This is a genomic window from Blautia difficilis, assembly GCF_014297245.1.
Lineage (GTDB): Bacteria > Bacillota > Clostridia > Lachnospirales > Lachnospiraceae > Blautia_A > Blautia_A difficilis.
Genome location: NZ_JACOQG010000011.1, coordinates 1 through 57,671 on the forward strand (window position 1 = coordinate 1; position 57,671 = coordinate 57,671).

The 57,671-nt window shown below is 44.2% G+C and carries 50 protein-coding genes and 1 other annotated feature (1 of these 51 running past the window's edge); of the genes, 8 read left to right on the forward strand and 42 right to left on the reverse strand.

Annotated features, from left to right (window positions below; all coding sequences use genetic code 11):
• Positions 1-151: 151 nt before the first annotated feature.
• The 7 genes from H8Z82_RS08400 to H8Z82_RS08430 all read right to left on the reverse strand — a co-directional run bounded on the left by H8Z82_RS08400 (position 152) and on the right by H8Z82_RS08430 (position 11,204).
• Positions 152-655, reverse strand: coding sequence for a glycosyltransferase (locus tag H8Z82_RS08400; protein ID WP_186994872.1), 504 nt, complete (start codon positions 653-655; stop codon positions 152-154).
• A gap of 16 nt (positions 656-671) precedes the next feature.
• Positions 672-1,121 (reverse strand): PssD/Cps14F family polysaccharide biosynthesis glycosyltransferase, encoded by a 450-nt coding sequence (gene pssD / locus H8Z82_RS08405; protein WP_186994873.1) that lies wholly within the window; start codon positions 1,119-1,121, stop codon positions 672-674.
• Between the two features lie 107 nt (positions 1,122-1,228).
• Positions 1,229-2,680: a sugar transferase gene (locus H8Z82_RS08410; protein ID WP_186994874.1), complete on the reverse strand. Its 1,452-nt coding sequence runs from the start codon at positions 2,678-2,680 to the stop codon at positions 1,229-1,231.
• 61 nt (positions 2,681-2,741) lie between these two features.
• On the reverse strand, positions 2,742-3,266 hold the full coding sequence (locus tag H8Z82_RS08415) for a hypothetical protein (RefSeq protein ID WP_186994875.1): 525 nt from the start codon (positions 3,264-3,266) through the stop codon (positions 2,742-2,744).
• Between the two features lie 497 nt (positions 3,267-3,763).
• Entirely contained in the window at positions 3,764-6,166 is a 2,403-nt protein-coding gene (leuS, locus tag H8Z82_RS08420) for a leucine--tRNA ligase (protein ID WP_019161367.1), read from the reverse strand.
• Positions 6,167-6,296: 130 nt separating this feature from the next.
• On the reverse strand, positions 6,297-8,951 hold the full coding sequence (locus tag H8Z82_RS08425) for a hypothetical protein (RefSeq protein ID WP_186994876.1): 2,655 nt from the start codon (positions 8,949-8,951) through the stop codon (positions 6,297-6,299).
• A gap of 162 nt (positions 8,952-9,113) precedes the next feature.
• Positions 9,114-11,204, reverse strand: coding sequence for an elongation factor G (locus H8Z82_RS08430; RefSeq protein WP_186994877.1), 2,091 nt, complete (start codon positions 11,202-11,204; stop codon positions 9,114-9,116).
• Positions 11,205-11,631: 427 nt separating this feature from the next.
• Between H8Z82_RS08430 and H8Z82_RS08435 the strand changes: the two genes are divergently transcribed.
• Together H8Z82_RS08435 and aroA are read left to right on the forward strand one after the other, a co-directional pair.
• A complete protein-coding gene (locus H8Z82_RS08435; protein ID WP_186994878.1) occupies positions 11,632-12,723 on the forward strand; it encodes a prephenate dehydrogenase in 1,092 nt (363 codons plus the stop codon).
• 9 nt (positions 12,724-12,732) lie between these two features.
• A complete protein-coding gene (gene aroA / locus H8Z82_RS08440) occupies positions 12,733-14,010 on the forward strand; it encodes a 3-phosphoshikimate 1-carboxyvinyltransferase (RefSeq protein ID WP_186994879.1) in 1,278 nt (425 codons plus the stop codon).
• A gap of 91 nt (positions 14,011-14,101) precedes the next feature.
• On the opposite strand, the gene H8Z82_RS08445 is transcribed toward aroA, so the two are convergent.
• Entirely contained in the window at positions 14,102-14,365 is a 264-nt protein-coding gene (locus tag H8Z82_RS08445; RefSeq protein ID WP_019161362.1) for a barstar family protein, read from the reverse strand.
• A gap of 342 nt (positions 14,366-14,707) precedes the next feature.
• On the opposite strand from H8Z82_RS08445, the gene H8Z82_RS08450 reads away from it, so the two are divergent.
• Entirely contained in the window at positions 14,708-15,697 is a 990-nt protein-coding gene (locus tag H8Z82_RS08450) for a 2-hydroxyacid dehydrogenase (protein WP_186994880.1), read from the forward strand.
• A gap of 118 nt (positions 15,698-15,815) precedes the next feature.
• Here H8Z82_RS08450 and H8Z82_RS08455 read toward each other — a convergent pair whose 3' ends face one another.
• On the reverse strand, positions 15,816-17,111 hold the full coding sequence (locus tag H8Z82_RS08455; RefSeq protein ID WP_186994881.1) for a CapA family protein: 1,296 nt from the start codon (positions 17,109-17,111) through the stop codon (positions 15,816-15,818).
• A gap of 237 nt (positions 17,112-17,348) precedes the next feature.
• Between H8Z82_RS08455 and H8Z82_RS08460 the strand changes: the two genes are divergently transcribed.
• Entirely contained in the window at positions 17,349-17,582 is a 234-nt protein-coding gene (locus H8Z82_RS08460; protein ID WP_186994882.1) for a hypothetical protein, read from the forward strand.
• Between the two features lie 100 nt (positions 17,583-17,682).
• On the opposite strand, the gene queA is transcribed toward H8Z82_RS08460, so the two are convergent.
• From queA to H8Z82_RS08535, 15 genes are all read right to left on the reverse strand, one after another.
• Complete coding sequence (gene queA / locus H8Z82_RS08465; protein ID WP_019161358.1) at positions 17,683-18,708, reverse strand: tRNA preQ1(34) S-adenosylmethionine ribosyltransferase-isomerase QueA; 1,026 nt, start codon at positions 18,706-18,708, stop codon at positions 17,683-17,685.
• Entirely contained in the window at positions 18,705-19,463 is a 759-nt protein-coding gene (gene trmD, locus H8Z82_RS08470; protein WP_186994883.1) for a tRNA (guanosine(37)-N1)-methyltransferase TrmD, read from the reverse strand. The genes queA and trmD overlap by 4 nt, the downstream gene beginning before the upstream one ends.
• Positions 19,464-19,967: a ribosome maturation factor RimM gene (gene rimM / locus H8Z82_RS08475; protein ID WP_173742994.1), complete on the reverse strand. Its 504-nt coding sequence runs from the start codon at positions 19,965-19,967 to the stop codon at positions 19,464-19,466.
• 111 nt (positions 19,968-20,078) lie between these two features.
• Positions 20,079-20,309: a KH domain-containing protein gene (locus H8Z82_RS08480; protein WP_019161355.1), complete on the reverse strand. Its 231-nt coding sequence runs from the start codon at positions 20,307-20,309 to the stop codon at positions 20,079-20,081.
• A gap of 60 nt (positions 20,310-20,369) precedes the next feature.
• Positions 20,370-20,615 (reverse strand): 30S ribosomal protein S16, encoded by a 246-nt coding sequence (gene rpsP / locus H8Z82_RS08485; protein ID WP_019161354.1) that lies wholly within the window; start codon positions 20,613-20,615, stop codon positions 20,370-20,372.
• A gap of 110 nt (positions 20,616-20,725) precedes the next feature.
• Complete coding sequence (gene ffh / locus H8Z82_RS08490; RefSeq protein WP_186994884.1) at positions 20,726-22,081, reverse strand: signal recognition particle protein; 1,356 nt, start codon at positions 22,079-22,081, stop codon at positions 20,726-20,728.
• A 3-nt stretch (positions 22,082-22,084) separates the two neighbouring features.
• Positions 22,085-22,408, reverse strand: a complete 324-nt coding sequence (gene ylxM, locus H8Z82_RS08495) for a YlxM family DNA-binding protein (RefSeq protein WP_019161352.1) — start codon at positions 22,406-22,408, stop codon at positions 22,085-22,087.
• A gap of 72 nt (positions 22,409-22,480) precedes the next feature.
• Positions 22,481-23,692, reverse strand: a complete 1,212-nt coding sequence (ilvA, locus tag H8Z82_RS08500) for a threonine ammonia-lyase (RefSeq protein ID WP_019161351.1) — start codon at positions 23,690-23,692, stop codon at positions 22,481-22,483.
• 13 nt (positions 23,693-23,705) lie between these two features.
• Positions 23,706-24,656, reverse strand: a complete 951-nt coding sequence (ftsY, locus tag H8Z82_RS08505; RefSeq protein ID WP_019161350.1) for a signal recognition particle-docking protein FtsY — start codon at positions 24,654-24,656, stop codon at positions 23,706-23,708.
• 13 nt (positions 24,657-24,669) lie between these two features.
• Complete coding sequence (gene smc, locus H8Z82_RS08510; RefSeq protein ID WP_186994885.1) at positions 24,670-28,230, reverse strand: chromosome segregation protein SMC; 3,561 nt, start codon at positions 28,228-28,230, stop codon at positions 24,670-24,672.
• Positions 28,231-28,241: 11 nt separating this feature from the next.
• Positions 28,242-28,925 (reverse strand): ribonuclease III, encoded by a 684-nt coding sequence (gene rnc, locus H8Z82_RS08515; RefSeq protein ID WP_186994886.1) that lies wholly within the window; start codon positions 28,923-28,925, stop codon positions 28,242-28,244.
• A gap of 118 nt (positions 28,926-29,043) precedes the next feature.
• Positions 29,044-29,271 carry an acyl carrier protein gene (acpP, locus tag H8Z82_RS08520; protein WP_019161347.1) on the reverse strand — a complete coding sequence of 76 codons (228 nt, stop codon included), beginning with the start codon at positions 29,269-29,271 and terminating at the stop codon, positions 29,044-29,046.
• 45 nt (positions 29,272-29,316) lie between these two features.
• The gene (gene plsX / locus H8Z82_RS08525; RefSeq protein WP_186994887.1) at positions 29,317-30,360 is read right to left on the reverse strand and encodes a phosphate acyltransferase PlsX; all 1,044 of its coding nucleotides are present in this window, start codon (positions 30,358-30,360) and stop codon (positions 29,317-29,319) included.
• Between the two features lie 140 nt (positions 30,361-30,500).
• Complete coding sequence (locus H8Z82_RS08530; protein WP_186994888.1) at positions 30,501-32,327, reverse strand: ABC-F family ATP-binding cassette domain-containing protein; 1,827 nt, start codon at positions 32,325-32,327, stop codon at positions 30,501-30,503.
• Between the two features lie 486 nt (positions 32,328-32,813).
• The gene (locus H8Z82_RS08535; protein ID WP_019161344.1) at positions 32,814-33,626 is read right to left on the reverse strand and encodes a hypothetical protein; all 813 of its coding nucleotides are present in this window, start codon (positions 33,624-33,626) and stop codon (positions 32,814-32,816) included.
• A gap of 247 nt (positions 33,627-33,873) precedes the next feature.
• Here H8Z82_RS08535 and H8Z82_RS08540 point away from each other — a divergent pair, with 247 nt between their 5' ends.
• Entirely contained in the window at positions 33,874-34,596 is a 723-nt protein-coding gene (locus tag H8Z82_RS08540) for a LytR/AlgR family response regulator transcription factor (RefSeq protein ID WP_019161343.1), read from the forward strand.
• A 32-nt stretch (positions 34,597-34,628) separates the two neighbouring features.
• On the opposite strand, the gene H8Z82_RS08545 is transcribed toward H8Z82_RS08540, so the two are convergent.
• From H8Z82_RS08545 to pta, 7 genes are all read right to left on the reverse strand, one after another.
• The gene (locus tag H8Z82_RS08545; protein WP_186994889.1) at positions 34,629-36,539 is read right to left on the reverse strand and encodes a sensor histidine kinase; all 1,911 of its coding nucleotides are present in this window, start codon (positions 36,537-36,539) and stop codon (positions 34,629-34,631) included.
• Positions 36,540-36,577: 38 nt separating this feature from the next.
• Positions 36,578-38,863: a hypothetical protein gene (locus tag H8Z82_RS08550; RefSeq protein ID WP_186994890.1), complete on the reverse strand. Its 2,286-nt coding sequence runs from the start codon at positions 38,861-38,863 to the stop codon at positions 36,578-36,580.
• Positions 38,864-39,015: 152 nt separating this feature from the next.
• Positions 39,016-40,368, reverse strand: a complete 1,353-nt coding sequence (locus H8Z82_RS08555) for an MATE family efflux transporter (protein ID WP_186994891.1) — start codon at positions 40,366-40,368, stop codon at positions 39,016-39,018.
• A 154-nt stretch (positions 40,369-40,522) separates the two neighbouring features.
• Positions 40,523-40,705 carry a 50S ribosomal protein L32 gene (gene rpmF, locus H8Z82_RS08560; protein WP_008704709.1) on the reverse strand — a complete coding sequence of 61 codons (183 nt, stop codon included), beginning with the start codon at positions 40,703-40,705 and terminating at the stop codon, positions 40,523-40,525.
• 3 nt (positions 40,706-40,708) lie between these two features.
• Positions 40,709-41,236: a YceD family protein gene (locus H8Z82_RS08565; RefSeq protein ID WP_019161339.1), complete on the reverse strand. Its 528-nt coding sequence runs from the start codon at positions 41,234-41,236 to the stop codon at positions 40,709-40,711.
• Positions 41,237-41,544: 308 nt separating this feature from the next.
• The gene (locus H8Z82_RS08570) at positions 41,545-42,735 is read right to left on the reverse strand and encodes an acetate/propionate family kinase (protein ID WP_019161338.1); all 1,191 of its coding nucleotides are present in this window, start codon (positions 42,733-42,735) and stop codon (positions 41,545-41,547) included.
• Positions 42,736-42,853: 118 nt separating this feature from the next.
• Complete coding sequence (gene pta / locus H8Z82_RS08575; RefSeq protein ID WP_019161337.1) at positions 42,854-43,864, reverse strand: phosphate acetyltransferase; 1,011 nt, start codon at positions 43,862-43,864, stop codon at positions 42,854-42,856.
• 209 nt (positions 43,865-44,073) lie between these two features.
• On the opposite strand from pta, the gene H8Z82_RS08580 reads away from it, so the two are divergent.
• Both H8Z82_RS08580 and H8Z82_RS08585 read left to right on the forward strand, forming a co-directional pair.
• Positions 44,074-45,441: a tRNA(Met) cytidine acetate ligase gene (locus H8Z82_RS08580; RefSeq protein ID WP_186994892.1), complete on the forward strand. Its 1,368-nt coding sequence runs from the start codon at positions 44,074-44,076 to the stop codon at positions 45,439-45,441.
• Between the two features lie 80 nt (positions 45,442-45,521).
• On the forward strand, positions 45,522-46,310 hold the full coding sequence (locus H8Z82_RS08585) for a hypothetical protein (RefSeq protein ID WP_186994893.1): 789 nt from the start codon (positions 45,522-45,524) through the stop codon (positions 46,308-46,310).
• A 160-nt stretch (positions 46,311-46,470) separates the two neighbouring features.
• Here the strand turns inward: H8Z82_RS08585 and H8Z82_RS08590 are convergent, their stop codons facing one another.
• The 7 genes from H8Z82_RS08590 to H8Z82_RS08620 all read right to left on the reverse strand — a co-directional run bounded on the left by H8Z82_RS08590 (position 46,471) and on the right by H8Z82_RS08620 (position 53,322).
• On the reverse strand, positions 46,471-46,884 hold the full coding sequence (locus tag H8Z82_RS08590; protein ID WP_173701971.1) for a potassium channel family protein: 414 nt from the start codon (positions 46,882-46,884) through the stop codon (positions 46,471-46,473).
• A 215-nt stretch (positions 46,885-47,099) separates the two neighbouring features.
• Positions 47,100-48,356, reverse strand: coding sequence for an RNA-guided endonuclease InsQ/TnpB family protein (locus H8Z82_RS08595; protein WP_243176429.1), 1,257 nt, complete (start codon positions 48,354-48,356; stop codon positions 47,100-47,102).
• Between the two features lie 18 nt (positions 48,357-48,374).
• Complete coding sequence (tnpA, locus tag H8Z82_RS08600; protein ID WP_202018854.1) at positions 48,375-48,785, reverse strand: IS200/IS605 family transposase; 411 nt, start codon at positions 48,783-48,785, stop codon at positions 48,375-48,377.
• Between the two features lie 383 nt (positions 48,786-49,168).
• A complete protein-coding gene (locus H8Z82_RS08605) occupies positions 49,169-49,963 on the reverse strand; it encodes an ABC transporter ATP-binding protein (RefSeq protein WP_186994894.1) in 795 nt (264 codons plus the stop codon).
• A gap of 3 nt (positions 49,964-49,966) precedes the next feature.
• The gene (locus H8Z82_RS08610) at positions 49,967-50,878 is read right to left on the reverse strand and encodes an ABC transporter permease (protein WP_019161332.1); all 912 of its coding nucleotides are present in this window, start codon (positions 50,876-50,878) and stop codon (positions 49,967-49,969) included.
• A 150-nt stretch (positions 50,879-51,028) separates the two neighbouring features.
• Positions 51,029-52,051: an ABC transporter substrate-binding protein gene (locus tag H8Z82_RS08615; protein WP_186994895.1), complete on the reverse strand. Its 1,023-nt coding sequence runs from the start codon at positions 52,049-52,051 to the stop codon at positions 51,029-51,031.
• Between the two features lie 189 nt (positions 52,052-52,240).
• Positions 52,241-52,492: a binding site (T-box leader), on the reverse strand.
• Positions 52,493-52,524: 32 nt separating this feature from the next.
• Complete coding sequence (locus tag H8Z82_RS08620; protein ID WP_186994896.1) at positions 52,525-53,322, reverse strand: hypothetical protein; 798 nt, start codon at positions 53,320-53,322, stop codon at positions 52,525-52,527.
• A gap of 233 nt (positions 53,323-53,555) precedes the next feature.
• Between H8Z82_RS08620 and H8Z82_RS08625 the strand changes: the two genes are divergently transcribed.
• A complete protein-coding gene (locus H8Z82_RS08625) occupies positions 53,556-54,644 on the forward strand; it encodes a pyridoxal phosphate-dependent aminotransferase (protein WP_186994897.1) in 1,089 nt (362 codons plus the stop codon).
• A 349-nt stretch (positions 54,645-54,993) separates the two neighbouring features.
• Here the strand turns inward: H8Z82_RS08625 and H8Z82_RS08630 are convergent, their stop codons facing one another.
• The 4 genes in view from H8Z82_RS08630 to coaE are tightly spaced (at most 26 nt apart) and all read right to left on the reverse strand, a layout consistent with a single transcriptional unit that may run on beyond the window.
• Positions 54,994-56,358 carry a PFL family protein gene (locus tag H8Z82_RS08630; protein ID WP_186994898.1) on the reverse strand — a complete coding sequence of 455 codons (1,365 nt, stop codon included), beginning with the start codon at positions 56,356-56,358 and terminating at the stop codon, positions 54,994-54,996.
• A gap of 26 nt (positions 56,359-56,384) precedes the next feature.
• Positions 56,385-56,657 (reverse strand): ACT domain-containing protein, encoded by a 273-nt coding sequence (locus tag H8Z82_RS08635; RefSeq protein ID WP_019161327.1) that lies wholly within the window; start codon positions 56,655-56,657, stop codon positions 56,385-56,387.
• Between the two features lie 16 nt (positions 56,658-56,673).
• Entirely contained in the window at positions 56,674-57,468 is a 795-nt protein-coding gene (locus H8Z82_RS08640) for an MBL fold metallo-hydrolase (RefSeq protein ID WP_019161326.1), read from the reverse strand.
• Positions 57,455-57,671: the final stretch of a dephospho-CoA kinase gene (coaE, locus tag H8Z82_RS08645; protein WP_019161325.1), read on the reverse strand. Its footprint extends 383 nt past the window's final position; only the last 217 of its 600 coding nucleotides appear in the window; the start codon falls outside the window, past its right edge — the gene reads right to left on this strand; the stop codon is at positions 57,455-57,457. Before coaE ends, H8Z82_RS08640 begins: the two co-directional genes overlap by 14 nt.

Consider the following 57,671-nt stretch of genomic DNA (forward strand, 5'->3'; position numbering starts at 1 on the left):
GAATAATATAAATAAATAATACGATATCCTAAACGTGGATGTTTTCTTTGAAAATTCAGTCCAATTGGCATCTTCTATATCCTCTACTAACAAGTAATCCTTTATTACTACTCCTCAATCCAATTATACGCATAACACAACATTATTTTTTCTATTGATTTATCGAAAGTTTTTCTACAATATGTTCAAGTTCTTCATTAAACTTTTTATTATTACTTTTCATTCCATGCCCCATACCTGCAATGATCTGGTCATAGTTCATGATAATATCTCCCAGCGTCTCAATATCCTCCACCGGAATAATTGTTCCCATTCTTTTTGCCACATTTCGTGCAAATTCCACCTGATGATCGTTTACATGTTCATTAAATTGATGCTGTCGTGGCACGACAATCGGTGTTTTTCCAATCTGCAACGGCATAATGAAACTCGCAGGTCCCCCATGTGTTATTACTATACGGGCATCCTCTACGTTTTTAACCATCTGCTGATATGGAATTAATTTACTCCACTGACAATATTGAGGCTTATATGTACTAAATCCAGTCTGAATAATCACATCTTCCTGAATAATACCATTCTTTTTCAAATCATCAACTTTCTGAACCAGTCTGTTAAATGGCTGTTCATGTGTTCCCACTGTCACAAATATCATCGTTTTCTCCCCTTATTTAAAATATGCTTCCAAGGTTTATAGCTTTCGGATATACCTTTTTCTGTTCTTCCCATTGAACAATAAACTTATCAACAAGAGGATAAACCATTTTTCCAGTCATAGTTGGCTTGTCAATTCGGTCAAAGACTTCAATATAAATTAATTTTGCTCCCATTAATTTGCCAAGATAAAAAAATGGAACTGCTGGTGCCGCACCACAGGAAATAATTAAATCAGGTCTTTCGGAACGAAGAACTTTCCAGGCGATTTTTGTATTTATTATAAGTGCCTTAAGACTACGATTAGTTGGATAATAACAAGGGTACATTTTTTCACCCTCAAGTAAACTTCGAGCATCTTCTTTGTCAAATGTTATCCAAAATCGCTCCTTATCTTTCCAAAAAGGTTTAAGCATATAAAGATGAGTTAAATGACCTCCTGACGATCCAACTAAACATACTTTCATTTTTTCGCTCCTTATATTCCATCAATATTTTTTCCAAAAACACTTTTTCCTGTTGCCCTTTGCATTTGTTAATTAATATATAACTTATCTAATTTTAGCAAAAACAATCACATCGACCCATCTTTCTTCGCAACCACCATCACCGTCTTCAAAAGGATCTTAATATCTAACCCAATATCCCAGTTTTCAATATATTCTTTATCCAACCTCACAACCTCTTCGAAGTCCGTAATATCGCTTCGCCCACTGACCTGCCACATACCGGTAATTCCCGGCTTGATTGCAAGTCTCGCTTTATGCCGCGGTTCATACAGGTTGGTCTCCGAAATCAACGGCGGTCTTGTTCCCACAATGGACATATCCCCTTTCAGTACATTAAAGAACTGCGGGAATTCGTCCAGGCTTGTCCTTCTGATGAAATCGCCCACTCCTGTCTTATGCGTTCCGTCTGGAAGTACCTTATTTCCGATAACCCTGGGATCGAAATCCAGCTTGAACATTTTTCCGTCCCCTAATTTGTTATCCTTCATCAGTTCTGCTTTTCGTTCTTCTGCATCCATGTACATACTGCGAAATTTATACATTTTGAATTTTTTCCCATTCTTTCCTACACGTTCCTGGGAAAAGAAGATTGGTCCCGGAGAAGCAATATAAATAGCCGGTGCCACAAAAATAAACAGGATGGCGGTTAAGATGCATCCTACCAGTCCTCCTGCTATATCCATTAATCTTTTCAGAAAAAGCTGGCGGGATGAAGCATAATTAATGCTTGTCGTCAGTACCGTATAATTACCGATTTTTTCCACAAACTGTCTCTTGCCTGATTCACTGTTGATTTTTGCCAGATTCAGATGAACGGTCACGCCTGTCTCTGCAAACTGTTCCAGCAGCTTATCCGGGTAAGGGATTTCCTCAGGTGTGACTACCAGTACCTCATCGATCCATTCCCTGCACACATATTCTGCAGCGTTTTCCTCACTGGCTACCACCCGAATACCCGCAACCTTCTGGCCGGTCAGATCATGGTCAAGCAATACCACTCCGGAAATCATATATCTGGAGTAATTCTGTTCCTGGACATTTCGGATTACCTTGGAAGCCATCTTCTCAGTGGTTACAATAAGCAGGGAGTGGTTTCCGACTTCCTTTCTCCTGCTCTGCAGAAATCTTTTCCACAGAATTCTGGTAATATAAGCTAACAAAGTATACAGCACAAATGTCAGAATCATAGCCAGTCTGGAATACATCTGCCCCTGCTGTATGAGGAACAGATAAAGGACAGACACAGCTCCCATCACAATGCTCTGATAGGCTGTGATCAGAAATTCCCGATAATATCCTCTCTTCAGCACATTTCTCAGAGTCCCCAGCAAAAAAAGGACTGCAAGATCCGCCACTTCTATATAAATTGACATATTCCGATAAATCATGGTCTGATAGGGATTAAATCCATACCCACTTAATCCATAAGCCAGCACAAATGCCAGCTGCAGGCAAATCATATCCAACAGGATAAAATCCCAATGCTTCAGCCATCCATCCGTATCTTTTCTATACACTTTTTCATATTCTCCTTCTTATTACGTTTTCTCCTTCTTCTGAATCACATCGGACACTTTGCTAGTGTGCCGACAAGTTGATTTTTGAAAAAATCTCCAAACCTGCATATAGTGTCTGTATTCCATCTGCCATAGGCAGTTCCAGTCTGGCCAGTCTCTTATGACGGTCGATTTTGCGGATCATTTTCTCCTTTCCCCGCAGGGGTCCTTCTGTAATATAAGTCCGTCCTTCCTGTATATGTCCTCTGGACATGTGCAGATGCTGTTTTTCTCCCAGAAATCCTCTGAGAAAACTTTCCTGCTCCGGTAGAAGCTCTATGGAGTTCTCTGCAATGCTCTTGCTCATGTCTGCCGTTGGCTGCCATTGTCCCAGAAGTTCCTGCAATCTGTCCTTTTCAGCAGTCTCAATGAGAAAGGCCTGAGAAAATATTGGTTTCTGCTCCATATGCCAGGCTCCCTGATATTTCTTCATGCAATCATAGGTGGGTAAGTAAAGTCCTGTCCTTTGGCTGTCAGGAATATTTGTCTGAAGAAATTCCAGCATTTTCGCTAAATTCTGACCTTCACACTGACATAAAGACCACATGCAAATCCCCCTTCTTCCTTCCAGAAAATTTCGTGGAGTATGTTACTCTACGAAAAAAGCCTGGAAGCATTGGTTTTACGCAATGTTTCCAGGCTTTTGACGGAGAATCTGACCAGAATACTGACGGCTTAAAGAGAGGAAAATCCAGATGCAATACATCCCTCTACCCATCTTTTCCTGTCTGGCAGAAGTGAAAATATGTATAAAAAAAGGGCTCTTCCATGCCCTATATCATGCTATTTTCTCCAAAATTTGATAGAATATAACAGTATTTTCCGTGTAAGACTTGAAAATCAGGTCAGATTGAGGTATTATTTGTCTATATGTGAAGATTGAATGAAAAGAGAGCTTTCGTAGAGTAACATACTCTGCGAATTTTTTTATTTATATGACATTTTTTTCGACAAAAAGGGAGCTGCTTTTTACGGCAGCTCCCTTTTGATTCAGATATCTGGGAACCATATGGTTCCCAGATCATCAGATATTCTGTTTTTATCTTATTTCGCAACAAAGTTCACGATCTTGTTCGGCACGTAGATCTCTTTGATCAGGTTTTTGCCTTCCAGGAAGGAGGCAATTCTTTCATCTGCTTTGGCAATCTCGAAGGCTTTTTCCTTTTCGCAGCCATTAGGGATTACGATGGTGCCTCTTACCTTACCATTGACCTGTACACCGATTTCAATGGTCTTGGCGATGGTTTTGCCTTCATCGTATTCCGGCCATGGTGCTACTGCCAGCAGGCCTTCTCCACCGATGAACTCCCAGATTTCCTCACAGATATGAGGTGCAAATGGGCTGAGCAGTTTGATGAAGATAGCCAGGTCGTCCTTACTTAAGTGTCCCTCTGCTGTGATCTCGTTGATCAGGGTCATCAGACTGGCGATGGCTGTGTTGAATTTCAGATTCTCAATATCTCCGGAAACCTTTTTGATGGTGCGGTGAAGCTTCATCTCAAGCTCATCGGATACGGATTCTTCGCTGAGGATATCTGTCAGTCCTGCCACACGGTCCAGGAATTTCTTGCATCCCTTTACAGAGCTTTCGCTCCACGGAGTAGCTGCACCGTAATCACCCATGAACAGTACATAGGTACGGAGAGTATCTGCACCGTATTCCTCTACAATATCCAGCGGATCTACTACGTTGCCCTTGGATTTACTCATCTTGTCACCGTCCGGTCCCAGGATCAGTCCCTGAATGGAACGTTTTGCATATGGTTCCGGTGTGTTCACTACACCCAGATCATACAGGAAATGATGCCAGAATCTGGAATAGATCATATGTCTGGTAACATGCTCCATACCACCGTTGTACCAGTCTACAGGCATCCAGTATTTCAGTTTGTCCATATCTGCCAGTGCATTTGCATTGTGGGGATCTGTATATCTCAGGAAATACCAGGAGGATCCTGCCCACTGAGGCATGGTGTCTGTTTCTCGTTTTGCTGCAGCGCCGCATTTCGGACAGGTGCAGTTTACGAAAGAGTCAATCTTTGCAAGTGGAGACTGTCCGTCTTCCCCTGGCTCAAAGTCCTTTACATCCGGCAGACGAAGTGGAAGTTCGTTTTCCGGAACTGCTACAACACCACAGTTCGGGCAATGGATCAGCGGAATCGGCTCACCCCAGTATCTCTGGCGGTTGAATGCCCAGTCTTTCATCTTGTACTGAACACCTGCTTTACCGATGCCTTTCTTTTCCAGTTCTTCCAGCATACGCTCAATGGAATCTGCTTTGTTTGTATATCCGTTGAGGAATTCGGAGTTAACCATCTCTCCGTCCCCAGCATAGGCTTCTTTGGAAATATCTCCGCCTTTGATTACTTCAATAATATCAATGCCGAATTTCTTGGCAAAATCATAGTCACGCTGGTCATGAGCAGGTACTGCCATAATAGCGCCTGTGCCATATCCCATCATTACATAATCTGCAATATAGATCGGGATCTTCTTGCCGTTTACAGGGTTGATGCCCTCAAGTCCCTGGATCCTTACCCCTGTTTTCTCTTTTACAAGCTGGGTTCTCTCGAACTCTGTCTTCTTGGCACACTCATTACGATATGCAGTGATCTCGTCCATGTTTCCAACTTTGTCTGCATATTTATCAATGATCGGATGCTCCGGTGCGATTACCATGAAGGTAACACCGAACAGGGTGTCCGGTCTGGTTGTGTAAATCTCCAGTTTCTCATCGATTCCGTCCACATCAAAGTTGACAAAAGCTCCTTTTGATTTACCGATCCAGTGAACCTGCTGCTGTTTTACGTTCTCCGGATAGTCTACGTGATCCAGACCTTCCAGAAGCTTATCTGCATACTGGGTAATTCTTAAGTACCATACATCCTTGGACTTCTGAACTACATCGCTGTGGCAGATATCACATTTGCCGCCCTGGCTGTCCTCATTGGAAAGGACTACCTTACAGTGTGGGCAGTAGTTTACCAGTGTTCTATCACGGAATACCAGACCTTTTTCGAACATTTTCAGGAAGATCCACTGTGTCCATTTGTAGTAATCCTCGTCTGTGGTGTCAATCACACGGTTCCAGTCAAAGGAGAATCCTACTCTCTTTAACTGATTGGAGAATCTCTTAATGTTCTCATCTGTGATGATACGTGGATGTGTGCCTGTCTTTACTGCGTAGTTCTCTGTAGGAAGACCGAATGCATCAAATCCGATGGGGAAAAGTACATTGTATCCCTCCATACGACGTTTTCTGGAAATAACCTCCAGACTGGAATATGCTTTAATATGTCCTACGTGCATTCCTGCACCACTTGGATATGGAAACTCTACTAAGCCGTAGAATTTAGGTTTGTCGCTGTTGTCCTTGGCTTCAAAGACTTTGGCTTCTTCCCATTTTGCCTGCCACTTGGGCTCGATCTTTTTAAACAGGTATTTCATTTTATACTTCCTCCAACATACTATGATCACTGCCCAATAGAAGTACAGCAACCATTCATTACCTATAAAAACTCATTTTATTTTAATTCATGACAGAGCGTTTGTCAATGTAAGTCCTTCCCGATTCCTACTATTTTATTACAATTTTCCTGATCTTAGACCAGCGGGTGAAATTCTTCACATAGCCCTTTGTATAGGCGTGGCCGGTAAGGTAATAGGTTCCCGGACGTACCTTTTCAAAGGTGATGGTGCTCTTTGTCTGGTTTTTTACTACGTAGTTGTAGCTGCCTACCCCTGTATAGGCTCCTTTATCATTTTTATATACTTGTTTGGAGAGTACCCAGTCTGTTCCTGTGGCACCTTTGGGCAGCTTAAAGCTTACTGTTGTGTTTCTTGTTTTTCCCTGACCGGAGGTTTTTACTGATTTTACAGTCGGTGCCTGGGCTGCTGCCCCTGCCTTTATGGTAACCTTCTGTAAGGGTGCCCATTTGCTTAGAACCTTGGTGGTGGAAGATTCTGACTGATAAGTATAACTGTGCACGCCAATATACCAGGTGCCTGCAGGCAGTCCCTTCAGGATCAGCTGACTGCTGTCTCCGGAATATCTGGTCTGTACCTTTACATAATCTACAGGTTCCCCTTCTTTTTCGCTTCTGGCTGCAACCACATCATAGCCATCCACCTTCTGGGGATTTGTCAGTGTCAGTCTGACATCACATTTTTTCACCTGTGTTTTTGCGATTTTAGGGGTTTCAGGCGTTACTGCCTTTACTTCAATGGCCGTGCCTTCTGACCATGGGCCATATTCCGGCTGTCCTTCCACAGTTCTGTAAGCCCTGCAGTACAGAAGATAGCTGCCTGCAGGCAGATATTTCAGATTTACGGTACCCTCTGCCATTTGGGCTGCAGGTACTGTCATCCGGGCTGTATAATTCTCTTTTTCCAAATCCTCTGCTGTGGCAGCTGTCACAAGTTCATATCCTTCTGCCTCATTGGAAAAGTCCCTCAGGCTGACCTGCACATAGTTGGTGATCACCTTAACCCAATAAAGATCAAAGACCGGTCTGTTCAGTGCCTGATAAGCATCTACCTGTACCTGAATCTGCAGGGTGGTATCCATCTCTGTGTTATTTTCCCCCTCTTCCAGATCCAGATGACCGGTTACTGTGAATTTCTGAGCTTCTTTATTTTTGGGGTCATAATCACATCCGTCCACATCCCAAATGATTCCTGCCGGAAAGGTTGTTTTCTCACCATTCTTCTCCGCTCCATAGACCAGGGTCTGTGTAGGCAGGTGAAGAGCCTCTGCTGTTTTGGACACACCGTTGGTAATTCCTGTCACAGGCTCCACAGGAGCAGTCAGTCCCTGATAAGTACGGGCACCTACCCGGAAAGAGCTGTAAAGATTTTCTGTTGTCTTCTCTCCTGCTGCAGTTCTGGCAGTAACTGTGACCTGGAAGGAATGCTCTCCCACTGCCAGTCCCTTTTGAGGCAAAAGCCGCAGTTCTGTGCTCTCTCCGGGAGCCAGACGGGTATTACCGGAAAGGGTTACACTGCATCCCTGGCTGCGGTTGAAGGTCAGATCCAGATCCTTGTCGGACACATTTTTCAGCGTATAGGTTTTGGTCTCCGGCAAAGTTCTGTAGCCCCACTGCAACGTAGGAAAGGCTGCTGTGTCATTTTCTGTGATTTCCAGATTTTTCTTCTCTACAGGATTCCGCTCTCTGTTCATGGTAACATGTACCGGATATCTGCTGCCGTCATCTGCCAGGAAATCAAAGGTTTCATCAAAGGTTCCGTATTCCTCCCCTGGCAATACATAGAACTGGAGGCTTTCCCCTGGCTTCAGTAGTCTCTGCACATCCTGTTCTTCAAAATCCTCTGAATTCCTTGCGCTCTGGCCGTCAACTGTAAAATGCTCCAGGCCTGAAGCATCCACGCTGATTCTGGTTTCCTTTTTGCCGGAATTTCGCACAGAAACATATTTTTCCACACGGAATTCCGGATCATAGAAATCATCCTCTGTAAAACATATCTCCGGATGATCTACGGTCAGATCATATTCCTTCTCAGAGGAGGCTCCCAGGATCACCTTCAGGGTTACCTGGCAGGAAGCGCCCTCCTTTGTGGTAAAGGTAAGATTCTCCTCATATTTTCCTGCGGCCAGGTTTTTCTTCAGTTCTGCCTTCAGTGCCACATAGGCTCCTGTGGGGATCTCCCTATCCTCATCCCCATATGCATAGGAAAGATCAAAATACCGGCTCTCCGGAAGCTTACCCACATGGAGTGCTTCTGTGCCTGTATTCTGAAGGAAAAATTCCCGATTCATCTGCTGTCCCTCTGCATAAATTCCCAGGTCGATCTGAGAATTCTCTGAGGTCAGTCTGTATTTCTCTTCCGGCCGTTCTGCCTCAATGATCGTCAGGTCCAGATCACAGGTTGCTCTTCCTGTGTTGTTATCTGCCTGTACTGTAAAGTGAAAGTAACCATCCTTTTGAGGAACTCCGCAGAACAGGCCTGTCTGAAGCAAAGTCAGACCCGGGGGAAGCTGGCTGCCGGAAGCCAGACTCCACCTCACATCCGAATCTGCCTGCAGCTGTACCTTATATTCTTTTCCCACCTGTCCGTAATCCAGCATGGAAGTCAGGATTCCGGGAATACTCTCTGTGCCATCCCCAAAGGATTCCCCTGCAGAAAAAACATCTGCACCCCAGGCTGTGTAGGGTGTGGTGACAGTCATTGCAGCTGCCAGTATCAGGGCAGCCAGTTTTCTATTATTTTTCATACTAATTTTCCTGCTTTCTGAGATTGATATGAGTCCAGTATATCATCTATCCTGCCATTGTCAATCCGGACAGGATATTTTTACCAAAAAAAGGCAGAACTACCTCTATCTCTGAGATAGTTCTGTCTGTTTTCTTCTTAATTCATAGGTATATAAATTCTATTATTCGTCTGCTTTGTCAACCTTGCTTGCTCTGGCTTCGATCTCCTTTGCCTGGATATCAGAAGGAGCCTGCTCATAGCGTGCAAATTCATAGGAGAATTCTCCGCTTCCGCCTGTCATGGAGCGCAGGTCTGTGGAGTATCCGTAGATCTCCAGCTGAGGTACATCTGCCTCAATAATAGTATTACCCTGATGATCAGGATTCATACCCAGTACACGGCCACGGCGTTTGTTCAGGTCACCCATAACATCACCTGTATATTTATCCGGAACTGTAACCTTCATGGATACGATTGGCTCCAGAAGTACAGGGGATGCATCCATAAAGCCCTTCTTGAAGGCCAGGATCGTTGCCATCTTGAATGCCATCTCTGAGGAATCTACCGGATGATAGGATCCGTCATAAAGAGTAGCCTTCACACCAACTACAGGATATGCAGCCAGAGGTCCCTTTAATACGCATTCCTGCAGACCCTTCTCAACTGCCGGGAAGTAGTTCTTCGGCACTGCACCGCCTACAACTACCTGCTCAAATACATAAGGTGTCTCCAGATCACCGGATGGCTCAAAGCGCATCTTTACATGACCATACTGTCCATGTCCGCCGGACTGTTTCTTGTGCTTGCCTTCCACATCGGAATTCTTGCGGATAGTCTCACGGAACGGAACCTTCGGTTTGCTCAGCTCTACATCTACTTTGTAGCGCTCTTTCAGTTTATTCATTACAATATCCAGATGCTGATCGCCGATACCATAGATCAGACTCTGGCGGTTTGCACTGTCATTTACTACACGGAGGGTCTTGTCCTCACTCATCATCTTAGCCAGTGCCTGGGAGATCTTGTCCTCGTCTCCCTTCTTCACTGCCTTGAATCTCTTGCAGGTATATGGTGTGGAAATCTGTGCCTTCGGATACATGATCGGTGTAGCTTTGGTTGCAAGGCTATCGCCGGTCTGTACACTGTTTAATTTGGCAATGGCACCGATATCACCGGCATGAAGCTCAGGTACTTCGATAGGCTTGGAGCCTTCCAGTACATACAGCTTGTTCAGACGTTCTTCTTCGCCCTTCTCTACATTTAATAAGGTATCATCTGCCTTGATAACACCGGAGCATACCTTGATCAGAGAATATTTTCCAAGGAATGGATCTGCGATTGTTTTCCATACATATGCAGATTTTGTTTTTGCAAAGTCATAATTTGCCTCGAAGATCTCATTTGTCTTCACTGCAATACCATTGCAGGAACGCTTGTCCGGGCTTGGGAAATATCCACAGATATCATCCAGCAGATTGGATACGCCACGGAGATTAATAGGTGAGCCCATGCATACAGGTACAATAGCAGCTTCCTGTACATTGGTAGCCAGTGCTGCGGAAACCTCTGTCACAGAGAAGGTATCTCCCTCAAAGTAACGATCCATAAATTCCTCGCTGGTCTCAGCTACAGATTCCATAAGGATCTCATGATATTTCTCCAGGTATTCATTCAGATATTCAGGAATCGGGCATTCTTCCTTACCTGCCTTATCAATGAATCTACGTCCTGCCTGTTTTACTACATTAACATAACCTACGAATTTACCATCCTCACGGATCGGGAAATGGATAGGTGCGATCTTCTTTCCATAGAGCTCTGTCAGCTGCTCTACTACCTTACGGTAGCTGACATCATCTACGTCCATATCTGTAACGAAGATCATACGCGGAAGTTTATATTTCTCACATAATTCCCATGCCTTCTGGGTTCCCACCTGTACGCCTGCCTTGCCGGAGACTACGATCACAGCTGCGTCTGCCGCACTTACTGCTTCCTCTACCTCTCCTACAAAGTCAAAGTATCCGGGAGTATCCAGTACATTGACCTTCACCTTATCCCATGGTACCGGGATCAATGTTGTGGAAATGGAAAAATGTCTCTTTATCTCTTCTTTGTCAAAATCGCTGACAGTATTGCCGTCCTCAACTCTGCCAAGCCTGCTGGTCATTCCTGCCAGATACGCCATTGCTTCAGCCAGTGTAGTCTTGCCTGCACCCCCATGCCCTAAAAGAACTACATTTCTGATTCGGTCAGTTCTAAATACATCCATGTTGTAATACCTCCCTGTTTGTCTGATATGCGCTGCTGTTGTGGGAGCTTTTCTCTGTTTGAGCCCCGAAATAGTCAGATTGTTCATCTTTTTCATTTCTGTCTCAGCAACTATATGTCTATATATTACTAAATTTATTTGTAATTTTCAAGCATTTTATGTAATTTTAACAATATTTTTTATTGTGTTCCAAAATACTATCTGACATTTTTATCACCTGGGCTTTTTCGCCATTCAGAGAGGTTTTTGTTTACTGTATTGCTTTAAATTATTTATGTGTAAAAGTATTGCTGCTGATTGACTTTTTTTCCTATCTATCTTAAAATATATGCAGACTGTTTCTGTATAAGTCATACAGAATGACAATTGCTGCACACCCTGTGTGCGCAACTGATAAATTGCTATTTGAAAGGATGCAGAGAAACTTATGAAAACCATCGGTTTTATCGGACTTGGTCTCATCGGCGGTTCCATCGTCAAAACCATCCGGAAATACCATAGCGATTACAGGATCCTGGCTTATGATCAGGACCGGGAGACGCTTGCCTCAGCAGTAAGCTCCAATATGATCGACGCTGTATGCGAGGAACATGATGAGCGTTTTGCAGGCTGCGATTATATTTTCCTGTGTGCCCCTGTGGAATTTAATGTCCAGTATCTGGAATATTTCAAGGATCACCTGGGCCCCAATACTATTCTCACAGATGTGGGCAGTGTAAAGGGCATCATCCATAAGGAGGTAGAACGTCTGGGTATGGAATCCTGCTTTATCGGCGGACATCCCATGGCCGGCTCTGAAAAGACCGGTTTTGAATCCTCCAGCGACAGACTTCTGGAAAACGCTTATTATATCATCACACCGGGAGGAGAGATTCCTCTGGACCGTCTGACAGACTTTACAGAGCTGATTTCTTCCCTGGGTGCTATTCCAATGGTACTGACCAGTGAGGAACACGATTTTATCACTGCAGGTGTAAGCCATCTGCCTCATATCATTGCTTCTGCCCTTGTAAATCTGGTAAGCATGCTGGACAGTGACCAGGAATATATGAAGACCATCGCAGCCGGAGGTTTCCGGGATATTACCCGTATTGCCTCTTCGTCCCCTATCATGTGGGAGCAGATCTGCGTGGAAAATAATAAGAATATTTCCAATGTGCTGGATGACTATATCCGTCTTCTGATCCAGATCCGCTGCTTTGTGGATAACAAGGATTCCCAGAGCCTGTACCAGATGTTTGCAAACTCCAGGGATTACAGAGATTCCATTGATGTGGTGGACAGCGGCCTCCTGAAGAAAGCCTATGTGCTCTATCTGGATATTGCAGATGAGGCCGGAGGGATTGCCACAATCGCCACTATCCTGGCTCTGGAGAAGATCAGTATCAAGAATATCGGCATTATCCATAACCGGGAATTTGAGGAAGGTGTGTTAAAGATCGAATTCTATGACGGATCCTCCATGGAAAAGGGAGCCGCTCTCCTGAAAAAGCGAAACTATATTGTATACGAACGGTAGGTAACATAAATGGAAATCAAAAAACAGACAAGGCTGAGAGGGGAACTGACTGTACCGGGAGACAAATCCATCTCCCACCGGGCAGTTATGTTTGGCTCTCTTTCCCAGGGAACTACCAGGATCACACATTTTCTGGAGGGCGCAGACTGTCTCTCCACCATCTCCTGTTTCCGCAAAATGGGCGTAGACATTGAGCGCAATGCTTCTGAGATTCTGGTCCACGGCAAGGGTCTGCACGGTCTGAGCGCTCCCTCAGAAATTCTGGATGTGGGCAACAGCGGCACTACCACCCGGCTGATCTCCGGCATTCTGGCAGGCCAGTCTTTTACCAGCGAGTTAAACGGTGACGCCTCCATCCAGTCCCGCCCTATGAAGAGGATCATGACTCCCCTTCAGTCTATGGGGGCAGATATTGTCAGTATAAAAGGGAATGGATGTGCACCTTTGCGTATTACAGGAAAGCCTCTTCAGGCTGTTCACTACCAGTCACCGGTTGCTTCTGCCCAGGTGAAGTCCTGCGTACTTCTGGCAGGTATGTATGCAGATGGGATCACCAGTGTAACAGAGCCGGTACTTTCCAGAAATCACACAGAGATCATGTTGAATTATCTGGGGGCCAGAGTTACTTCACAGGGTACTACTGCCTCCATTGAGCCGGAACCTGTGTTAAGGGCCAGAGAAATCCAGGTACCTGGAGATATTTCCTCTGCTGCCTATTTTATTGCAGCAGGGCTTCTCACTCCCAACAGCCAGATTCTTCTTCGGAATGTAGGGATCAATCCTACCAGAGACGGAATCCTGAAGGTGTGCAGGGCTATGGGTGCAGATATCACCCTTCTGAATGTGAATGAGGAGGGAGAGCCGGTGGCAGACCTGCTGATCCGCTCCAGTCAGCTTCACGGTACAACCGTGGAGGGCTCTATTATCCCCACTCTCATCGATGAAATTCCTATGATTGCTGTAATGGCTGCTTTTGCAGAGGGTACCACTGTGATCCGCGATGCTGCAGAGCTGAAGGTAAAGGAGTCTGACCGTATTGCAGTTGTCACCGAAGGGCTTCGCCGTATGGGTGCAGATATCCAGCCAACAGAGGACGGTATGATCATCCACGGAGGCAAACCGCTCCAGGGTGCCAAGATCAATTCCTATCTGGATCACAGAATCGCCATGTCTTTTGCTGTGGCAGGAACTATCTGTGACGGAACCATGGAGATTGTAGGGGGAGACTGCGTGAATATTTCTTATCCGGAATTTTACAAGGATCTGTATTCTCTTGGAGAATGCTGATCTGCTGCAAAAAAGGATTGCTGATCCACAATGGACCGGCAATCCTTTTTTTGACTTTGTCTATGTATTTTCCTATATTTTATGTGCCTGTTTATTCGATACAGGTGATCTCCAGATAATCACTGTCATCTGCCGCATCTCCCATAACCTCAGACATACGTTCCATAGCATCCAGCAGCTCGTCATCTGTTACCCCGGACATATCCATGGTGATCTTTGTATCATCACTTACGGCTGTCAGTGCATCATAAAGGGTATTGATATTCTCTGCATCCAGACCAATCTCATCCCTCAGATATTCCAAAATCTCCTGTGCACTATCAAATTCGCTTCCATTCACATATACTTCCTGCATAATTCCCTCCACATTACGTATGATGTATCTTTTTTAAGCTACTGTTCACTCCGTTCTCAGTAACACGCTTCGCGATGCACAGAATTTATGCTAATCGCATAAATTCGCGCGGTATGTCTCGGGTTTTCTGTGACCTTCGCTCACAAAAAACACCTCGCGGGATATTACCGGTGAACAGTATCTTTTTTAATACTTGATAATTTTTATCCTGTTTCCTCTTTTCATATTGTCTGAAATAGTATATAATTATCATGTCAGGGGCAGACTTTTATTACTGTCCTGATGTTCACGGTGAGTATATCACACCATTATCTATTTTTCCAGAGAGGAGCGAATATTTTTATGAAAATTTTGTTTTACGGCACAAAAAACTACGACGAAGAATTTTTCGAAAAGCTTCTTCCCTCTTTCCCGGGAATCACAATCAAATTTACAGAAGCAAATATCCATGAGGAAACTGCTTCCCTTGCCAAGGGCTATGAAGCAATCTGTGCTTTTGTAAATGCAGACCTGGGTACTGAAATCATCGAAGAACTCCATAACCAGGGTGTTAAATTAATCCTTATGCGCTGTGCAGGCTACAACAACGTAGATCTGGAAACAGCCCACAAATATGGTATAAAGGTGCTCCGTGTCCCGGGATATTCTCCGGAGGCAGTTGCTGAGCATGCCATGGCTCTGGCTCTCACAGCCAACCGTCACACTCACAAGGCATATATCAAATGCCGCGAGAATAATTTTGCATTAAGCGGTTTGATGGGTGTAAACTTCTACGGCAAAACCGCCGGCATCATCGGAACCGGAAAAATCGGCCAGGCTATGGCAAGAATCTGCAGAGGCTTTGGCATGAAGGTTATCGCTTATGATCTTTTCCCAAATCCAAACCTGGATTGCGTGGAATATGTATCTTTGGACGAACTGCTGGCCCAGAGTGATCTGATCAGTCTTCACTGCCCTCTTACCAAGGAAACCAAGCATCTGATCAATGCAGAGACCATTGGAAAAATGAAGGATGGGGTAATCCTTGTCAATACCTCCAGAGGTGGTCTGATCCGCACAGATGACCTGATCGCAGGCATCCGCGAACATAAATTCTTTGCGGTAGGCCTGGACGTATACGAGGAGGAAACAGATTTCGTATTTGAGGATATGTCCGAAATGATCCTGCCAAGCTCTATCACCCAGAGACTGCTCTCCTTCCCAAATGTAGTTATGACTTCCCATCAGGGCTTCTTTACCAGAGAGGCACTGACCAATATTGCAGAGACTACTATGGAGAATGCCAGAGCTTACATGAACGGCGAGGAACTGAAAAACGAAGTACTGTCATAAATTTCAGAACCAGACAGAAAGATCTGTCATAAATATTCTTTGAATATCCCACAAAAAAGCTCCGTAAAGATACCTTTTCTGTATCTGTTACGGAGTTTTTTATTATGAATTTCTATTCTTATTCTGCTGTATTTTCACCCTCAGAGGAATCATCGGCTGAAGTATCTGTGCTCTTGGTTTCTGCTGTAAAGGTAGTTCCCTCAGCAGTGGAAATTTCAGCAGTTCGCTCATTAATCTTTGAGAGGATCCTGTCAGCCTCATCCCCCTCTTCCGGAGTGGGCTGATAATTGTTGTAGCCCTCATAGGCTGCAGAGGAAATGGAGCAGGGAATGATATTGGTCACATTGTCCGTCTTTACTCCATTCTGGTCAATGGTGAAGGTCTGCTGGTAGATCATGGTGTCCATATCACTGGGGGCACTGTTTCCACCGAAGCAGAAATTGCCCAGGCTGTACACAATATTTTTCCCCTTGTAGGTCTCAATCCCCTGAAGAACATGGGGATGATGTCCGCACACCAGATCTGCGCCCTCATCGATAGCCAGACGGCCCAGAGTTGTCTGATTGCTGTCAGGGCAGGTCTCTTTCTCATTTCCCCAATGGAAGATCACTACGATCAGCTGGGCGCCCTCAGCCTTTACCTTGGCAATATTATCTTTCAGCTGCTGTTCTCTCTCCAGGTGGTCCTTCAATTCATATATTCCCACCAGTCCCACTTTCACGCCTTTTACATCCATAACAGCAGTTTTATCATAGCCAAAATTTACGATTCCTGCGGCATCCAGCGCTGCAATGGTATCCTCATAGCCCTGATCACCATAATCGTGGCTGTGGTTGTTGGCTGTGGTAACTGCTTCCACAGAACCTGATGTGAGAATTGAGGTAAACTCTGCCGGGCCTTTAAAGGCAAAGGTTTTGTCCTCCCTGGCATCTGATTCTGTGAGAGTGCCCTCAAAATTGGCAATAGTCAGATCGTCAGCTGCAAAAATACTCTTTACATTCTGTAGAAAATAGGCAGCTCCATTATTTTCGTAATATGCATTTAAGCTGGTGCTGTAATCAAAGGTCTCATCTGTTCCCAGGGTACAGTCACCTACCACGCTCAACGTAAGAGTCACAGGTGCAGACATTGTAACTGTATTCTCCGCTTCTTTTGCATCTGCGCTGTCAGAAGCTGAATCCTGGGTTGCTTTCATGGAAACCACATTATCTGAGGCTGCTTTTTTTGCATGGCGGTAATTACCACATCCTCTGATTCCTGCCAGGATCAATATAAAGACAAAAACAAATATCCCAACCCCTGCTGCCAGATACAGCTTCTGGCAGGACTTCTGGTAATATCTGGATTTTCTCAGAAGCTTTCTTTTTCTTGAAGCTGCTGATCTTCCCCTTATAGGTTTCTTTTGTATAGACATATACTTTCTCTCTTTCTGTCCGGAAAGCTTTCCGGAAATTATGTATAACAGAAGCCACCCGGAAATGGGTGCAACTATTAAAAGTATATAAAGAATTCACATAATCGTCAATAAATAAGTCTTTTCATAAAGGCACATTTTTGTTATAATACTATGACAAAAGGTTACATTAATATTACAGACATCAAGGAATTTCATAAGTGAATAACGGAACCCCAAATGGAAAGGATGAAATTTATGAAGAAATTCAAATATTTTTTACTCACAGGAATGCTTCTGGCTGCAATCGGTCTGTCCGGCTGTGGCAAGAAAGCAGAGGATGATATTACAAACAAGGAGGTTTTCGAAGATGATCTGCAGCCCCTTACAGAGGATGAGCTGAACGCCATGGATGCAGATACTTCAGATGACGATATGAAAGCCATCGATGATCCGGACGATGCCGAAGACGTAGAAAACACAGATAATTAAGAATTTTTGAGCTCAAAAAATAACCAGGAAGCCTTTTGCCTCCTGGTTTCTTTCTGTTCTTTGTATGATCTCTCCACCCAACAAATGTTGGATATTTCTGTCAGATCAAAATACAGGCATCTCCAAAAGAAAAGAATCGGTATTTTTCCTGCACTGCCACTTCATAGGCATGCATGATCGTCTCTTTTCCTGCCAGTGCGGATACCAGCATAAGAAGAGTAGATTCCGGAAGGTGGAAATTAGTGATCAGTCCATCAATCATTTTGAAATGATATCCCGGATAAATAAAAATCTCTGTCCATCCGCTGCCTGCTTTCAAAATTCCATCCTCACCGGTTGCGGATTCCAAGGTTCTGCAGCTTGTGGTTCCCACGGAAATCACACGGCCACCGGCTTTCTTGGTGTCATTGATCAGTTTTGCCTGATCCTCCTCCACAATATAGAATTCTGAATGCATATGATGCTTTTCCACATCATCTACCTTTACAGGTCGGAAGGTTCCCAGGCCTACATGAAGGGTCACGTGGGCAATGTTAACCCCTTTTTCCTTTACCTTTTCCAGAAGCTCCTCTGTGAAATGCAGACCTGCAGTAGGTGCTGCGGCAGAGCCTTCGTGTTTGGCATATACGGTCTGATAACGGTTCTTGTCTTTCAGTTTATGGGTGATATAAGGAGGCAGAGGCATCTCTCCCAGCTGATCCAGGATCTCCTCAAAGATTCCCTCATAGTGGAACTGGATCAGTCTGTTGCCTTCGTCTACCACATCAATGATCTCACCCTTCAGGATTCCGTTTCCGAAAGTGATCTTTGCTCCAGGACGGGCCTTTTTACCAGGCTTGACCAGGCACTCCCAGATATCATTTTCCCGTCTCTTCAGGAGAAGGATCTCAATAAGTGCCCCTGTTTCCTCCTTATGTCCGTATAATCTGGCAGGAATTACCTTGGTATCATTGATAACCAGACAGTCACCCTTGTTCAGATAATCCAGAATATCTGTAAAATGTCTGTGCTCTATACTTCCATCCTTCAGGGAAATATGCATCAGTCTGGATGAACTTCTATCCTCCAGAGGATCCTGGGCAATCAGTTCCTGAGGAAGATCATAATAAAAATCTGCTGTTCTCATTTTGTCTGCTCCTCTTCTTCCTTCATCTGTTTCCTTAACTGGCGTACATAATTCCATTCTTTATTTGTCAGGTCTGCTTTTTTCAGCAGATCCGGCCGTCTCTGGGCAGTGCGGAGAATGGACTGCTCTCTGCGCCATTTTTCTATATTTGCATGATGTCCGGACATTAGCACCTCCGGTACCTTTTTTCCGTGCCACTCCTCCGGACGGCTGTACTGAGGGTATTCCAGAAGATTTCCGGCAAAGGATTCTGTCTCTCCGGACTCCTGGTTATTTAGTACTCCCGGTACCATTCTGGATATGGAATCCATCATTACCATAGCCGGCAGTTCCCCGCCTGTAAGTACATAATCTCCAATGGACACATAATCTGTTACAATTTCCTCCAGCACACGTTCGTCAATTCCCTCATAATGTCCGCAGAGAAAGATCAGATCCTCCTCCTCTGCCATTTCCCGGGCCATATTCTGGTTAAACACCTGTCCCTGAGGGGTCACATATACCACCCTGGGCTTCTTTGCCGTGCGGCTGGCAATAGATTCATAGGCCAGATATACCGGTTCTGCCTGCATGAGCATCCCTGCACCGCCGCCATAAGTATAATCGTCTACCTTCTGGTGCTTGTTAAAGGCAAAATCCCGGATGTTAATGGCTTCCAGAGAAAGAAGTCCTTTGGCAATGGCCCGGCCTGTGATACTGGTATTCATACCATTTTCGATCATTTCCGGAAACAGTGTTAAAACATGAAAATTCATTTAGATTAATCCTTTCATCAGATGGATGGTCATCACATTTTTCTCCACATCCACATCCAGGATGCATTCCCTGATGGCTGGAAGAAGAATCTCTTCCCCTTCTCCGTTCTCTACCACATATACATCATTGGCCCCTGTTTCCATAACATCTGTCAGGGTTCCAAAGCTGCTGCCATCCTCCAGGACTACCTTCATACCGATCAGGTCTGCAATATAGTACTCATCCTCTTCCAGATCCTGTCCCTCTTCTCTGGGAATCCACAGCTCTCTCTGTTTATACATTTCAATATCATTGATATTATCAATGCCTTTAAATTTCAGGATCACCAGATTCTTGAAAAATCTTACTTTTTCAATTTCCAGTTTTCTTTTTTCTCTGCCTGTGTCAAGGAGAACATAATCCAGCTCCGGAAAACGCTCCGGATCTGTTGTAGGATAAACCTTAACTTCTCCCCGTACACCATGTGTGGTGGTGATCACACCTACCTTTAATAAATCCTCCATCTGCTGACTCCTCTTTTATATATAATGCTGTCAGGCTACAAAGCTATCTGTCCTGACATTTATGGTAAAAACAAGGAGCTATGGCAACCACAGCTCCTTTCCCTTTTATTTTCATTGCAGAATATCCACAATCACTTTTTTGCTGCTTTTTGAAGAGGCCGCTTTGACTACAGTACGGATTGCCTTGGCAATTCTTCCCTGGCGTCCGATCACCTTGCCCATATCGGCAGGTCCAACTTTCAGTTCTACAATAACTGCGTCTTCTTTTTCAGTCTCAGTAACGACTACTTCATCCGGATTTTCAACAAGAGATTTTGCAATTACTTCCACTAATTCTTTCATTACATACCTCCCTGACCCGTCCTGGCTGGACGCTGCAGAAATACCTACTGGTAGATCTGATTATTTTTCAATTCCGGCATCTTTAAGAAGTTTAGCTACAACGTCTGTAGGCTGAGCTCCTGCTGCAAGCCATTTTTTAGCTGCTTCTTCGTCAACCTTAACTGCGCTTGGCTCAAGATTTGGATCGTATGTTCCGATCTCTTCGATGCATCTTCCGTCACGTTTGCAGCGGGAATCTGCAACTACGATTCTATAAAAAGGTGCTTTCTTCTGTCCCATTCTTCTTAATCTGATTTTAACTGCCATTGTTTCTTTTCCTCCATTAAATTAAATATATTTATCTCTTAGGTTTTATGTCAAAGCGTGATTCGCTTCGCTAACTGCTCATTCCCCGGCTCCTGTGGTAGCTGTCCTGCTCACAGTCCAAAAGGAAGCTTGAATCCACCGCCTCGCTTGCCGGCTTTGCCGCCCATAAGTCCAGGCATCTGCTTCATCATTTTTTTACTTTGCTCAAACTGTTTGACCAGACGGTTCACTTCTGCGATATCCACACCTGCACCTCTGGCAATACGGTTCTTACGGGAAATATTCAGGATTGACGGATTGGTTCTCTCCTGTGGTGTCATGGAAAGGATAATGGACTTGGTACGGTCCAGAGCCTTCTCATCGATCATTCCCTCAATATCCTTCATCTTGCTTCCCATTCCCGGAAGCATATTCAGAATACTGCCGATGCCGCCCATCTTATTCATCTGTTCCATACTGGTAAGGTAGTCGTTGAAGTCGAAATCCATCTTCTTCAGCTTCTTCTGCATGTCCTGAGCCTGTTCCTTATCAATAGCGGCTTCTGCCTTCTCAATGAGGCTCATTACATCTCCCATACCCAGGATCCTGGAAGCCATACGCTCCGGATAGAACTGCTCTAAGTCAGAAAGCTTCTCACCCATACCTACATAGAGGATAGGTTTACCGGTTACCGCCTTAATGGAAAGGGCAGCACCACCTCGGGTATCGCCGTCCATCTTGGTCAGGATCACACCGTCGATTCCAACCTTGTCTGCAAATGTTTTGGCAACATTTACCGCATCCTGTCCTGTCATGGCATCTACCACCAGAACAGTGGCATCCACATGAATATTTTCTTTTATATCTGCAAGCTCCTGCATCATGTCTTCATCTATATGAAGCCGTCCTGCTGTATCGATCAGGACTACATTCTGCTGATGGGATTTTGCATGCTCAATTGCGGCCTTTGCAATGTCTACAGGCTTCTGCTTATCTCCCATGGAAAAAACTTCCACACCCTGTTTCTCACCATTCACCTGCAGCTGTGTGATCGCTGCGGGACGGTAAACGTCACAGGCTACCAAAAGAGGCTTCTTACCTTTGGATTTCAGCTTTCCTGCAAGCTTGGCAACCGTAGTTGTCTTACCTGCACCCTGAAGACCTGCCATCATATATACAGTGATCTCATTTCCCGGATGCATGGGCAGCTCTGTAGTCTCACTTCCCATCAGTTTTACCAGCTCGTCATTTACGATCTTGATCACCATCTGGCCGGGATTCAGACCATTCATAACATCCTGTCCGATTGCCTGCTCCTGTACGGACTTGGTAAACTGCTTTACAACCCTGAAGTTAACATCTGCTTCCAGAAGAGCCATCTTAACTTCCTTAAGGGCAAGCTTCACATCCTCCTCTGTAAGGCGGCCTTTGCTTCGAAGCTTCTTAAACACATTCTGCAGTTTATCTGTCAAGCTCTCAAATGCCATATATTATAACTCCTCTAAAATCTCGCTGGATATATTTGCAATTTCCTCGGAATGATACTCCTGTGCCAGAACCCGTATTCTTTTCACCTGGGCTCTGATATTCAGGAATTTCTCAACCAGATGGAGCTTCTGTTCATATTCCTCCAGAGTCTTGTTGCATCTCTTTACCATATCATGCACACCCTGGCGGCTGATTCCCAGATCCTCTGCCACTTCACTGAGAGAATAATCCTCCAGCACCACGCTCTCATAAACCTGCTGCTGTCTCTCTGTCAGAAGCTCTCCATAAAAATCATACAAATAACCCTGCTCTACAAACTTCTCCATCTGTAATCACCTTGGCTATCATACCTTATAATTTTACCTGTGTCAAGTATTTTTTCTTGACAGAAAAAATATTTATAAACTTGGTCTGATCAGGCGGGGTCTGCAGCCTGCATCCTCCAGTGCCTTCACGATCTGATTCTTGTGTTCTGTGCCAAAGGCCTCCAGAGTGATCTTCAGTTCCACAGCTGCATTTCTGTTGGTGCTTACAAACTGGTTGTGATCCAGCTTGATCACATTACCCTGCTGTCCGGCGATCACACTGGCAACTCTCACCAGTTCACCCGGCTTATCCGGGATCAGCACTGAAACTGTAAAGATCCTGTCTCTCTGGATCAGTCCGTGCTGGACAACGGAAGACATGGTGATCACATCCATATTTCCTCCGCTTAAGATAGAAACGATCTTTTTATTCTTTACATCCAGATGACGGAGGGCAGCCACTGTAAGGAGGCCGGAATTCTCAACGATCATCTTATGGTTTTCCACCATATCCAGGAAAGCTACAATCAGCTCATCATCTTCAATGGTAATGATGTCATCCAGGTTCTGCTGGATATATGGGAAGATTTTCTTGCCCGGTGTCTGTACTGCAGTACCGTCTGCAATGGTATTTACATGTGGAAGTGTCACCACTTCTCCCTTAGCCAGGGAAGCCTTCATGCAGGCTGCTCCTGCCGGTTCCACACCGATCACCTTAATGTGTGGATTGAGAAGCTTCGCCAGAGTGGAGACTCCTGTTGCCAGACCACCGCCTCCGATAGGAACCAGGATATAGTCCACAAGCGGAAGCTCCTGGACAATTTCCATGGCAATGGTACCCTGACCTGTGGCAACTGCCGGATCATCAAAAGGATGGATAAAGGTATAACCCTCTTTCTCAGCCAGTTCCAGGGCATGGGCACAGGCCTCATCATATACATCACCGTGAAGGATTACCTGTGCACCATAGCTTTTGGTTCTCTCAACCTTGATCAGCGGAGTAGTGGTAGGCATGACGATCACTGCCTTCGCTCCGTATTTATGTGCCGCATAAGCCACACCCTGAGCATGGTTTCCTGCGGATGCTGTGATCAGTCCCTTATTTCTCTCTTCCTCTGAAAGAGTACTGATCTTATAATAAGCGCCGCGAACCTTGTATGCGCCTGTGCGCTGCATATTCTCCGGTTTGAGGTAAACCTTATTGCCGGTCAAATCGCTGAAATAACTGCTTTTGATCAGTTTTGTCTCCTGTGTTACCTGTTTTACAATCTCTGCTGCCTGTTCAAAGCTTTCTAATGTAAGCATTGTTTTTCCTCCTTTAGTCGTCCTGCTCATCCTTGTGGTCTACATCAAACAATGCATTTACAAATGCATCTGCATCGAATTTCTGAAGATCGTCAATACTTTCGCCTACACCAATGTATTTTACCGGTATATCCAGCTCAGACTGAATTGCCACTGCAATACCACCCTTGGCTGTTCCATCCAGCTTGGTGAGTATGATACCATTTACATTTGCCACCTCTGCAAACTGTCTTGCCTGGGAAAGGGCATTCTGTCCTGTGGTACCATCCAGTACCACCAAAGTTTCCAGATAAGCTTCCGGATACTCTCTCTCCAGAATTTTATAAATCTTACGCAGCTCCTCCATAAGATTCTTCTTATTATGAAGACGTCCAGCTGTGTCACACAGAAGAACATCTGCATTTCTCGCCTTTGCTGCTGCAACTGCATCATAAACTACAGACGCCGGATCTGCACCGGACTGTCCACCAATAATCTCCACTCCTGCGCGGTTTGCCCACTGTGTCAGCTGCTCACCTGCTGCTGCACGGAAAGTATCCGCAGCTGCCAGGATCACCTTCTTGCCCTGATCCTTCAGCTTGCCCGCAAGCTTGCCTACAGAAGTAGTCTTTCCCACACCGTTGACACCGATCACAAGGATCACGGACTTACGGTTCTCAAACTCATATTCTGTGCTGTCCACACGCATCTGCTCCTTAATCTCATTGATCAGAAGCTGTTTGCATTCCATTGGCTCCTTAATGTGCTGTTCTGCAACTTCTTTTTTCAGATTTTCTATAATAGAAGTAGTGGCATTGATACCAATATCTCCCATGATCAGGATTTCCTCCAGTTCCTCATAGAAATCCTCGTCAATACTGGAAAAGCCACTGAAAATACTGTCAAAGCCGGCAACGATATTATCTCTGGTCTTGGTCAGTCCGCTGACCAGTCGTTTGAAAAAACCTTTCTTCTCTTCTGCCATAATACTCCTCCTGTTACTGGGTAAGCTGGTTCTCTACAAGATCTACGGAAACCAGCGTAGATACCCCTTTTTCCTGCATGGTGATACCATAAAGCCTGTCAGCTGCATTCATGGTTCCACGCCTATGGGTTATTATAATAAATTGTGTGTTTTTCGTCAACTTCTGTAAATATCCTGCAAACCTTCCTACATTGGAGTCATCCAGTGCTGCCTCGATCTCATCCAAAAGACAGAAAGGGGATGGCTTCAGGTTCTGAATTGCAAAAAGCAGGGCAATGGCTGTCAGTGCCTTCTCTCCACCGGAAAGCTGCATCATATTCTGAAGCTTTTTCCCCGGCGGCTGAGAGGTGATCCGGATTCCTGCTTCCAGGATATCTGCCTCCTCGTCCAGCTCCAGAGTTCCTTTTCCTCCTCCGAAAAGCTCTTTGAAGGCTTTGTCAAACTCTCTCTGGATTTCTGCAAATTTCTCTGTAAACTGCTTACGCATTCCTTCATCCAGCTCCTGTATGATCTGCTCCAGAGTTTTCTCTGCTGTGATCAAATCATTATACTGTCCGGAAAGGAAAGTGTGCCGTTCCAGAAGATCCTTATAATCCTCAATAGCATTGACATTAACAGAACCCAGTCTGCGGATCTCCTCCTTGATCTGAGCTACCTGCTTTTTCATTTCAGGCAGATCAGTCAGCTCCTCCTTTCTGTAGGAAAGGGCATTATTGGGAGTGATCTCATACTCCTCCCACATATAGGAAATACGTTCTTCCCTGCTCTCCTCCAGCTTATCCATCTGGCTTTTCAGGCGGAAGCACTCTTTGTCCAGAAGGCCGATCTGACCGGAAAGCTGATCTCTTTTTTCAAAAAATTCTTTATGCTTTCCGTTTCTCTCCTCTTTCTCCTTCTGCCATTTCTCCAGCTGCAGCTTTGCCTCCTGCGCCTGGATACCGGAATTGGCAGCTTCTGTTTTCAGCTCCTGGATCGTCAGTTTCTTCTGCTCCATCTCCTCACTGCTGCGGGCAAGAGATTCATAAATACTTTTCTGCTCATTCTCCAGAGTCTGGGTCTCCGAATTCAGACGGTTCAGGTTTTCCTGGTCAAACTGGTTCTTCTGATCCAGGGAAGAAGCCTGAAGACGGATTTCCTCCAGCTCTCTGGTAAGCGTTGTCTCTTCTTCCTTCCACTGATCCAGCTCTGCCTGTTTCTCCTCTATGAAGCTCTCCAGCTCCTGTTCATCCTGGCGGGAGCTTTCCAGCTCCCTGGCAATCTGCTCATGATCCTGACGGATTTCCAGCATCTGGCGTCTGATCTGTTCCTTGTCTCTGTTGATCTGCTCATAGCCTCCGCGGATCTCCTCTGCTTTCTCTTCCTGCTGGGCAATATTCATCTTTGCAGTATTCTGTTCTATATACTGCTGGCGGAGCTTGTCCTGAAAATCTGCAATGGCATCCCGAAGTACATTTCTTCTGTTTCTGTTGTCTTCCATTGCCATCTGGATCATGGCAACCTCTGACTTCAGCTTTGCAACCCCTTTTTCCAGTTCCTCGATTTCTCTCCTTCGTCCAAGGAGATTACTGTTATTCTTAAAAGCACCACCTGTCATGGAACCACCCGGGCTTAAGGACTCACCCTCTATGGTAACCATTCGCAGGCTATGTCTGTATTTTTTGCCGATAGCAATGGCATGGTCAATATGATCCACCACCAGTACCCTTCCCAGTAAAAATCTGGCAATCTGCTGATACTGAGGTGCTGTAGTCACCAGTTCACTGGCCACACCGATCACTCCCGGTTCCTTCAGTGCTTCCCTGGGTGAAAACTCCCCTCTGGGATTGATGCTGCTCATAGGCAGGAAGGTTGCCCTTCCATATCGGTTCTTTTTCAAAAACTCGATCAGGGTTTTGGCTGTCTGCTCATTGTCTGTGACAATATTCTGGATGCTGCCTCCCAGAGCAGTCTCAATGGCTACCTCATAATCCTTATTTACCTGGATCAGATCCGCCACAACGCCCTGGATACCGGGAACCCGTTCCTTCTGTTCCATTACTCGGCGGATACTGTTGCCGTAACCATCATAACGCTCTGTAAGATTGCGTAAGGATTCCAGTCTGGAGGCTTCTCTGTGATAAGAGGTCTGCTGCTTTTCCAGCTGGATCTTCTGCTCCTTTAATTTCTCCTGGATATTTCCCACTTCCTGATTCAGTCTGTCACATTCTTCGTTTGCAGAACGGATGGATTCTGTAATGGAATCATACTGCTCCTGGGCTTTTCTGAGGATGGTCTGCTGCTCCTCCTCTTCACTCTTTAAGCGAAGGATCCTCTGGCTGATCTCAGCTTTTCTGATATCTGCCTGCTCCATCATTGCATCAAATCTCTGGGCTTTTCCCTTGGTATTGGCACGGCTGTTCAGAATTTCTATGATCTCATTCTTGCCGTCCTCCACAGCCTGGGTACAGGTTCGGATATTTTCCTGGGCAGTATTAAGCTTCTCTTCCTCATCCTTCAGTCTGCTGCGTACTTCCTTTAACTGTGAATAAAGATCGGATTTTTCTTCTTCCAGTTCTTTTCTGGAAGTCTCTCTTGCAGCCAGCTCCTCCTCTATGGTTTTCAGACGGCCCCTGTAATGGTCCTCATTCTGAACTCCTGCCAATATCTGCTCATTCAGTACATTGATCTGGCCTTCCAGCTGCTGCTTGTGCAAAGCCTGCTCCTGGTTTTCCATGCGCAGGGCATCCATTCTGGTATTTAATTCCTCCAGTTCCTGTTCCAGCCTGTCATATTCCACTCTGGTCTGTTCATATTCCTTCTGTGTATCCTCCAGGTTCTCCTGAGCAAGTCTGTGCTTCTCTCCCAGCTCTTTCAGGCTCTCTGCTGTGGAGGAATATTCCAAAAGAAACATATTTACATCCAGTTCCTTCAAAGCCTCTCTTTTTGCCAGATAAATCTTTGCTGTCTCTGACTGCTTCTCCAAAGGTCCCAGCTGTCTGGTAAGCTCTGACAGAATATCTGTCACACGAACCAGATTCTGACGTTCCTCTTCCAGCTTTTTTACTGTTGTATTTTTTCTTCTCTTAAATTTGACAATTCCTGCTGCCTCATCAAAAAGCTCCCTGCGTTCCTCCGGCTTACCACTTAAAATACGGTCGATCTGACCCTGGCCAATAATGGAATATCCTTCCTTACCGATACCTGTGTCATAGAACATTTCATTAATATCCTTCAGTCTGCAGTTACTGCCATTGATCAGATATTCACTTTCCCCTGAACGGTAAAGCCGCCTGGTAACAGTAACCTCATTAAATTCTACAGGAAGCTTATGATCTGAATTATCCAGCGTAATGGCAACAGAAGCATAGCTTAAGGGCTTTCTGGTCTCTGTTCCCGAGAATATAACATCCTGCATATTCCCCCCTCGGAGAGACTTTGCACTTTGTTCTCCCAGTACCCAGCGCACTGCATCACCAACATTGCTCTTACCACTTCCGTTAGGACCTACAATACAGGTAATCCCGTTATGAAATTCAAAATTGATCTTCTGGGCAAAGGATTTAAAGCCCTGTACCTCAATATTTTTTAAATACATAGTTCACCTGTCTATTTTTTTATCTTACGGATTGCCTGATATGCGGCAGCCTGTTCTGCTGCCTTCTTGGTGTGGCCGGTTCCTGTTCCCATAAGTCTGCCATTCACTCTTGCTTCCACTGTAAAGCTTTTGTTATGATCCGGTCCTTCCTCAGCAATCAGCACATATTCCACCGGCTGGGTGCCTTTTTCCTGGACGATTTCCTGTAAGATGGTCTTGCTATCATAAAAGAGCTGTTTGTGTTCAATATCATTCAGAATAAATTTCAGTACAAACTCCTTTGCACTAGCAAAACCACCATCCAGATAAATAGCTCCAAGCAGAGCTTCTGTAGCATCTGAAACAATAGAATCCCTGTTTCTGCCACCTGTCATATCTTCACCCTTTCCAAGGAGCAGAAACTGGGGCAGGCCAAACTCTCTGGCGCAATAAGCAAGGCTTGGCTCACATACCAGACTGGCTCTCTTTTTTGTCAGTTCTCCCTCAGGAACCTTGGAAAAACTGGCATACAAAAAATCACTGCTGATCAGCTCCAGCACAGCATCTCCCAGAAACTCCAATCTCTCATTACAGCCCAGCTTGCCAAGCTTCTTTTCATTGGCATAAGAGCTGTGGGTAAGGGCCTGGGTAAGATAGTGTTTATTTTTAAAATGATATCCTATGATTTCTTCCAGTTCTTCTGTCTTTTTGTTCATAACATCATTCTCCTTAATGTGATTACAGGGCGCTGTCCTCACAGCCCCCTGCCTCTTCGCTTCGTCTGTTATTTCCTGTTACTTTTTGTATTGCTCTCCGGTCTGAATTCCAGCCCGGTTATCGGATCGCACGAATTGCTTCCACAGCATCTCCTACTGTCCGGATCTGCTCTGCTACTTCGTTCTCCAACTCAATATCATATTCCTCTTCCATTCCCATGATTATCTGAAAAATGTCCAGAGAATCTGCTCCCAGATCATCCACAAAGGTAGTATCTGCAGTTATGGTATCCGGGTCAATATTCAGGACCTCCCCAATAATCTCTCTGAGCTTTTCAAGTTCCATCCTTTATCCTCCTTCCCTTTTCCTATACATAGTTTCTCTGCCGGACTACTGCTCCTGCTTCTCTGCAGTCTTATCCGGCTGGTCCTCCAGAATATGTTCTGCGATTTTTTCGTTAATCTTCTGCTGTTTGAACTGCACACACTGGAAAATAGCATGTTTGATCTCAATTGCCTTTGCACTTCCATGGGTTTTCACCACCAGACCCTTCAGGCCCAGAAGCGGTGCTCCTCCATGCTCACTGGCATCAAAGGATTTCAAAGTGGATTTCAGTGCAGGCTTGATCAGAAGAGCTCCTATTTTTGTCTTCAGACTGGTCATCAGTCCTTCCTTCACCTTCTGGATCAGTGCGCCGCCTACACCTTCATATAATTTCAGGATAACATTACCCACAAAGGCTTCACATACTACCACATCTGCATATCCATAGGGAATATCTCTGGCTTCAATGCTTCCGATAAAATTAATTCCCTTGCATTCCTTAAGCAGCGGGAAAGTTTCTTTTACCAGTGCATTTCCCTTCTCTTCTTCAGCTCCATTATTAACAATGGCCACCTTTGGATTTTTGATTCCCACTACATTCTCCATATAGATGGATCCCATCTTTGCGAACTGTACCAGATGAGAGGGACGTGCGTCCACATTTGCGCCACAGTCAATCAGCAGGGCCACTCCCTTGGTGGTAGGGATCAGCGGTGCAAGAGGAGGTCTCTCCACCCCCTTACTTCTGCCTACCAGTACCTGTCCGCCTACCAGCACAGCTCCTGTACTTCCTGAGGAAACAAAAGCATCTGCTTCCTGCGTCTTAACCAGCTTCAGACCCACTACAATGGAGGAATCCTTTTTCTTACGGATTGCAAATACAGGCGGTTCTGCTGTCTCGATCACCTCTGAGGCAGGAACAATCTGGATTTGTTCTGTTGGATATCCGGAGTATTTTGCCAGTTCTCCCTCTATCACATCCTGTTTTCCTGTAAGTATTACTTTTATATCCTGTCTCTCAGTTACAGCTTCCACTGCTGCCTTGACAGGTTCTGCGGGGGCATTATCCCCGCCCATTGCATCAACCACTACCCTGACCTGTTCTGCCATGCTTTCTGCCTCCTGTTTCTCTCACTGTAATGATTCCGTTTCTGTCAGATCATTACTCTTCTTCCATATCTGTCAATAATCCATAATCTGTATCATACTAAAGAAAACCTCTGCAAGTCAATACTTCTGCTATATTTTATTTACACTTTCTGGGCTTGGATCCTCTCTGCCAGATCATTTAAATAAACCCATCTGTCCATTTTTTCATCTAGCTTCTGCTGGGTGTTTTCTTTCTCTTCCATAATCTCCCGAAGCTTCATGGAGTTGGTGGCATTTGCCTCCATGTCCTTATCCAACTTCTCCAGTTTCTCTTCCAGAGCAGCGATCTCATCATCAATAGTCTCAAATTCTCTCTGCTCCTTGTAACTGAATTTCAGCTTCTGGGGACGGTTCTGCTTCCAGTCTGCCTGGGAAGCCTTCTTTCTGTTTTTATCCTCTTCACTGTCAGCAGTAGACTTTCCTCCCTGCATATCAGAGACAGTGCCTTTTTTATTTACTGCCTGGGCATAATCCGTATATCCGCCCTCATACTGAGCGAGGCGTCCCTCCCCTTCAAACGCAAAAATCCTGTCCACAATATTATCCAGAAAATATCTGTCATGAGAGACTGCGATCACAATTCCTGCAAAAGAATCCAGATAGTCTTCCAGGATTGTCAATGTGGGGATATCCAGGTCATTGCTTGGCTCATCCAGAAGCAGCACATTGGGCGCCTCCATCAGAACCTTCAGCAGATAAAGTCTTCTCTTCTCTCCCCCTGACAGCTTGGCAATAGGCGCATACTGCATGGCTGAATCAAAAAGGAATCTCTCCAGCATCATTGTTGCAGAAATCTTCCCATCTCTGGTAGGAATATATTCCGCTACATCACGGATATAATCGATCACACGCTGATCCGTATCCATATCCGGTACCTCCTGTGCAAAATACCCAATGCGGATAGTCTCCCCGATTTCCACATCCCCTGCATCCGGCTGTACCATCCCATCAATAATCTTGATCAAAGTTGACTTTCCGCATCCATTGGGGCCGATAATTCCCAGACGCTGATTACGCAGCACAATATAATTAAAATCATCCAGAATCTTCTTTTCGCCAAAACTCTTACTGATGTGATGAAGCTCAATGGTCTTCTTTCCCATACGGGTTTCCACAGAATCCAGCTCCACACTGGCATCCCTCACAGGTGCCTTTCCATTCTTCAGAGCTTCCAGACGTTCCAGACGGGCTCGCTGCTTGGTACTTCTGGCCCTGCAGCCACGTTTCGCCCACTCCAGTTCCATGCGGAGCACACTCTGCCTCTTCCTCTCACTGGCAAGCTCCATCTCCTCACGCTCTGCCTTCAGCTCCAGAAATTTCGAGTAATTGGCCTCATAAGCATACAGATTCCCATGGGAAATCTCCAGAATCTTATTGGTAACCCTGTCAAGAAAATATCTGTCATGGGTAACCATGATCACAACCCCCTTAAAGCTTCTCAGAAAATCCTCCAGCCAGGTCACCATCTCATTATCCAGATGGTTGGTGGGCTCATCCAGAAGCAGCACCTCACAGGGATTCACCAGCGTCCTGGCCAGCGCCACCCTTTTCTTCTGCCCGCCGGACAAATGATCAATCTTTTCCTCATGATCCGTAATCCCAAGCTTATTCAGCACATTTCTTGCTTCGCTTTCTGTACTCCAGTCCTTCTGCCATTTTCCTTCAGCCACATAATCCAGGATAGAAGCTCCCTGGGGAAACTCCGGCATCTGCGGCAGATAGGTAATCCGCAGACCATTCTGTGTGATCACCTGTCCCTCATCCGGCTCCTCCAGACCACCGATAATCTTTAAGATCGTAGATTTCCCGGTTCCGTTAATCCCGATAATCCCAATCTTATCCCCCTGATGCACTCCATAGGAAACATCATCCAGAACCACCTTCTCACCAAACACCTTGGAAACATGCTCTATATTCAAAATATTCATAAGTCCAAACCTCTCTGATAATTTTCGTCCCCCCTGACCTGGGAACAAATTCGCCTACCATTATACCATTTTTCTCCCTTTTCTAAAACCCCCCAGTTATCCAGAACATCTCCCTCCCAAAACACCTCGCGGAATAGTGGTGTGTGAACAGTAACAAACCCCTTTCCGCGTTCAATACCCAGCGCAGAAAAATAGTTTGTTTTGGGTGCATTTGCAGGGTTCTTAGATATTCTTAGCCGTCAAAAATCTGCGTTATGAGCAATCTGAGACACTGTCTGAGCGCAGCGAGTTTGGCTCTGATTGCTCATGCTTTTAGCAGATTTATGACGGCTTAGAATATCTTAGTGCCCGAAACCGCACCCAAAACAAACTATTTTTCTGCGCGTCCCTTTTCAAAGATACGCAAAAAGCTCCCCTCCAGGCAAACCCGAAGAGGAGCACTCTCAAAGTCAATTCAATTTATCCCACTCATAAGAAGGGATTTTCTTAGTTCATCTCTGTTCCGTTCTCAACTGCATATTTCAGTCCCTGAACTGCAACTGCCAGTGTAGCTTCCTGTACAGTAGCACTTCCAAGATCACCCATATCCAGTGTCAGAGTATCATCATCATTTGCAGTCACACCAAAAGTAAGTGACATCTCAGATACTTCATCCTCAATAGTTACTGTTGCATTTTCCTCATCAAAAGTACCTTCGCCGATGAAGCTTACATAATTATCATCCTGGTCGATCACAAGCACTGAGCAGAAAGTTCCATCTTCATTTGCTGCATAAATAAAGGTTTCACCTGCTTCTGTCTCACCGGAATAGCATTCTGTAAGCAGATCACCCATATCCTGATAGGTCTTGTTGTAATCTGCCTCATCACCGGTTCCCTCGTAAGGTTCCAGAGTTGCTGTTAACTCCTGAGTTTCCGGATCATAAAGCTCCAGAAGATTTTCCTCTTCATTTGCCTGTACCAAATAAGTTACCATATTTTCATCATCATACGTGCCGTCGTCATTTGCAAACTGCATTGCCAGCGCTGTATACTCTCCATCTGAGCTCAGCGCATATACGCCTAAAATATCCTGTTCTTCATCCTTCCACTGACCAAAAAACGAATTATCTTTGTAGAATCCGTAGATATCTCCTGCGCTGTCCTTCCAGAGTCCTAACATTGCCTCTGATACATCCGCGACATCTCCGTCATCTGCTGCTTCTTCTGTAGTCTCCTCTGCTGCCCATACCGGAACAACCATAGAGCTTACCATTGCAGCAGCACAAAGACCTGCCATTATTTTTTTCCAGTTTTTCATATTTTTTACCATCCTTTCTTAAAATGTGTGTACCTATTTCTAAACTGAATTTCTATGTTCTTACTATAAAAAATTTCAGTCTTATTTTCAAGATACATGGGATTAAATGACATTTTTCATGAAATATGGAAAAATGAATAAATACTTATGGTATTACTTGCTTTCAGTAAGGAATCCGTACTTGAATAACTCATGAAAATACGCTAAAATACAAATTATGTTTAAGTTAATTTAGGAGGTACTCCTTTTGAATATTGCAATCCTTGACGATTCAAAGGAAGATCTGCGTCAGGTAAAGTCTGTCATTTCTTCTTATTATGAATCCCAGAATACATCCGCAGACATCCATTTATATTCCAGCGCAGAAGCTTTTTTTACTAAATACATACCCGGATTTTACGACCTGATCATTATGGATATTTATATGGGCAGTATGACCGGTATGGATGCAGCCAGAAAGCTCCGCGAAGCCAGGGATACAGCTGCTCTGATCTTTATTTCAAGCAGTGATTCCTTTGCTGTGGAAAGCTATGATGTACAGGCATCCTACTATCTGCTGAAGCCCTTTGACCCGGAGAAGCTCTGCCGGATCCTCTCAACAATCCAATTCAGACAGTCACAGAATTCCAGATATATAGAGCTGATCTCTGACCGCACCCCTGTAAAGATCCCAGTCAGGAGCATCCTGTACGTGGATACCTACCGCAATGCAGTTCAGGTACATACCACAGATGCAGGTATCATACGCTCCTACATAACCTTCCAGAAATTTGAAGAGCTTCTGGAGGGAATGAAATGTTTTCTCTCCTGTTACAGAGGCTGTATCGTAAATATGGATCATATCGAAGAATCCACAGATGAAGGCTTTGTTATGGACAATCAGGAACTTGTCACTGTACGCAAGCGCGGCTCCAACGCAATAAAAAAAGCATATCTGGAATACTTATTCTCCTCAGACTCTGATAACTAATCATCTTACAATAAGTATTCCTGATATACCCCTTATGCTTCTGCCGCTATTTTTACAGGCAGGAAAATATTAACTTTAAATACACCATCTTCTGTACAGAAGGTCACATACCCCCCGGCTTTCTGTACTACCTCTGTCACAGATGCAGTCCCTATCCCGAAACCTCCATGTTTTGTCGAATAAAATCTGTCTTCTTTTCTCTGGATTTCATTTGTGTACGTATTGGAAATTTCTATCAGCAGTTTTTTATTCTTAATCTTTGTAAGGATCTTTACATAAGGATTCTTTTCCCGCGACTGTTCTGCCACTGCATCCACAGCATTCTCCAGAAGATTCCCGTAAATCTTGCATAAATCAATATCTGAAATGCTGATATTCTCCGGAAGCATCATATCATGTTCAAACAAAATCCCTCTCTGCTTCAGTTCCCCGGCATAGAAATGGATGACCGCATCTACTGCCATATTTCTGCAATAACAGACTGTTTTTTCCTCTTTTGTCATAACAGAAGCATACTCCTGCAGATACTTCATCAGTTCTTCATATTTTTCCTGCTGTGCATAAGCCATGATCGTGCGGAGATGATGACGCATATCATGGCGCATTTTGCTGATTTCATCCATCTTCTGTGTAAGCTCTTCATAATGCTGTTTCTGCATCAGAAGCTTCTGTTCCATCTGACGGCTGTATTCCCCATAGGTTAACTGGAATCTGTAGGCATTGGCAAGCTCTATCCACAAAGTCAGGCCCACACAGAAAACAAGCACTGCGGCTCCAAATTCCGTAAACCATCCTCCTATGATCGGCTCATAGGCTTTCCATATTCTGTCTGCTGCCAGAGATGAAGCATAGGCAGTAATTCCCACCAGAAGAACACTGCTGTATTTCTGCTGTATTTCCTTCACACTCCTGAACATCAGATAAAACGCAGAAAACCATTTCATAACTTCCGTAATCCCGGAAACCAGATAGAGTCCGCCTGCAGACTGAATCCCGGAACATAACAATTCTGTCACAAAAATCAAAACACCTGCCACAGCAAGGACAATTGCCAGAATTTTCGAAAAATTTCCTTCATCACAAAGGATTTTCTGCTGCACAACCACAACACATGCAAACATCAGATAATAAAATAAAGCTTCCAGTCCATAAGCCGGCTGTACTTTTGCAGGGACAAATGCATGGAGAACAGGATAGGAACTGCACCCCATAACGCAGATACAAAGCAGGGCAAAAAGACAGAGCTCCGCCTTTTTTGTACGCACAAACATATAAACTGCAAAAAGAAAAACACAAAATGTAAGTGCCAGATACACTGCATCACCGACAATCGACAGACCTCTGATCAGATTCACCTGTAAAGGCAGGCCAAATACCGGCACAAACTGAATACCCGATGATACTGAATGCCGGTCTGTCACAGCAATCATAATCTCCGTATTTCCTTTTCCTTCAAATGTAAAGACTCTGTTCTGAATCTGTTCTTTATAATTTTCCGGATCCGGATTTCCAACCTGTCCGACCAGATTTCCATTTACGTACAGATTATAGGAAGAAAATACTTCCACAAGACCTATGGCATATCTCTTTTCCTTCTCAGGAAGCACCAGTGTCATCCGATATGTCCCGCTTCCAAAAGGAGATTTATCTTTATCGCCCAGATCCATACCACCGTATTCACCTATAGAAATATATCTGCTGTAGTACTCTCCTTTATGTTTTTCAAGTTCCCCGGGGGTCAGCAGCAGATCCGGATAATATTCCCACTCTCCGGTAAGATAATGCAGAGGATCATCCTCGTGTACATAAAGAATACCCTGTATTGCCTGGTCACCCCTGGCCGTATACTTATTATCAACGTAATAAAGCAAAAAAAACACACCCATGGACAGGACAAACACAACTATTACAAGTATCAATGAATATTTCCGTTTTTTCTTCATTGCTGCCACCTCCTTTTGTCCACAGGTGTATCCTTATTCTATCTGTTTCTTCTGTTATTTCGCTTTCTTCTCAATATCAGGAACAAGATCAGTCCAACTGTCGCAATGCTTAACAATCCACAGATTTCACCTGTAAAATCAATTCTTTTTATTAATTTTACAGCTTTCTTTTTCTGCTTTTCTGACAGTCCTTCTGTAGTCACCTCTTCTGTCATAACGCCATCCAAAATCGCTTCTGTGTCTTCATCGGCATCTGATACCGAAGATTCTGTCAGATTTGTCTCTGTTTTATCTGTCTGTCCGCCGGCAGGATCATCTGAAAGAAAATAATCTCCTGTCTTTTCTATCTCAACCCGCAAAATCTTCTGTTTGTCCTGCCAGGTTACCGCACACAAATTTCCCTGTGCATCCACAACTGTCACAGTTTCCGGAGATAAAATTTCTCCAAATACAGAAGTCTGAAATTCCACTGTACTTCCCGGAATCTCCGTTACTTCCTCTCCTCTTACAAAAATCCTCAGGGAAAAAGCAGATTCTGCAGTTTTCTCTATCTTCATCTGGATTTCATCATTTGCTGCCACTTTCCAGGTATTTATCGCCTCAGGCAGGATTGTCACAGAAATTCCCTGCTTTTCAAATCTGACGCTGCCATTTTGCTGTAACATCAGAAGCAGTCTCTGACCGCTGACTGCTGTGACAGTATCCGTACTCAGCTCAGTTACTGTACTATCTGCAGCATCAAAATCCGATATTGTTCCTGAACCGGTCGCTTTTGTCTCTCCTGCTGAAGCTTTCTGCCCGGAGTTTTTGCTATTATCCGAAGTTTCGCCGGAACTTTCTTCATAATAATTCTCTTTAGTATCCGGAGATTCCATTCCTCCTACGGAAGGCACCGGCGTAGCCGTCTGTCCCGGGGCTTTCTGCACAATAGCCGGAAGATTTTTCTCATCCCTGTCCGAAAAGTTTCTCTCATGCCAGTACTCATTTACAATAAATTCATCATTATATGAAAAAGAATAAATCCCTGTACTCCCTGTTTCATAAACTGCACAGATATCGTAATTATTTCCTTTTTTCAGTACTTCCCGGCAGTAAAGCTGTATCCCTTTGGATGTTACTTCCGCCAGTTCTCTGTCCAGCTTCTGATAACTCCCTTTATTCTCACGTATATAAACCTGTACATTCTGAAGTTCTTCTGCTGAAAAACCTGCCATAAGCATCGGAAACTCTACCAGATCCACTACAGGCATACTGTAAGTATTGATCTGCGGATACCCCTTTTTCTGTACGGAAAGATAGGCATATGCCTTTGGCAGTGCCAGATCCTCAGATAACTGATATCCTTCCGGCACCACAAATGTACCGGTAAGTTTATAGACGCCCTGTTTCGTAAGATCTACCTGACTCATATCCCAGGAAGACTCCAGAATAATCTCTGGGTTTTCTGCTGTATTCTCGAATTTCTCAGCAGTGCTGACACGAAGTCTGACACCTTCTTTCAGATCTTCTTCTATTTTTCTCAGACTGCTTCCGATTTCTACTGCATAAGCAGCACATCTGCTCAGATATTTCTCATCTTTTGCATTATAAGAACGAATACGTTTTGCAGGGCTTCCCGTATTTCCAAGCTGACTGTACTGATAACCATAAATTTTAAGACTGCCGTCTCTTTGATATTGAAACCGCAGAGTATTGGTCTGCTTCTTTCCATTATCATAGGTTACCAGCAGGGAATAGGTATTACCCACAACCATACTCTGGTTAGATACATACAGCCCCTCCTCTTCACAGAGGGCAAAGCCCTCCTCAGTAAGGTTGATCCACTGTCCGCTTTCTTTCTTCAGATAAGCTTCCATGGAATCGGAATTTTCCTGTTTCAACCAGGGAAATATATAGATTCCTGCCGCAGTCAGCCTGTAATATGTATTAATATCCGGTTTGTCCGGATACTGCACAGAAACGGTAGTCTGTACCTGCAGATTTTCATTCCCCTCAAAAGCATACTCCTGAGGAAGCTTCAGCACACCTTTCACTGTATAAACGCCTGCCAATTTCATATTCACAGAAGAAACACCCCAGGACACCGGAATATGCAGTGTATCTGCCTCTGTATAAACTGTATAGAAAACCTGGGACAGCTTCTCAGTGATCTGTTCGCTACTTTTATTTATTTCTACAGCTACTGCAGGAATATCATGGGGTACGATCACATCATTTACCTGGATCACCCCGCCCCATACTGTGGTATTTTTTTTCATTCCCCATATGCCAGCCAGGCACAGAGTTATCATTAAAATCAGAACTGTTATTTTCTGTTTTCTCATGGTTTTTTCATACTTTCATTTTACATTACTGCTCGATCTGTTATCTTTATTCTCAATTTCCTTTGTTCTTAGCTTACCTTATCTGGCGGATTTCGGCAACAGACATAGGATAAACTGCATTATTTCATGAAAAATGGTGTGCCGGAAAATGGTTAACTCTCCTTTTTCCTTCCCGGAAATTTCATAAAATAATATACAACAAACAATACTGCCGTAATGCTCCAGGAAACCGGATAACTGAGCATGATCGTATTAATTCCCGGATACATCTGTCCGGCTGTAAAAAGCCATAGGATTCTCAGAGAGCACACACCGCCGCAGGTCAGGATCATAGGCACCAGAACTTTTCCGGTACCCCTCAGTGCCCCGGACAAAATTCCTATGATTACATAAATGAAATAGGACGGCAGTAAAAAACGACTCATGTGAACACCATGGACGATTACTGCGCTGTCTGTGGTAAACAGACGATAAATCCAGGGAGCAAATGAATACATCAAAATGATCATCACCGCAGAACTGACCATACTCATGACCATACAGACACTCACACTCTTTCGCATACGGTGATATTTGCCGGCTCCGAAATTCTGTCCCACAAAGGTAGTAATGGAAATTGCAAACGCATTAATCACCATCCAGAAAATGGCATCGATTTTTCCCAGTGTTCCCCAGGCTGCCACTGTGTCAGTTCCCAGATTATTGACAAATACCTGGATCACAATATTGGAAATATTATACATTACAGATTCCAGACCTGCCGGGATACCGATTCTCAGCACCGAAAACAGCATTCTTCTGTTAAAACGAATCTGATTGATCTTCAGCACATATATCTCTCTGGTTTTCAGCAGCATTACTGTTACGATCAGCGCACTGATCACCTGAGAAGTAACTGTAGCAACAGCTACTCCTGTCACGCCCATATCAAATGCCACAACAAACAGCAGGTCAAGAATGATGTTCAGCACACAGGTAACAATCAGAACATACAACGGTCTTTTGGAATCTCCCACTGCGCGCAGGATGGCAGCCCCCATATTATAAACCAGGTTAAAAACCATTCCGCCAAAATAAATATGAAGATACACCGCAGAGTCCTCTACCACATCTGCAGGTGTCTTCATAAGCAGTAATGCAGGCCTGGTCAGAAAAATCCCCACTACAGTAAGAACAATTCCCGCCGCAAAGGAAAATGCAAATGCTGTATGCAGCGCCTTACTCAGATTCTTCTTGTCTTTTGCCCCATAAAACTGCGAAATCACAACTGCTGCCCCTGAGGAAAGCCCTACAAAAAAGCCAACGATCAGATTGGCGATCTGACTGGCAGAACCTCCAACTGCAGCAAGTGCCTGTTTTCCTACAAAACGACCTACAACAATGGTATCTGCAGTGTTATAAATCTGCTGAAAGAACGTTCCAAATACAATAGGAAAGAAAAATAACAGCAGCTGTTTCCAGATCACTCCTTCTGTGATCTGATTTACCTTTTCCCTTTTCTCCATTTTTTTCCCTCATCCACATTGTCAAGCGGATAAAATCATCCGCTTCGCTGCAAAGCAGCTCCCACAATTCTCATGTTCATTATATTTTAACATACAAAAAAGCAGGTATCTCACAAAAATGTGAGAACCTGCCATACTTTGCAATCATTAAAAATTAGTCTTCAACTTTAATGATTTCCTTTTTGTTGTAGCTTCCGCAAGCTTTGCATACTCTGTGCGGCATCATCAGTTCGCCACATTTGCTGCATTTTACAAGGTTCGGAGCGCTCATTTTCCAGTTTGCTCTTCTCTTATCACGTCTTGCTTTAGAAGATTTATTCTTTGGACAGATGGACATATGTTACACCTCCTTAAATTTACTAAATATATCACTGATAGCTGCCATACGGGGATCCTTTGGTCCCTCGACGCATCCGCAAGGACCGTCATTGAGGTTTTTCCCGCACTGGCTACAGATTCCTTTGCAGTCTTCTCTACATAAAACCTTCAAAGGCCAGCTCATCAGTACCTCAAGATAGACCAGCTGGTCCACATCCAGGTCCATACCTGTGAGATAAGAACTCTCGTCCAGATCATTCACACGGTCTTCATCCGTAAGCTTCATATCAAGTTTTCGCTCAATCTCTAAAGGAATCTCAGTGGAAACCTCTTCCAGACATCTGTCACAGGGAATACCAACGGTAATCTTACCTGTTCCTCTGATCTCAAGATTCCTGTCACCTGTATTCGTAATCGTAAGCTCTATGGGGTCTTTTGCAAGGACCGGAAAGCTTCCTGACTGAAAGGTGATCGTATCCATTCCAAACTCTGCAGTCTTCTGAATACGCATTCCTTCACTGGATGAAATATCTGATAAATGTATCTGCATACTTTTCTCCTATCCACACTTGTTTTATTATACATACCGCCTCTGCTTTTGTCAACGATAAATTAGAAAAATTTCACATTTTGTCAAGTAATATTCCTTTACGAAGTATTTTATGGAATTGCTATACTTCCTGTGAAACCTATTTTATCATCCGGCAGCATTATGATCAGGTAATTTCCACATGCTTTACGGGCACAAAGAAGGGTGCTCCTGACAGACGCACCCTTCCCTTCTATATAAATATAACTTCTATCCAGCTATATTTTTCTCGTTTGGACATCATACAGACACTCTGTTGTCTGCGAAAATTAAACCAGAGCTACTGTCTCTCTGCAGATTGCAAGTTCTTCGTTTGTAGGAATTACAGCAACTTTAACTTTGGAATCCGGTGTAGAGATAACGATCTCTTCTCCGCGAACTCCGTTAGCCTCTTTGTCAAGTGTAACTCCAAGGTATCCAAGATAGCTTACAACTTTTTCACGTACAGGAATAGCGTTCTCGCCGATACCTGCTGTAAATACGATGGCATCTACACCGTTCATAGCTGCAACATATCCACCAACGAATTTAGCAATACCATAGCAGAGAACGTCGATTGCGTTAGCTGCATCTTCGTTTCCGCTCTGAGCTGCATCGTTCAGATCACGGAAGTCGCTGGATAATCCGCCGGATAATCCAAAAAGGCCGGATTTTTTGTTCAGCACATTCATGATACCTGCAATATCAAGGTTTTCTTTCTTAGCGATGAATTCCATGATAGCCGGGTCAATGTTACCGGAACGTGTTCCCATAACAACACCTTCAAGTGGAGTAAGACCCATTGTTGTATCAACACACTGACCGTTTACAACAGCACTGATGGAAGAACCATTTCCAAGGTGGCATACGATAACTTTTGAGTTATCTTTGTCAAGGCCAAGGAATTCAACCGCACGTTTAGAAACAAAGCTGTGGGAGGTTCCGTGGAAACCGTATCTTCTTACTTTGTAGTTCTTGTAATATTCCAGTGGAAGACCATAGAGGTATGCTTTTGCAGGCATCGTCTGATGGAAAGCGGTATCAAACACACCAACCTGAGGTACTCCTGGCATAAGCTCAGAGCATACACGGATACCGATCAGGTTTGCAGGGTTATGAAGTGGTGCAAGATCGTTGCACTCTTCTACTGCTGCGATAACTTCATCTGTGATCACTACAGATTTGGCAAATTTCTCACCACCATGTACAACACGGTGTCCAACAGCATTTACTTCTTTCAGACTTCCGATGGCACCTGTTTTGTCATTTGTAAGGGCATCCAGAACCATCTGGATTGCTTCTTTATGTGTAGGCATCGGAGCTTCTGTGATTTCTTTGTCACAGCCTGTTTTCTGATATACTAATCTTCCATCGATACCAATTCTCTCGCAGAGACCTTTTGCAAGAACTGCTTCTGAATCAGAGTTGATCAGCTGATATTTCAGGGATGAACTTCCACAGTTGATTACTAATACGTTCATTTTCATATTCTGCCGGCAATAAATTCCGAATATTTCTGCCAGCTTTTCCTTTCATATTATAATATCAATAAATTATGTAGTCGATAAAATAATTCTGCTTTACTGTCTGACCGAAATCTTATTTGTTGTCATCAGCCTGGCACTGTACTGCTGTGATAGCTACTACACCAACGATATCGTCTGCAGAGCATCCACGGGACAGGTCATTTACAGGTTTAGCAATACCCTGGGTTACAGGTCCGTAAGCTTCTGCCTTTGCAAGACGCTGTACAAGTTTGTATCCGATGTTACCTGCATCAAGGTCTGGGAATACAAGTACGTTAGCTTTACCAGCTACTTCGCTTCCAGGAGCTTTGGATGCACCTACACTTGGAACGATAGCTGCATCAAGCTGGAATTCTCCGTCAAGTGCAAGTTCCGGATTCTGCTCTTTTGCGATCTTTGTAGCTTCTACTACTTTATCTACGTCAGCATGTTTTGCACTGCCTTTAGTGGAGTGTGAAAGCATTGCAACGATTGGTTTCTCTTGAACAAGAAGTTCGAAGGATTCTGCAGAAGATGCTGCGATTGCTGCAAGCTCTTCTGAAGTCGGGTTCTGGTTCAGACCGGAATCAGCAAATACAAATGCGCCGTTTGCGCCGTATTCGCAGTTCGGAACTACCATTAAGAAGAATGCGGATACAAGTTTTGTACCTGGTTTTGTTTTCAGGATCTGAAGACATGGTCTTAATGTATCAGCTGTAGAGTGACATGCACCGGATACCATACCGTCTGCATCGCCCATTTTTACCATCATTACACCATAATACAGATACTGGTTAAGAAGAATCTCTTTAGCCTGATCCGGTGTCATGCCTTTTTTCTGTCTTAATTCTACTAACTTGTCAATATATCCCTGTGTTTTCTCTGATGTAGCAGGATCTACGATCTGTGCGCCGGAAATGTCATATCCGTCTTCAGCTGCACTCTTTTTAACAGCTTCTTCGTTACCAACAAGGATAACCTTTGCAATTCCTTCTTTTAAAATTTTCTCTGTAGCTGCCAGAGTTCTCTTATCTTCTGTCTCCGGAAGTACGATTGTTTTTACGTTTGCTTTTGCTCTTTCTTTGAGTGTGTCAATAAATCCCATGATTAAAATGGCTCCTTTCATATAGCAGTTCTGATATCCAATATCAATTTTCTATCAATTATCTGCGCTGTTTTCATTATAACTCCTGAAGCCTTGTATTTCAAGCATCTGAATGGTAGAATATGACATAAAAAAGTTTTTTTTAAGATGCAATATGGTTAAAAAAGAGAACTCTACAGAATTTCAGAAAGGAGCATCTGTGTAAATTTATGAAAACAGCAGGAATTATTGCAGAATATAATCCTTTTCACAAAGGACATGAATATCAGATCCGGTATGCAAAGGAAAAGTTAAAGGCAGATTATGTTATCGTTGCCATGAGTGGAGATTACGTACAGCGCGGCACCCCTGCTCTCATCTCCAAACATGCGCGGGCGGAAATGGCTCTGCGGTGCGGTGCAGACCTTGTGCTCGAAATGCCGGTATCTGTCTCTACGGCAAGTGCGGAAGCCTTTGCAATGGGCGGTGTTTCCCTGTTGGACAGCCTTGGTGTTGTTGATATGCTATGTTTCGGAAGTGAGTCAGGGGAGATCAGCGCACTGAAAGAACTGGCTGAGATCCTTGTAGCAGAACCGGAAGAATATAAGAAGCTGCTGAAAAGCTTTTTAAGCGAGGGTCTGACTTTTCCCGCTGCCAGAAGCCAGGCGCTGACAGAATATTTTAAGAATCCACGCAACTTCAGCGGTGACGATTTTGACGGAGTCCTTACTCCTCTGTTAAATGAAGTGACACAGATTCTGAGCACTCCCAATAATATTCTGGGAATCGAATACTGTAAGGCACTTCTCCTCCTGAACAGCCGGATCCGCCCTGTCACCCTCCGCAGAGAAGGGATGGGGTATCATGAAACCACTGTCCCTGAAGGAGATTCAGCAAGCCCTTCCCCTGATCTACAGTCATCTACTGATTTCTTTGCATCTGCAACTGCTATACGCAGTCTTATTCAAAATCCGGGAAGTAACCATTCAGAGGCAAGCTCAGACATAAATAATCCAGGCAGGAATTCGGATAACAAAATTGCCAATATACTGTCATCCCAGATTCCGGAACCGGCCTTTCCTGTTTTTCAGAAAGCTGTAAATTCCGGTGAATTTCTCACAGAAAATTCTCTGGACTCTATTCTCTCCTACTGCCTTATGAAAGAGAATGCCAAAAGCCTTTCTTCCTATATGGATGTTTCCGATGATCTTGCACGAAGAATCATAAATCAGCAGAATCTCCTGCTGTCCTTTTCCCAGTCTGTATCTGTTTTAAAAACCAGAGAGCTGACTCAGACAAGGATACAGAGGGCATTGCTTCATATTATATTAAACATCCATACTGTACCCACACAGATTCCCTTTGCCAGGGTTCTTGGTTTTTGCAGGGAAAGCAGTGAACTGCTAAGCCAGATCAAGCAGCACAGCCGAATTCCTCTTATCACCAAGCTTGCGGACGCCCAAAATCTTTTGGACAGTGAAGGAAATCAGATTTTATCTGAAACTGTTTTTTCTTCCAATTTATATGAAAAACTTCTGTGCCTGAAAACCGGCAGAAAATTCTGTCACGAGTCCCAGAAACAGCTTATTATCATATAATTCTTGTTGTTTAAATTCACTTATGTTAAAATATAAACAGTGAGGATAAGGATATAAAACAAGGAAGGAGGAAAAGAAAAATGAAAGCGAATTCAGGTTTAAAAAAGAGCAGAACAAAGATTCAGATGGTACTTACCGCCCTGGTAATCTTATCTGTTGTACGTCAGTTTTTCCTGGGAAATTACCACAATATGTTTCTGGGAATCTTAACATTGATCCTTTTTATGGTTCCACAGTTTCTGGACAGAAAACTGAACGTCACAATACCACCGGGACTGGAGACAGTCATTCTGATTTTTATCTTTTCAGCAGAAATTCTTGGCGAAATCAATGCCTTTTATGTAAAAATCCCTATCTGGGATACCATTTTACATACTACTAACGGTTTTCTGATGGCTGCCATCGGATTTGCACTGATCGATCTTTTTAACCGCAGTGACAGGTTTTCCATTAAAATGTCACCGTATTTTGTAGCTTTTTTTGCATTCTGTTTTTCAATGACTGTTGGTGTTATGTGGGAATTCTTTGAATTCAGCATGGACTGGTTCTTTGGAATGGATATGCAGAAAGACTGGATCGTACCGGCTATCAACTCTGTGAAACTGAATCCTACCGGTGCAAACGTTCCCATCCATGTAGATGTTCAGTCCCTGGTCGTCAACGGTGAGACCTGGAATCTGGGAGGCTATCTTGATATTGGTATTGTTGATACCATGAAAGATCTGATCGTAAACTTTATCGGTGCAGTAGTATTTTCTGTCATCGGTATTCTGTATCTGCGAAACCGCGGAAAAGGAAAGCTGGCAGCTTCTCTGATCCCGCAGGTACGCAGCAAGCAGGAAGAAGAACTTTCTTCCAAAGATCAGTAAGATCGTTACTGTTCACTCCGTTCTCAGTAACGCAGCCAAAATTCATTACAGATTGCCTGCGGCAATGGAATTTTGGCCTGTATGTCTCGGGATTTTGGCATATCCATGCCAAAACACCTCGCGGGATAGTGGAGTGTGATCAGTAACGTAAGATTCACAGCTACCGAAATTGGCGCACTTTTCTGGAAATATTCTCCAGTTCTTCTCTGGAAAGCTCAGGAAGTCTTTCCAGCTGATCCATAAACATGGCAAGTGTCTCTTTTCGCTGCATTTCCACCATCTGGGTGTAGAAATTAACCACTACCCCGGTGGCAATGGCAACTACAAAAAGGGAATAGATTGTCAGAAGAACGGAACACATTTTTCCAATGAAAGTAACCGCAACTACATCGCCAAATCCGGCAGTGGAGATCACTGCATAGCAATACCACAGTGCATCTCCGTATCGGTTAATGTCTGGTTCAACCAGTTGGATCACTGCTGCGATAGCAAAAATAAACACAATAAAACCAATGATAATTTTATCTGCGCGAGTCCGTTTTAAAACACTGCCTAATACTTTAATTCTTTTCATGCACTTGTCCTCCAATGAAATAATATACTGCCTGAAATTAATTGAAGTATAGTATAAAACGGTTTCACTTGCAATATGAAAGGAGCTTAACAGTATGAAAGATAATAAAGCAGTGAATTACTCGGCAACTGAGTTACCAGAGCATCTGAATTAAGGCGGGATACCGCCTTTTTTCAGGGTGCATCCATGACACCACTACTGTTTGCTCTTTAGAGCTATACAGCTACTTTTATTATTTCCGGTGTTTTCAGTCCGGTTACGGACAGTTCTCTTTTTACTCCGGATACGGAGTGATATTTTCTCAGGATATTATATGCACCTACGGCATCTGCGTTATAGGTTCTGTTTCCATCTCTGTACAACCCTCTCTCTTTCCGTTTGGACGGCTCTGCATATCTTTTCCCCACTTTCGGTGACAGCGGACTGCACTGGCTGGTATAACTTTCTTCCTGTTTTATAAAACGGATCCCATATCTTTTCAGCTTATATTCCAGCATGATGTAGCTCCTGTTATACGGCAGGCTGTGGAACTTCTGGTTTGTCCTGTGTCCCAGGTCTTTTTCTCTCCGGATATTCCGGATATCCCCTGCAACGACACAGGTGATTCCCTGTTCCCGGCAGTATTCTGCAAGGTACCTTGTGACCTTGTGCAGATAATCCGTTACTGAATCATGTTTTCTCTTATATAACTTCCTGATATGTTTTGATGTGACCGGATACTTTACTCCCTTTCCGGACTGCTGTCCATACCACTGGGCCTGCACCCTTGCGATCTCTTTATGGAAATATCTTTCCAGTGCAAGGTATTTCCTGCCCAGGATAAACGTCTTACCGTTCCCGGAATCATAACACGTCATAAGATTATGGAGTCCCAGATCAATAGACAGTTCATGTCCGTTCTGTGGAAGTTCTTCCTCGTCAGGGACCTCATAAACAACAATAATTTTACAGTTTCCCTTCTCCGGCGGGTAGATCCGCAGCTGTTTGATCTGATCCATGCCCCTGAAAATCTTATTTTCAAGGTAAAGAAAGTTTTCATGGATCTGATATGTTTCTTTCATATATTTTTTTAATGCCTTTGGAAGGGACAGGCGGACTCTGCCCGTATCCCGCTCATGCACGATTCCCATCTGCATATAGGTAATGGGGATACTTTCCTGCTTAAACCGCGGCGGTCTGGGAGCCTCGATCCCCCCGGATCTTTTCAGGGCATAAAAAGACTTCCATGCCTTGTCCAGCAGTTTACAGACTTCCTGGGCAGTCTGGGACGGGAGCTGTTTATACCACAGATCCTCTTTATGGGCTTTTTTCTGATAGTACCAGTCAGGATACTTCCCCATACCCGCTTCTTTGTAATGCTGACGTTCATAATTACAGACATTCCAAAGCTTGGATGCTGCATAGCACATATGTCCGATGAGATTCGCATATTCCCGGCTGACCTTTATGGATGTTTTCTTTGACAGTAGCATTTCCTCTCCTCCATAGTATCAGTACGCTTTGCTCTGATGTTCGATGTACCTGCGGATATTTTCTTCCGATACAGATCCGACCGTTTCCACATAATAGGAATGGTTCCACAGCTCCCCCTTCCAAAGCTGGTTTCTTATTTCCGGAAAACGTTCGAAAAGTTTCCTGCCAGAGATTCCCTTCAGATATTTCACGATCGCAGTTATGGATAATTTCGGAGGGGCTGACACAAAACAGTGTACATGGTCTCCTTCCCCACATTCAAACAGATGGACCGTAAAGCCCTTATCTTCTGCGATCTCCTGCACCAGTTCCTGCAGATATGCCTCGACCTCCGCACTTAATATCTTCCGTCGGTATTTTACCGACCATACCATATGGTAATTAATATTGCACACACAAGTGCGATAATGTATAAGATTTTCTTTCATGCATATAGTATACCATGATATCAAAAATTTCGCAATAAAGTATCGAACATATTTTCTTTTTTATAATGCTGGATACAGCTTTTTATAGGGAGGGCTTAAATGTATTTTTATAGGGAGAAATTGAATGAAAACCGTTTTGTTATTTTTATTTATTATGAGTGCAGATATGCACAGTTTGCGCTTTCATCTCGGTAATTGAATTGCCGAGGATTCCCGCTTACTATCCTAAAACCAGATCAGGTAAGTTCTGTAAATTAGAACAAGTCTCAAAAAAGAACCTGATAAAAAAGAACCATTATATCAGACTATACAGCTATCAGTCATTCAGATAGCAGCTATAACCTTTGTATATAATGGTTCTTTTATTAGTTCTTTTATTATGTTTATTTCTCTCCGGAAAGAAGAATACGATCATTATCCAGCATCTTGCCTGCACCTGTCTTAAACTTCTCCAGAAGTCTTTCTACAGTCAGGCCTTTCTTTTCTTCTTCATGAATATCCAACACAATATCTCCGGAATCCATCATCAGGATACGATTTCCCAGATCAAGGGCTGACTGCATATTGTGGGTGATCATCAGACAGGTAAGCTGATGTTCCTCTACAATCCGTTTCGTAAGATTCAGCACCTTTTCTGCAGTTCCCGGGTCAAGAGCTGCTGTATGCTCATCCAGAAGCAGAAGCTTGGGCGGATTTATAGTTGCCATAAGAAGTGTCAGTGCCTGTCTCTGTCCACCGGAAAGAAGTCCTACCGGCTGAGTCATTCGCTTCTCAAGTCCGATATCCAGAAGCTTCAGTTCTTCATGGAATCGCTCTTTTTCCTGTCTGGACACATGGGACAGCCATCCGCCTTTCCCTGCTGCAAGTGCCAGATTCTCTTCTATGGTCATTCCAGGTGCAGTTCCCCTCATAGGATCCTGATACAGGCGGCCGATGGTTTTTGCGCGTACATGCTGGGGCATAAAAGTAATATCCTGTCCATCCAGCATGATCATGCCGGAATCTGTAAGAAAATCTCCGCAGATTGCATTAAACAGAGTGGATTTACCAGCACCGTTAGAACCGATGATTGTTGCAAAATCACCTTTCTCCAGATTCAGGGATAAATCTCTGATGGCCTGTTTCTCGTTTACCGTACCCGGATTAAAAGTCTTGGAAATATGTTCAATCTTCAGCATAAATCACTGTACTCCCTTCCTGTGAGTCATTCTTCTCTTAATCTGCGGCCACTGTTTCTTCAGGTATGGACCTGAAATAGCCAATACAACGATCACAGAAGATACCAGTTTCAGCATAAATGCCGGCATGTTAAATCTCAGTGCAACCGTATATACCAGACGGAAAATAAAAGATCCAAGTACCATGCCTACGGCTCTCACAAAAATTCCGCCTCTGCCAAGGATCGTACCTCCGATCAGCAGGGAGGCCAGTGCAATGGTAACCATTCCCTGTCCGATATTGATATCTACGGATTTCTGTGACTGAGACAGAAGACATCCGGAAAGTGCTGTAAAGGAGTTGGCAACACAGAGACCTACGATCGTGGTAAACACCGGGTTAATAGATGAGGATTTTACCATATCTGCATTATTTCCTGTGGCTCTGATCGCCAGACCAAGTCTTGTTCTCAGAAAGAATACAAGAAAAGCGATCACTATGATCACTGCCATAAGGGCAACTACAATATCTCCTCTGCCTTTCAGCGGTGTATTTTTCAGCGTTTCTTTCATCATGGAAAATACTGTATCTGTTCTGTTCATATTGATCAGGGAAGAACCTCCCATCACTGCAATGTTCACAGAATAAAGCCCTGTATTAACGATAATTCCTGCAAGAAGACTGTCAACCCCCAGCTTTGTCTGAAGTATGGCTGTCACAAAGCCTGAGCATACACCTGCAGCCATGGCTGCAAAAATAGATAAAAAAGGATGTCCGCTGACTGCCACTACCGCTCCCACTGCTGCTCCCAGTGTGAAACAGCCATCAGTGGAAAGGTCACAGACATTCAGCATGGAATAGCTGAGAAACAGGGCAAGAACTGTCAGTGAACAGATCAGGCCAAGCTTCAGCGCAGTCTCTCCCAGGGAGAGCATAGTCGCAATAGTCACGATGATTTCCTCCAGTTTGTATTTATTTTATTACGTTCAATGAACAGCAACAGAAAAACTGCTGCTGTTCATTTCCATTCAGAAAATATTTTGTTCAAATTCACGTCCGATCAAAACACGATCCAAACATCTTTATTATTTTTCCACTTCATCAAAGCTCTCTGCTGTAACGATCTCGTTTACCTGTGTGCATAATGGCTCAAAGTCCTTTTTAACTGTGTCAAGATCAAGTCCCAGCCCTTCGCAGGTCTCTGTATTTACAGTTGCTGTACCATTGTCAAAGGTTTCTACCGGTGTTTCAGATGGGTCTGCACCGTCTACCAGAATTGCTGCGATCATATCTGCTGTCTTCTGTCCCAGGTTTGCATAATCCACACCGTATCCAACGAACGCACCGTTTAACGCAAAGGAATCGGCTCCTGTATACTGTGGGATACCTGCATCAATAAATTTCTCATAAATAGAAAGTTCTGCTGTCATAATAGTGTTGTCTGTCGGGGTAAATATTGCATCTACCTTATCTGCCACCAGAGCATCTGCTGCAAGCTGTACCTCATCTGTTGTAGTTCCTGTACGCTCTACATATTCAATGCCTTCCTTGTCCAGATAATCCTTGGCTTCCTGGATAGCTGTAGTGGAAGAATCCTGTCCCACATCATAGAGAAGTCCAATCTTTTTCACATCCGGATTTACTGCCTGGATCAGTTTCATAATAGAGGCTGTATCAAGATAATCACTGGTTCCTGTGATATTTGCTCCCGGTACCTCCAGAGCCTCTACAAGACCGCTTCCTACAGGATCAGATACTGCGGAAAATACAACCGGTGTATCCGTTCCTTCTGTTGCGGACTGCATGCGCATTGCCACAGGTGTTGCAACACCTACCATTAAATCTACATTATCAGCCTGAAAATCAGAAATGATCTGCTCCATAACATTTGCATCAGCATTGCAGTTATCATAAGATACCTCAAAGTTTACATCCTTTTCCTTGCCAAGCTCTTCCAGGCGGGACTGAATGTTGTCTACGATCTGGTTTAAGGAAGCGTCATCTACATAATTGCAGATGCCGATCTTAAAGTCCTGTGCCATAACCGGTGATGCCATCATCATAGTTGCCATTGCTGTTGCTGCGATTGCTAATACTCTTTTTTTCATAGTCTTTTTCCTCTCTCTACATCAATGATTCAGCAGCTCATAATATTTAACTGCCGTAGCCTCAGGGATATATGCCAATCCCCTGTTACTGTCTGTGAGAAAGAACTCCGGATTCCTTTTGCCGGATGTGCCAACTGATGTGAAAAACCGCTTTGTATATATAAAAAATCCGTCTCAAACAATGCATTTGCTTGAGACGGTAATAAGTATCTTATTATCGCGGTGCCACTCAAATTGACGAAACGTCCACTTTCTCATGTACAAACATACACTCCTGATTTATAACGGGTTCGGTTCCCGTCGGTGCCTACTCTCACACTTATTCAGATTTCGGACCGCCCTCGAAAGGCCATTCAACAATCAGTTTCATACGGCTTCCCACCAGCTGCCGCTCTCTGTGATGATCCTTGGTTGCTTACTCTTCTTTCTCATCGGTTTTGATGTGTTTACTTTACCACGCTAATGCAGATATGTCAAGGTTTTTTTGAATTTTCTGTCTGCGGATTCCAGGAATCACTTTCCAGTTTCTTCAACATCTCGTCCAGATCAACCGTATATGCCACTTTTATATCGCTGTCCTTTTTAACGATAAACTCTGACAATCCATATTCCTGTCCATTATCTGCCCAGTCGTAGGTATATCCCAGTCTTGTCCAAGGATATGCGCCGTCAAAATAGCTGGAAATAATATTATCATCAAACCAAGCTTTATATTCCTCATTGACGTTCTCTGAAAATGAATCTGTCATTTCTACTGTTCCAATATCTGAAACATAGGCCGGCCGGAAAACGTCCTCCGGTTTTGCCCACATCGCTGTAAAATAATTTGATTCATTATCAGGACGCAGTCCGATCAGCTCCTTCAGTCTGGTCTGCCAGTCTGTCACACTGTCCTTATTCTCCTGATATTTTTCCTCCAGCTCACCGCCTGTAAATGTCCATACATTTCCCCATTCCAGTTTTACATCAGCCCCGTCCGGATAACTGTCCGGATACTTATGGAAGGTATAAAGAAGAATCCTGCCCTCATCATCATAAACAGCATAAGGTTCCCCTTCATCCAGACTTACCACAGGAAGAATCTCATCCTTATCAATAATCATAGCATCCCTGACAGCCTCATCAAACAAAATCTGCAGATCATCCCCGCTTTCGTCCGAAGCCTCTGTCTCCTCTGCCGCCAGCACACTTGCCGGCCCGACCCCTGATACAGCCATTGCTGAAACCAGCAGTCCACTTACCATCATCATCTTCCATAATCTGTTTTTCATACGCTTTTTCCTGCCTTTCTTAATTGGTATACCTGATTCAAGTCAAGCGGATAAAATCATCCGCTTCGCTACTTAATTCGGTTTAATATGATAATTATAGGTTCATTTTACCATCTGTCTGAATATATGACAAGAAATGATTTGTTTTTCTGGAAACAAAAGCACAAAAATGATATACTATATTTCAGATATCACATATTCAGAACTATTATAACAGATTGTGAGGCTTTATTATGAGTGCTAAAATAGAATTTCACGGAAGTGACATTGAGAAAGTCTGCGAGATTTACGGGCTTCGCAGAGAAGATATCATTATGTTTGGGGCAAATGTAAACCCTCTGGGGCTTTCTGAGCATGTAAAGGAACAGCTTGCAGGGCGTCTGGATGTCCTGTCTTCTTATCCTGACAGAGATTATGCTTCACTTCGCAGCACAATTTCAGAATATTGTAACATTCCTGCTGAATTCATCCTGCCGGGAAACGGTTCCAGCGAACTGATCGCGCTGCTGATACAGGAACGAAATCCAAAGCACACCCTTATCCTGGGCCCAACCTACTCCGAATACTCCAGAGAACTTTCCTTCTCAGGAAGCACTCAGGAATATTACCACTTGCGCGAAGAAGATAACTTTGTCCTCGATGTAGATGACCTTTGCCGGACTCTGGAAGAAAAATACGATTTTCTCATCCTCTGCAACCCAAATAATCCTACCTCATCTGCAATTAAGGTAAACGACCTGCGCAGAATCATTTCCTTCTGCAATGAGCAGAACATTTTCGTAATGATCGACGAAACTTATGTAGAGTTTGCCCCAGATATCAATGAAATTACTGCCGTTAGCCTCACCAGAGAATTCCAGAACCTGATGGTACTCCGCGGCGTATCCAAATTCTACGCAGCCCCAGGCATGCGTCTGGGCTACGGAATCACCGGAAACCTGGAATTTCTCAAAAAAATGAAAGAAAAACAGGTACCATGGTCCCTCAACAGTCTGGGAGCCTTGGCCGGCGAACTGATGCTCCAGGACAAAACCTACATCCGCCAGACCCGGGACCTCATCCTCTCAGAACGCACCCGACTGCTTCAGGCATTAGAGGAAATCCCCACCTACAAAGCCTACCCAACCTATGCCAACTTCCTCCTCCTGAAAATCCAGAAACCCGGCCTGACCTCCCAGGACGTCTTCGACACCTGCATCCGCCAGGGCCTCATGATCCGCGACTGCACCTCCTTCGAATGCCTGGAAGGAGAATACATCCGCTTCTGCATCATGCACCCCCAGGACAACACCCGGCTTCTACATGTACTGGAATCTCTTTAAAGCAAGACATTTCCTTTATTTATAGTAATTCACAAACAATCCAGTCCATCATAGCTTAAAACCAGATACCAGCGGAGCGGAAAATATTTTGTCTGGGGTGCATTTGCAGGAGTCTTAGATATTCTTAGCGCTCAGAAATCTGCGTTATGAGCCGTCTGCATCACTGTCTGAGCGAAGTCGGAGACGGAGCGAGTTTGACAAGACGGCTCATGCTTTTAGCAGATTTCTGAGCACTTAGAATATCTTAGGCTCCGAAACCGCACCCCAGACAAAATATTTTCCGCCCCGCGTCCCTCTTGAACAAAAAAAGGCCAGAAACTCCCTTTTCCGAAGTTTCTGGCATTTTTCATCAGTTTTTAAAGCTATGGATCGGCGCCGGAATCCTTCCGCCTCTCTGCACAAACGCATCACAGGAGAACTGATTCACCGGCATGATCGGTGCATAACCAAGCAGTCCACCGAACTCAACCACTTCGCCAACTCCCTTACCAATTACCGGGATCAGACGAACCGCCGTAGTCTTCTGATTCACCATACCAATAGCAGCCTCATCTGCAATAATACCTGCAATAGTAGAAGCCTTGGTATCTCCAGGAATCGCAATCATATCAAGACCTACAGAACATACACAGGTCATAGCCTCCAGCTTCTCAAGAGTCAGAGCACCTGCATTTACAGCATCGATCATACCCTGATCCTCACTGACCGGAATAAATGCACCACTTAAACCACCAACTGCAGTAGAAGCCATAACGCCGCCCTTTTTCACCTGGTCATTTAACAGAGCAAGAGCTGCTGTTGTACCCGGTGCACCTGCATGCTCCAGACCAATCTCCTCCAGGATCTCAGCAACACTGTCGCCGATGGCAGGAGTAGGAGCAAGAGAAAGATCCACAATACCAAACTTAACACCAAGACGTTTGGAAGCTTCCCTTGCTACCAGCTGTCCAACACGTGTTACCTTAAATGCAGTACGTTTGATCATCTCGCAAAGTGTCTCAAAATCCTTTCCTCTCACTTTCTCAAGAGCAGTTTTAACAACACCAGGTCCGCTGACACCTACGTTGATGATCGTATCTGCCTCTGTCACACCGTGGAACGCACCTGCCATAAAAGGATTATCATCCGGCGCATTACAGAATACAACCAGCTTGGCACATCCCAGAGAATCCTGATCCTTACTTGCCCGAGCTGTTTCCAGAACGATCTCACCCATCAGTTTGACAGCGTCCATATTGATACCTGTACGTGTAGAGCCCACATTTACAGAGCTGCAGACACGCTCTGTCTTTGCCAGTGCCTGTGGAATAGACTCGATCAGAAGTTTCTCTGCAGGAGTCATTCCCTTGCTTACCAGAGCAGAATAACCACCAATGAAGTTTACTCCAACTGTCTTTGCAGCCTTATCCAGAGTCTCTGCAATTGTCACAAAATCTTCTTTTGTCTTACATGCCGCACCGCCCACCAGAGCGATAGGAGTTACGGAAATTCTTTTATTTACAATGGGGATCCCATATTCCATGGAGATTGCCTCACCTGTGGATACCAGATCTTTGGCACAGGTTGTGATCTTGTTATAAATCTTTTTGTTCAAAGTCTCAAGATCACTGTCAATACAGTCCAGAAGGCTGATTCCCATTGTAATGGTACGCACATCCAGGTTCTCCTGCTCGATCATTTTATTGGTTTCATTTACTTCAAAAATATTGATCATTTTATCTTTCTCCCTTGTATGTTTTCTCAGATTCTGTGCATTACATTGAAGATGTCTTCATGCTGGCAGCGGATCACTACGCCGATCTGATTTCCAAGGTCTTCCAGTTCTTTTGCAAGAACCCCATTATCTTTTTCACATTTTGTGGCATCTGTTACCATCATCATGTTGAAGTATCCCTGTACGATGGTCTGGGAGATATCAAGAATATTTACATTGTTGTCTGCAAGATAAGTACAAACCTTTGCAATAATCCCCACTGTGTCGTTTCCTACTACGGTAATGATTGTTTTTTTCATAAGTTCTTTGTCCTTTCTACACTGTAATTACTTCTGATATGCAATCCCTCTTTGCCACCTGTATTTTAAAATCACGGGACTTATAAGGGTTGTCGCCTAAGGTTACTTCTGAGCACACAGTCTCATAGGCCAGCTCTTCATAGTTATTTTCTCTGCTTAAATGTCCCAGAAAAATAGCTTTCATGTTGTCATGAAGAAGCCTGCATAAAAGTCTGCCTGCATTTTCATTAGAAAGATGTCCTCTGTCTCCCAGAATCCTCTGTTTCAGATAATAAGGATATTTTCCCACTTGAAGCATACGGATATCATGGTTTGCCTCCAGAAGAAGGGCATCCAGATTCTGGAGATTCTCAATTATGTATTCATTATATTTTCCAAGGTCCGTGGCAATTCCCACAGAGTGGTCATCACATTCTATACGGTATCCCACCGGCTGCGCGGCATCATGAGAAATCGTAAAAGGATCTATTTTCAGATCTCCCACCGAGAATGTCTCATCTTCCCTGATCTCATGGAAAATCCCTTCCGGCATTTTTCCCAAATTCATTCTGGACAAGGCATCCACCGTACCTCCTGTGGTATAAACAGGTATCTGATACTTTCTGGCAAGCACTCCCAGTCCTTTAATATGATCCGAATGCTCATGGGTAATCAGAACACCGTCAATATCTCTTCCTGTCAGCTCCAGCTCATTCAGTCCCTGCTCCACGCGCTTACCGCTGATCCCCACATCTACCAACAGATGTGTCTGATCAGAGCCTACATAAATACAGTTCCCACTGCTGCCGCTGGCAATACTACAAAGTCTCATATTTTTTAATTCCTTCCCTGATCTGTTGCCAGGTTTCCTCCAGATCAGCATTATTTGTAACCACATAATCTGTATGCGCCCTAAAAAATTCTTCCGGTGCCTGACTGGCTATAATACTCATTGATTTCTCCCTGGTATATCCCCGGCTTTCCATCAGCCTGCGGATACGGATCTCTGAATCCGTATGGATATACCAGACAGTA

Bases quoted from the DNA above. Each gene is read 5' to 3' on its own strand.
- H8Z82_RS08400 (WP_186994872.1), bottom strand. From the start codon at position 655: ATGATATTTGTGACAGTGGGAACACATGAACAGCCATTTAACAGACTG.
- pssD (WP_186994873.1), bottom strand. From the start codon at position 1,121: ATGAAAGTATGTTTAGTTGGATCGTCAGGAGGTCATTTAACTCATCTT.
- H8Z82_RS08415 (WP_186994875.1), bottom strand. From the start codon at position 3,266: ATGTGGTCTTTATGTCAGTGTGAAGGTCAGAATTTAGCGAAAATGCTG.
- leuS (WP_019161367.1), bottom strand. From the start codon at position 6,166: ATGAAATACCTGTTTAAAAAGATCGAGCCCAAGTGGCAGGCAAAATGG.
- H8Z82_RS08425 (WP_186994876.1), bottom strand. From the start codon at position 8,951: ATGAAAAATAATAGAAAACTGGCTGCCCTGATACTGGCAGCTGCAATG.
- H8Z82_RS08430 (WP_186994877.1), bottom strand. From the start codon at position 11,204: ATGGATGTATTTAGAACTGACCGAATCAGAAATGTAGTTCTTTTAGGG.
- H8Z82_RS08435 (WP_186994878.1), top strand. From the start codon at position 11,632: ATGAAAACCATCGGTTTTATCGGACTTGGTCTCATCGGCGGTTCCATC.
- aroA (WP_186994879.1), top strand. From the start codon at position 12,733: ATGGAAATCAAAAAACAGACAAGGCTGAGAGGGGAACTGACTGTACCG.
- H8Z82_RS08445 (WP_019161362.1), bottom strand. From the start codon at position 14,365: ATGCAGGAAGTATATGTGAATGGAAGCGAATTTGATAGTGCACAGGAG.
- H8Z82_RS08450 (WP_186994880.1), top strand. From the start codon at position 14,708: ATGAAAATTTTGTTTTACGGCACAAAAAACTACGACGAAGAATTTTTC.
- H8Z82_RS08455 (WP_186994881.1), bottom strand. From the start codon at position 17,111: ATGTCTATACAAAAGAAACCTATAAGGGGAAGATCAGCAGCTTCAAGA.
- H8Z82_RS08460 (WP_186994882.1), top strand. From the start codon at position 17,349: ATGAAGAAATTCAAATATTTTTTACTCACAGGAATGCTTCTGGCTGCA.
- queA (WP_019161358.1), bottom strand. From the start codon at position 18,708: ATGAGAACAGCAGATTTTTATTATGATCTTCCTCAGGAACTGATTGCC.
- trmD (WP_186994883.1), bottom strand. From the start codon at position 19,463: ATGAATTTTCATGTTTTAACACTGTTTCCGGAAATGATCGAAAATGGT.
- rimM (WP_173742994.1), bottom strand. From the start codon at position 19,967: ATGGAGGATTTATTAAAGGTAGGTGTGATCACCACCACACATGGTGTA.
- H8Z82_RS08480 (WP_019161355.1), bottom strand. From the start codon at position 20,309: ATGAAAGAATTAGTGGAAGTAATTGCAAAATCTCTTGTTGAAAATCCG.
- rpsP (WP_019161354.1), bottom strand. From the start codon at position 20,615: ATGGCAGTTAAAATCAGATTAAGAAGAATGGGACAGAAGAAAGCACCT.
- ffh (WP_186994884.1), bottom strand. From the start codon at position 22,081: ATGGCATTTGAGAGCTTGACAGATAAACTGCAGAATGTGTTTAAGAAG.
- ylxM (WP_019161352.1), bottom strand. From the start codon at position 22,408: ATGGAGAAGTTTGTAGAGCAGGGTTATTTGTATGATTTTTATGGAGAG.
- ilvA (WP_019161351.1), bottom strand. From the start codon at position 23,692: ATGCTTACATTAGAAAGCTTTGAACAGGCAGCAGAGATTGTAAAACAG.
- ftsY (WP_019161350.1), bottom strand. From the start codon at position 24,656: ATGGCAGAAGAGAAGAAAGGTTTTTTCAAACGACTGGTCAGCGGACTG.
- smc (WP_186994885.1), bottom strand. From the start codon at position 28,230: ATGTATTTAAAAAATATTGAGGTACAGGGCTTTAAATCCTTTGCCCAG.
- rnc (WP_186994886.1), bottom strand. From the start codon at position 28,925: ATGAACAAAAAGACAGAAGAACTGGAAGAAATCATAGGATATCATTTT.
- acpP (WP_019161347.1), bottom strand. From the start codon at position 29,271: ATGGAACTTGAAAAGCTCAGAGAGATTATTGGGGAGGTCCTGAATATT.
- plsX (WP_186994887.1), bottom strand. From the start codon at position 30,360: ATGGCAGAACAGGTCAGGGTAGTGGTTGATGCAATGGGCGGGGATAAT.
- H8Z82_RS08530 (WP_186994888.1), bottom strand. From the start codon at position 32,327: ATGAATATTTTGAATATAGAGCATGTTTCCAAGGTGTTTGGTGAGAAG.
- H8Z82_RS08535 (WP_019161344.1), bottom strand. From the start codon at position 33,626: ATGAAAAACTGGAAAAAAATAATGGCAGGTCTTTGTGCTGCTGCAATG.
- H8Z82_RS08545 (WP_186994889.1), bottom strand. From the start codon at position 36,539: ATGAAGAAAAAACGGAAATATTCATTGATACTTGTAATAGTTGTGTTT.
- H8Z82_RS08550 (WP_186994890.1), bottom strand. From the start codon at position 38,863: ATGAGAAAACAGAAAATAACAGTTCTGATTTTAATGATAACTCTGTGC.
- H8Z82_RS08555 (WP_186994891.1), bottom strand. From the start codon at position 40,368: ATGGAGAAAAGGGAAAAGGTAAATCAGATCACAGAAGGAGTGATCTGG.
- rpmF (WP_008704709.1), bottom strand. From the start codon at position 40,705: ATGTCCATCTGTCCAAAGAATAAATCTTCTAAAGCAAGACGTGATAAG.
- H8Z82_RS08565 (WP_019161339.1), bottom strand. From the start codon at position 41,236: ATGCAGATACATTTATCAGATATTTCATCCAGTGAAGGAATGCGTATT.
- H8Z82_RS08570 (WP_019161338.1), bottom strand. From the start codon at position 42,735: ATGAACGTATTAGTAATCAACTGTGGAAGTTCATCCCTGAAATATCAG.
- pta (WP_019161337.1), bottom strand. From the start codon at position 43,864: ATGGGATTTATTGACACACTCAAAGAAAGAGCAAAAGCAAACGTAAAA.
- H8Z82_RS08580 (WP_186994892.1), top strand. From the start codon at position 44,074: ATGAAAACAGCAGGAATTATTGCAGAATATAATCCTTTTCACAAAGGA.
- H8Z82_RS08585 (WP_186994893.1), top strand. From the start codon at position 45,522: ATGAAAGCGAATTCAGGTTTAAAAAAGAGCAGAACAAAGATTCAGATG.
- H8Z82_RS08590 (WP_173701971.1), bottom strand. From the start codon at position 46,884: ATGAAAAGAATTAAAGTATTAGGCAGTGTTTTAAAACGGACTCGCGCA.
- H8Z82_RS08595 (WP_243176429.1), bottom strand. From the start codon at position 48,356: ATGCTACTGTCAAAGAAAACATCCATAAAGGTCAGCCGGGAATATGCG.
- tnpA (WP_202018854.1), bottom strand. From the start codon at position 48,785: ATGAAAGAAAATCTTATACATTATCGCACTTGTGTGTGCAATATTAAT.
- H8Z82_RS08605 (WP_186994894.1), bottom strand. From the start codon at position 49,963: ATGCTGAAGATTGAACATATTTCCAAGACTTTTAATCCGGGTACGGTA.
- H8Z82_RS08610 (WP_019161332.1), bottom strand. From the start codon at position 50,878: ATGCTCTCCCTGGGAGAGACTGCGCTGAAGCTTGGCCTGATCTGTTCA.
- H8Z82_RS08615 (WP_186994895.1), bottom strand. From the start codon at position 52,051: ATGAAAAAAAGAGTATTAGCAATCGCAGCAACAGCAATGGCAACTATG.
- H8Z82_RS08620 (WP_186994896.1), bottom strand. From the start codon at position 53,322: ATGAAAAACAGATTATGGAAGATGATGATGGTAAGTGGACTGCTGGTT.
- H8Z82_RS08625 (WP_186994897.1), top strand. From the start codon at position 53,556: ATGAGTGCTAAAATAGAATTTCACGGAAGTGACATTGAGAAAGTCTGC.
- H8Z82_RS08630 (WP_186994898.1), bottom strand. From the start codon at position 56,358: ATGATCAATATTTTTGAAGTAAATGAAACCAATAAAATGATCGAGCAG.
- H8Z82_RS08635 (WP_019161327.1), bottom strand. From the start codon at position 56,657: ATGAAAAAAACAATCATTACCGTAGTAGGAAACGACACAGTGGGGATT.
- H8Z82_RS08640 (WP_019161326.1), bottom strand. From the start codon at position 57,468: ATGAGACTTTGTAGTATTGCCAGCGGCAGCAGTGGGAACTGTATTTAT.